Source organism: Bacillus sp. S71 (assembly GCF_016625265.1).
Lineage (GTDB): Bacteria > Bacillota > Bacilli > Bacillales > Bacillaceae_G > Bacillus_A > Bacillus_A cereus.
The window spans coordinates 1-57,671 of the sequence record NZ_JACVUW010000016.1 but is presented as its reverse complement, the minus strand read 5'-3'; the positions used below and the strand labels follow the sequence as shown (position 1 = coordinate 57,671).

Genomic DNA, 57,671 nt, shown 5'->3' with positions numbered 1-57,671 from the left:
CTTTTTTCTCTTTTACTGGAACCATTTCAACACTCTTTCTCCCTTGGCGTTTTTGCTTTATTACTTGCTTCTCAAGCTTTTCTTCCCATTTTTGACGAGCCCATGCATAGTTTCCTGCAAACTCAAATAATTTACATTCATCAATCCAGTACGTCTTTTCAAATAATTTATTTAAAAAATAACGATCATGTGAAACAGCTAGGATTGTTCCATTATATTGCTCAAGGGCTTCCTCTAAAACTTCCCTTGATTCAATATCAAGATGGTTTGTCGGCTCATCTAGAATTAGAAAATTGATGTCTTGATACATAAGTTGCGCAAGTCTTAACCTCATTTTTTCTCCACCGCTCAGTTGCGTTACTTTCTTAAATACTGCTGGACCATAAAATAAAAACTTAGCCAATATATGTCTTGCTTCTCCTTCTGTTACAGCTACATACTCTCTAAACGCTTCCAATACATTACTCTTCACATTTCCATACGTATGCTGTGATAAATAACCAATTTTGACACTACTACCAATTCGAATTTCACCAACGTCTGGATTTATTTCTTTTAATAGTAGTTTTAATAATGTAGTCTTTCCTGTACCATTACGACCAACGATAGCCGCACGCTCTTGAAAACGAACATGTAAATTCGCTTGTTCAAATAAAGGTCGGCCAGCAAAACCTTTACTCACTTCTTTCATTACAACAACATCTTTCCCGCTTCTCTCTTGCCCTTCAAACTGAAGACCCATCTGTTTTCGTTCTAAAATTGGCCTCTTTAATTTCTCTATACGTTCTAACGCACGTTCCATATTTCTCGCTCTTTTATGCAATCCTTCATTCGGAGGGTTCGCTTGATTTGCCCATTCACGTAGACGCTTAATTGCTTCTTTCATTTTCTTTATTTTCTTTTGTTGCTCCTGATAAGCTTGAAACTCTTGAAGTAATCTTTCTTCCTTCTCCTCAACGAACTGAGAATAATTCGTATGGTACACGTGAATCTCTCCATCTTCCAAATCAAAAATTTTCGTTACAACTTCATCAAGGAAATAACGATCATGTGAAATAACCATAACTGTTCCAGTGTATTCTTTTAAAAATTGCTCTAACCATTCAACTGCAAATAAGTCTAAATGATTTGTTGGTTCATCTAATAGAAGTAAATCTGGTTTCTGCAATAGCATATATGCAAGGCTTACTTTCGTCTGTTCTCCTCCACTTAATTCCGTAAATACTCTTGAAAATAAGTCTGTCACTTGTAAGCCATTTGCTACCTTCATTATATTTGCCTCGATTTCATAACCACCGAGAAACGCAAATTTTTCTTGAATGACTCCGTACCTCTCCATTAGCTTTTCCAAAGCAGATTGTTCCTGTTCTACCGCCATATTTTTTTCTAAAGCATGCATTTCTTTTTCTAATTCCTTTTCTACTTTAAAAGCAGAACTCAATACATCATATACAGTCATAGCCTCATCAAACTTCGGAATTTGTGCGACATGACCAATACGTGTACCTTTCTTCATATGAATGGCTCCTGCATCCAAACTCTCCATTCCCGTTAGAAGCCCAAAGATTGTTGTCTTCCCACTACCGTTACGACCAACTAATCCAACACGTTCACCATTCTTTATTTCAAGCGATATATTTTCAAATATAGTGTTTCCACCAAAAGATTTCGTTACATTATTTACACTACAAATAGTCATTTTCCGTACTCCTTTCAATATAAAAAACCATGAGAAAGAAACATTCCCCATGGTTTTCGGCATAGAAAAAGGAAGCCAAATAGCTCCCTTTTCACACGTTTATTAAAAATGGGTGAAGAGATTTCTATCGTTCAATAGTCACTATGCAATTGTTAAAAAAGGGCATACGTATCCCGTTAACAACTACATCATGAAAAATCGCACGACAAAAATAGATAAAATCTAAAAATTTGGCACGTGCAGCTAAAGAACGTTTCATCTCATTCACCCCTTTCGTACGGAATTTAATACTTACTTCTTTATTATACTTTCCAATTTCATGTTTGAATAGTCATTTTTCTGAAAATAATGAAGATAGACTAAACATTTCAATAAGTGACATCAAATCTTACAAAACTGTTATGTTCACGTAATGGAAAGCGATAGTACGAAAAGATGCCTCCCTATACAATAAAGATGTAAACAAGAGAGACAAACAAAAGGAGGAAACAAACATGATGAAAGAAATCGTAAAAGCAATCTTTGAGGTATTAGTGAACGGACAAGCAGTTGTAAAAGAACTAAATGAACTATAAAAAGGAGTGAAGAAATATGATGAACATGGTGAAAATGATTTTACACGCTTTAGTCGATGCAAAAGCAGTTAGCCAAGAATTAAACCAACAATAAAAAGGGGTATATGAATATGAAGAAAGCCATTATTATCATTGCAAGCACAGCAATTACTTTATACACAATAAAAAATAGAAAAAAGAGAAATAATGAAAATGTTCTATATTATCCATACACACTATTAGAGAAAAAATAAAAGACAAGGTACCCTATCGTAATGAGGATATCTTGTCTTTTATTTTTTCTATATTGCCTTTAGAGGATTTCCTTCTCCTTTTCCCGAATGTATTAAGCGGGATTTTTACACATATTTTAAAGGGGCATATATATAAATGGATACACAACAACTATATTTTTTAAACGATATCGGTAAACAAAAACCAGAAAGTATTCGGAATAGAAGCGCTGCATGTCCATTTTGCGATAAAGAACATTTAACGGATATTTTAGCAACTGATGGTTCTATTATTTGGTTAAAAAATAAATTTCCTACATTACAAGATACATTTCAAACAGTGTTAATTGAAACCGATAATTGCGAAGATCATATCGCAACATATACAGAAGAACATATGCGGAAATTAATGCAATTTTCTATTCAACATTGGTTACACTTACAGAAGAAAGAAGAGTTCGCGTCTGTGATTTTATACAAAAATCACGGTCCATTTTCAGGTGGAAGTTTGCATCATGCACACATGCAAATTATCGGAATGAAACATGTAGATTATCTTGAAAATATTGAAGAAGAAAATTTCCAAGGGGTAATTGTTCAAAAAAACGAACGCATTGAGCTTAACATTTCAGAGCGTCCCATTATTGGCTTCACTGAATTCAATATAATCATTGATAATATTTCATATATAGATGATATGGCAAATTACATTCAGCAAACTGTACGTTACATACTGACAGATTTCCATAAAGGATGCAGTAGTTATAACTTATTCTTCTATTACTTAAATGGAAAAATTATTTGTAAAGTTGTTCCTAGGTTTGTCGTTTCACCGCTGTATGTAGGATATAAAATACCTCAAGTTTCTACAAAACTAGAAGACGTAAAAATACAACTAGCGGAGTATTTCACAAAATGACACGATTATCAAAAAAAATAGAGTAGGTTAAAACCTACTCTTTTATTACACCTTTATTTCGATAGTACACATCTTCTAATCCGATGTTATACTTCATGTTATTATCCGTCCACTCTGGCCCTAAATTCCCTGGCCATCCAGATGTATTCGCTATATATTTCAGTAATGCAAAATCAGTCAAACCTTTTTGCACCCCGCGCTTATATCCTTTCAGTAAATGCGGCATTGCAATTTGTGCATTTGTACGTGGATCTTTTAGCTCATCATCAGTTAAATGTTCTGGTGCAAGCCCGCCGCCGCGGTGCAGTTGAAACAATCCGAATGAAGTTCCATTATCTCCAACACTCCTTGGATTTAATCGACTTTCATGCTCAGCAATTGCAAGAGGTATCCATTCCGGAAGATTTACTTTCTTCGCTTCCTCTATAATGATTTGTTTCACCTGTTTTGCTTCTTCTGAATCAACATAGCTTGTTCCATTCACTAGCTTATCCATTCCTTCAGACTTTCCTTGGAAATATAAATATACTCCAAGAACAACTAAAAATCCTACAAAGAATTTCTTCACTACCTCTACCTCTTTCTCCGCTGAAATTTTTCCCCTTTCAGCCTTCCCTTTACAATTACCTACATTCTATTACTCTTTTATCATAGCAAATAACTATACATATTATCATCATGCTTTAGACCGATTTTGTGAAAAAACAGCTGGTAAATACGTGCAAAAATGTAACTTTCATAGACTATAACGCATTTATTGTATATAATTGTAAATTGAATTCTAAATATAAACTAGGAGAATAATAATATGAAAAAATGGCTGTTACTCTTATTTAGTTTACTACTATTAATTCCTGTCCCTATTTCCGCACAAAAAACTGAACAACCAAAAACCCTTATTTTATATAGTTCAAACGATGATCAAATTACAAGCGATATCCAAATACTTAATACACAAGTAGGGCATTTCACTAATAATATAACAATTAAAAACATAAAACAGTTAGCTGAAATAACTGATAAATCTTCGTATACACATGTTATTTACATGGGTGAAAAACAAGAAGAACTTTCTACTGAAGCAAAGGAATTTCTAGAAGGCTTCCCAGGACCATTACTAGTTTTAGGTCAAAATATAGAACAGTTATCTACTCGTTTTTCATTTATCACACTTAAAAATGAAGATATAAACTCTGATACAATTGAATATCCAACACGTAAACTAAAGAATATATTAGAAGAAGAAAGATCAATTAAACAACTTGATACAAACGGAACAATTCTCGCACATGCTTTAAGAGGAAATAATACTTATCCATTAATTGTACAGCAAAATAATTCTTATTATGTAGCTACTTCTAACCTCTTTGATTGGATATCTTATTATATTGGCGAAAGCCTATTTTCTTATTTTCAGCAAAAACCCGAAACCAATAAAAAATTAGCTTATTTACGTCTTGAGGATGTTCACCCAGCAGCAGATATAAATCAATTGAAAGAAATTGCTGAATTACTAAAAGAGAAGAAGATCCCTTACATGATCACTGTTATTCCTGTATATACAGATCCAGATACAGGTAAAACACTACATTTAAAAGATAAACCCGAACTAGTCGATCTTTTACGCTCTATGCAAGATGATGGCGCAGCGATTATTATGCATGGTTACACTCACCAATTTTATGATAGTGAAACTGGGGAAGGTTTTGAATTTTGGGACGTAAAGACGGATCAACCAATTCGCCAATCGAAACATGAAAAACCGAAGAGAAAAGATGAATTTCCAAATATAGAGTCATATAACCAATATGTAAAAAAAGGGGAAGAGTTTGAGGAAAAATATACGACAGATCATATCGAAAAGGGGATTCAAGAACTTGTAGATGCTAAACTATATCCTGTCGCCTTTGAAGCACCTCATTACACAATGTCTCAAAAAGGGTATGAAATATTATCAAGATACTTTTCAACTTATGTAGGACAACTACAGTTAAGTGATACAACTTGGAAATCCATGCACTCTCCAGCATATAGAAGTACACCATCATTTCTACATGGAATGAAATTAATGCCTGAAACAGTCGGTTTTATTGAAGAAGATAAGCCACAAGCTATTGCTAAAATGAAAGCAAATGCTTTATCTGTTGCTAAATTATCCGATGGGATTATTGGAGCATTCTATCATCCTTACTTAGGTGTGAAACCATTAAAAGAAGTGTTAAAGGATCTAGAGAGTATTCCAAATATAGAATGGATTGATTTACAAAAGGAAAAGAATGAAGTAAAAATGAAAGATATTCATATTACTACGAATAAAGACGGCATTCACGTTAAAAAACCAACAAGTGCAAATGACATAATTGATTATATAAAGCAATATGGCTTCTTCCTTATACTAGGATTCGTTATCATTGTCTTTCTTTTATTATTAAAACGTGCGAAAAAATTAGAATCCTAATACAAAACCACCGAGCGGAACGCTTGGTGGTTTTTTGTCATATATCAAACCGTGGCATTTTACTAAATAAATTCAACTTTTACTTTTTCCGTTACATGATTAAAACTATAATTCCCCTATCCTTTCAAATAAAATTGACTTGTATTTTCATATATTGTTTTTGCGACCTTATCAATGGATATGTTTTTTATAGAACTAATTTCCTTTAATACCTCTCGAATCATTCTTGGGTGCGTTATAACATCCTCTTGAAATTCCCACGGACCATCTGTTTCTACCATCATATATTCAAGCGGATAATACGAAACGATTTTTCTAATCTTCTCCTTATGTAAAACATCCGGTGTAATCGAAATATAATAACCATTTCTCATCATCCGTTTCATTGTTTCATCGCTTCCTTTAAACCAATGGAAGTGTGCACGTGAAACTTTATATTTCTCTAGCAAATCACATACAATGTCAGCATCTTCATAAACTGCGTGTAATACAATCGGCAAATTATACTTACTAGCTAGTTCTATAAATTTTTTCAATACAGCTATGTATGGATCTGCAGCAATTCTTTCATCTTCTTTTCTCAAATAATAGGGCAAACCTACTTCACCAATCGCAACAATTTCCTCTGCGTTCTGTTCAATAAGTTGATAAATCTGTTCACACTCTTCTTTATGAATCTGTTGCTCTGGATGAAACCCTATCGCTGGATATATAAAGGGATACTTCTTCGCTAAAGATAACGTTTCCTTACAAGATTGATAATTCATAGATACCGCAATAAGCCCCTTTATTTCTTTACTATTTTCCACCTCTTTTAGTAATCTGCTCTTCTCTTCATCCTTATATTGATCAACATGTATATGACTATCAATCCATTTCATCTTTATGCCCCCATAAAAAAAACAAGAAAGGACTTCCTTTCTTGTTTTAGCATCTATATTATTTAACAATTAAGTTTGTTATGATATCAAATAATCCAATACACACTACGGCAACAGTAAAGTAGCTACAGAAATCTTTAATTGGTAACTTCACTACTTCTTCTTTACGCATCCCATTTTTCTCCCTTCTTACTAGATCCCTAATTATTTTTCTATCTGTATCTATTATGCAAAAAATATGACAAATTTACTATCGAATTAACTTACGTAAACCTTACAATGTTGTAAGGTTTAAAAAAGATCCCCATCTTTATTCAGATGAGGATTATTAAAAATTAGTTGGTTTTTCATTCTTCATTACAAACAGAAAGTAATACATTGATACTTTCTAGTTACACTATATGAAAATTACTATCTTTTAACTATCGAATTACATTACAGAAGGCTTACATGTTTGTAAGTTATGTGTAATGTAATTCGATAGTTCTCCTTACTTATATTTCGTACAATAAAGTTAGAAAGTAAGCCAAATAAGAAGAACAATCACATAACCAAATTACATTGCTAGTAGCTACTCTTCTTATGCCTTTCACCCATGCTACTACAATGTACCCCCTTCCCCTTTATATAACAAAAAAGCCTTAGTCTATATGGACTAAGGCTTTTTTGTTAACCTTAAAAATACCCTTACCCAGTATTTTTATTTTCGACAAAAAATAGCTGGGGGTATATTTCGCTATCTCCCCGTTAAAAGTTTACTCTTCGCATTTATAGGAATATTTGCAACCTCAATCTCTTCAATGGACTCACCGTAACGCCCTTTTGCAAAAACCTTTAATGCTTCATCTCTCTTTAACATATGCTTAACCGTTTTCTTTATTTTCTGCTCTCTACCACGTTCATCGAATGCAATAAATTCATATTCATACCACTCATCACCGATATGCTGACCAATTGTATTCACAACCGTATAGTATTCTTTCGTCTTATAAAATGGATTATATTTATCGATAACCGGTCCAAGTTTCGTAGGCAGTAACATTACTACTATCACTATCATCGCTATTATAGTAGTGATCATTTTTTTCTTCATAATAAACATTCCTCCTCTGCAGGATATATATACATCCATTTTAAAAAGGGGGAATAAAATCTACTATTGAATCTCATTACATTACACTTACATTTTTGTAAGAATTAAAAAAGGTGAACGAATTTACTCGTTCACCTTTTAGCTTGCTTTAAAGCCACCGCCAAGTACATCACGTACATCATGTATAACAACGAAAGCATCTTCATCTACCCGGCTAATAACTTGTTTTAACTTAACAAGCTCTTGTTTATTAATAACAACATATAAAACTTCTTTATTTTTACCAGTATATCCGCCGCGCCCTTCTAATACAGTAACACCGCGTGTCATATTTTTCGTAATAGCTTCACGAATTAAATCTGGTTGATTCGAAATAATCGTAACAGCCGTTTTTGTGTCCATTCCTTCTACAATGAAATCAATCACCTTCGCTCCAATGAACACAGCCACAAGTGTATACATCGCCTTTTCTTGCCCTATTATAAATACAGAACCAGCAATTACAACAATATCAATAATTAGTACGCCTTTACCTACACTCCAACCTAAATATTGATTTGCTAACTGAGCTAAGATTGCTGATCCTCCCGATGTACCTCCGGCTTTGAACATACAGCCTAATCCAATGCCCACAAATAAACCAGCAAATAAAGCTGCTAATAATGTATCACTATTTACATGATACTCAATATGTTCTGTAACGTATAAAAACAAAGATGTTTCTACAATCCCTAAAATTGTATAAATCATTGTTTTCTTATCAAAAAATTTATAACCAACAGCTAGTAAAATTGCATTTATAGCAAAGTTCACAATTCCTGGTGACCAATCAAATAAGTAGTACGTAACAACCGTTAAACCAATAATTCCACCTTCCGATAAACGGTTTGGAATTGCAAAGTAATTAATACCAATTGCGAATAATAATGAACCAATTGTAATTAGTGTTATTTCCTTTATACGTTGATTAACCATAGTTCATACCCTCCCCCCATTTGACATTGTATCACTATCTCCTAGAGGTTTAGAAGTGGTTTTTATTCCGCATTTTCCCTCTTAAAAATTGAAATATTATGTTTAAACAGAGGGTTGATTAATTATTCATATTTGCTCTAACTGCACGGACAAATCGCTCCACATTCCCTTTCTGAATATACTTAGCGCGAATGGTTTCATGACTACAAGTAAATTCAAAATACGGATGAAAATCTATGCTATCTATATGCAAATATGAATACTCTTTAAATGTTGAAGAATAGTACGGAAATTTCCCGTAAAAAAGGAGACGTCTAGTAGTGGCAACAAAAACCCCATGTTGATACGATAATATAAAATTATCCTTCTCAAATATCCCTACCACAAAAGCCAGAATCTTTTCATCATCATCTACATACTTTTTCATACTCGATAAAAGTTCATTCATGCATATTCCTCCAAATTCTATTCACTGCATTAACACTTGAAAAGAATCCATGGATTATTACAGACCGGTTTAACTCCTTTATAAAGTATGAAACGCGTTTCCTGTCAAAGATATTTCAAAAAAATAATCCGTTATGCGATTATACACATAACGGATTACGATTAAACTGTAGAGCGTTCCACAAGTTCGTATGGAATTTCCAGCTTTTCTTGTTCAGAACTCTCGTCATTCACTTTTCTATGCAACATTTCAAAAGCAGTTTTCCCTATCTCCTTTAAATTTTGATCAATAGTTGTCAATTGTAACACTTGCGAGATAGGTTGATTATCAAAGCCAATAATCGCTAAATCCTCAGGAACTTGAATCCCTAATTTTTCAACCTCTGTCATAACCCCAATCGCAACTTCATCACCTGCTACTATTAATGCTTCAGGAAGATTCTGCATCTCTTTTAACTTATGAGCCACTTTTACACCATCTTCTAGTGTAAAACATTCTGTAAAAATCCATTCTTCATTAACCTCTTCGTCTATAGATTGCAATTGCTGTTTATAAACATCAAAACGTTTTTGGCTACTTGGCCCTAATTTCCTTCCCGTGCAATAACCAATTTTTTTATAACCTTTCTCAATCAAATAATCCATTCCTAATTGAAAGGCCGCTGAATGATTCGTATATACACTTGAGATGTTTGAAATATCATTGTCTTCACAAGCAATTATTGCGCCGTAAGAAGCATACGGTTCTATCGTTTCCCAATCATTTGCACGTGAACAAATAATAAGACCATCCAATTGTTTTGTTTTTAACATATGTAAACTTTTCATTTCTTCTTTTTTATTATAATTCGTTTGGCAAAGTAGCACCCTGTAATTATGCGCTAACGCAGTCTCCATCATTCCGCTCACCATCGCATCAAAACACGGATGATTAATATACGGTAAAATCACACCAACAATATTCGTTTTTCCTTTTGATAAATGAACAGCATTTGCGTTTTGCGAGTAATTCAATTTCTCAACTATCTCTATAACCGCTTTCCTTTTTTCTTCACTTACATATGGGTGATCATTCAACACTCTCGAAACAGTCGTAACTGAAACTCCCGCCATCTTTGCAATATCTTTAATATTAGCCATACACTCACCTCTACCTTTAACTTAATGAATCTCATGAACATATGTCAAATCTTCTTATCATTACACCTTCATTCGTTTCTCTTACAAAAGTGTAATTTTTCTGTAAGCTAATTCGATAGTTACTTTCCGCAACATTTCATACAATGGAGTCAGAAACAGGGTAACAACTATTCGAAAAGGAGCGGATTAATATGCTGAACAAAATGAAAACGAACAATTTCTTAAATACAATGGGCATGGTATTTTCCGCTCTTATCGACGCAAAAGCTGTTGCTTCTACATTAAACAAGTAAGGAGAATATATTATGAATAACATCACTTTTAACAAATTAGATTTTTTAGGACTAGCTAGTGGCTCGCTTCTTCTTACTGCTTTTATTTACGCCGCTACGCTTGTATAACTTTGTGTCCCCTTTCCCCTTTATTATAAATAGTAATAGAAAAGACGACCGTCTATGCCCGGTCGTCTTTTCTTATTTTTGATTTGATTGCAAAGCTTCCTTTAACTCCTCAAACTTCTCATTTAATTGATCTGTCATCATTTTCATAGCGGTTTTTCGATCTATTTGTTCTCCAGCCTCAATTTGAATTGGATCTCCAAAAATCAATTGTGCCTTTTTCCCCTTTATTAATTCTTTTACACTTGATGGACCAACATAAGCTGCTGGTACTAACGGAACATTAGAACGCATCGCAATTGTCACAGCACCCGCTTTTAATGAAACATCTTCCGCTGATCTTGTTCCACTCGGAAAAATCCCTACTACCTTTCCTTCTTTTAATAAACGTGATGGAATTTTAAGTGTACTTGGTCCTGGATTCGCACGATCTACAGGGAATGCATTTACATTTTTAAAGAACCAATTTTTGAATTTCCCTTCAAATAATTCTTTTTTGGCCATGTAATGAATTTGAGTTGGATACATCCCTGTAGCTAACATTAATACATCCATAAAACTTGTATGTGTACATGCAACAACATACGGTCCACCTTCTGGTAGCTTTTCTCTTCCTTGTACTTCTACTTTCCCAGCTGTTTTAAATATATATTTCAACAAAAATGTAATTGGTTTATACATTTATTTCGTTCCTTTCTAAACATCCGAAGTATAATCATATTCTTACAATAATTATAACACTAAGTTTTAGGAGTTGGTAATAAAATTAAGGATGAATTGTTAAATTTCAATTCTTACAAAAGTGTAATTTTCTTGTAAGCTAATTCGATAGTTACTTCTTACTATATTTCATACAATTAAGTCAGAAACAGGGCAACAATTATTCGAAAAGGAGTGGATCAATATGATGAACAAAATGAAAACGAACAATTTCTTAAATACAATGGGCATGGTATTATCGGCTCTTCTCGATGCAAAAGCTGTTGCTTCTGCATTAAACAAGTAAGGAGAATGTATTATGAATAACATTACTTTTAACAAATTAGATTTTTTAGGATTAGCTAGCGGCTCTCTTCTTCTTACTGCTTTCATTTACGCTGCTACGCTTGTATAACTTTGTGTCCCCTTTCCCCTTTATATAGAAAAAGACGACCGTCTATGCCCGGTCGTCTTTTTAATTTTTTCTTTCTTTCAATTCTTTTAAAAGCTGTATCAGCTCAGCTTGTTGTTTTATCTTTTTACGACCATTTCGATTAATTGCTGCAAGCTCACAGGCAACTCCGACGGCGAAGAAAAACAATAAACTTTCTAACATGTGAAATCCTCCATTTGCCTATTAAACAGCTTGACGTAATTGCTCTTCTTGTAAAACTCTCTTATTTATATTTTCTTCTTTTCTCTGACAAACGTTATTGCGAATAAGCGCTGCAATAACAAGTACAGTCCCTATAATATCAAACATTGTGATCTGATACCCTTGCATCATCATAATAACTAAAGTCGTAATTGGTACAAAATTAATAAATAAAATCCCATTAATGGATGATAAAATTTTCACACCATAGTTCCAAGCAAGTAGCGCTACAATACCTGGCAATGTCATCATAAATAACAAATCGTACTTCACAATAGAAATCGTTCCCATACTAGGAACTGAAACATATCCAAGCGACGTAATAATTACCGTTATAATTCCTGTAACAGTCGTACCGAATACACACGTCAACGTAGAATAACGTAATGTTGACCAATCACTACACGTTTGACCACCCATCGTATAAATAACCCAGCCTACAACACCAATAAATATAAATGCTAATGAGAACATATTATCTTTCAATGTTACAAAGAAACTCATGTCACCTTTTGTAATAACAAACACAGCTCCTACAAAAGCAATAACCATACTCGTTATCATATACTTCTTCGGTTTTATATGCTTATATCCCCATAAAATACAAATAGAAATCATCGGCATAAGTGATTCCATAATGGAAGCTACCATTACACCCGACTTACCCATTAACATTTGCCCTAAAAATATGAGGACATTATATACTGTAAATGCCATCGTTCCAAAAAAGACGAGTAACTTTCCTCTTCCCTCTAAACGAAATGCCTGTTTTCCTTCTTTCATTAACAACAATACAATCAGCATTATCGCCACTGCTCCATAACGAATAAGCGAAAAATAAAATGGATCTATGTATTCTAGCGCATGATCAGCAACTGGAAACATCGCTCCCCATGACATACTCGCAATTAAACACGCTAAAGCCCCTATTATCATTTGACCTCTTCTCACCGCAATCCCCCGTTTCTTTCTATTTGCACAAAGAGAATTGTAAAAGAAAAAATATATCACGTAAAATGATTCAAAATGATGTTAACTATCATTTATAATGATAGTTAACATCAAGGGGGATTACAAAATGGAATTAAGAGACTTACAAATCTTTAAAAGCGTTGCCGACCAGGGTAGTGTAAGTAACGCAGCAAAGGAATTAAATTATGTACAATCAAATGTAACTGCACGTATTAAACAACTAGAAAACGAATTAAAAACCCCACTCTTTTACCGCCATAAACGAGGAATGACTTTAACAGCTGAAGGAAGAAAAATGCTCGTTTATGTTAATAAAATTTTGCAAGATGTCGACGAACTAAAACAAGTATTTTTAGATAGTAAAACACCCTCCGGTATATTAAAAATCGGTACAGTAGAAACAGTAAGTACATTACCTACCATTTTATCTTCTTACTATAAAAGCTATCCGAATGTCGATTTATCATTACAAGCGGGTCTAACAGAAGAATTAATTAGAGAAGTACTTGATCATCAATTAGATGGTGCCTTTATATCAGGTCCTATTAAACATCCACTAATCGAACAATACGATGTTAGTACAGAAAAATTAGTGCTTGTAACACAAAATAAAGCTTTTCATATAGAAGAATTTACAACAACGCCTCTACTCGTTTTTAACCAAGGATGCGGATACCGTTCCAAACTAGAACGATGGCTGAAAGACGAAGGTTTGCTACCAAAAAGAATTATGGAATTCAATATATTAGAGACAATATTAAACAGCGTTGCACTCGGCCTCGGAATTACACTCGTACCACAGTCTGCTGTCCATCATCTTTCTAAAGCAGGTAAGGTACATTGTCATGCAATCCCTCAAAAATACGGCAGTATTTCAACGGTTTTCATACGCCGTAAAGATAGCTATATGACGAATTCAATGCGTAGTTTTTTAAAAACAATTGAAGAACATCATCATATCAATATGCTGTGAAAGACATTCTTACATGAATGTCTTTTTTTCTTACAAAAGTGTAAGTCTTTCGTAAGCTAATTCGATAGTTGCAAGTGGACATATTTCCTATAATTAAGACATAAGCAGGGCAACAACAATTCGAAAAGGAGCGGATACGCATGATGAACAATATGAAATCAAATAAATTTTTAAATACAATGGGCATGGTGCTATCCGCACTTGTCGATGCAAAAGCTGTTGCAACTACATTAAACAAATAAGGAGAGATTATAATGAACAACATTACTTTCAACAAATCAGACTTTATCGGACTTGCAAGTGGAGCTACTCTTCTTACGGCTTTCATTTATACACTTGCTCAAGGTCTTGTTTAACACTTTGTTTCCCCAAACCCCTTTATATATAGAAAAAGCTGCTCGTCTTATAGACAAGCAGCTTTTTAGTTTGTTTCATATATAATTTGACCTGTTTTCGTAATATCATATCCGCCAATCGCATTTAATTCATTATGAAATTCTTCCGATTGCAGAATGTCTTTCACGACTTCAATCAGCTCTTCATTTTCTTTATTCTTCAAAATTACTAAATCATACTGTTCTTTCATGATTGGAATAAAGTCCACATTTACAATTTGCGAAAACTTTTCTGAACCTACTCCTACATCAGCTTTTCCATTTGCAACTCGCGTGGCAACACCAAGATGATTCGATTCTTCCCATTCATATCCACTAATATCAGCTTTATTTAATTTTTGGATTCGTAATTGTTCATCCACTAACACTCTAATACCAGAACCCTTTTCTCGATTCACAAACTTTATAGTGGACCCGGATATGTCAGCCCATGTCTTTATTTTCTTCGGATTTCCTTTTTGAACATAAAACCCTACATTTCTGGACAATAAATTAATCATAATACATGGCTGTCCTACTAAAATACGTTTTACGTAAGGAATATTATATGTACCCGTTTCACCATCAAACAAATGCAAACTAACGATACTTCCTTCTCCTTGATACATTTTCACTAAACTTGTTAAGCTACCTTGATACGCTCTTAAAACATTAGAACTTGGCAAACGATTTTCTATACGTTTAGCTAACATATCTAACGTTAGTTCTTGACCACTAATAATACACGTGTTCAAGATACTACTACCATCGTTTTTTACAGGATTAACTTGTACTTTTCCTGTTTTCATTTGCTTTATATATTGATCTAAATCTGCTGCATCAATGCGCATCTGTCTACCAACTCTATAAGAAGGAAGTTCTCCTTTTTTAATTAAGTCGTATACAGTTAATTTTGATACTTTTAATCGCTTTGCTACTTCTTCCGTTGTGTAGGAATGATGATCCATAGACGATTCCTCACTTTCTCCTTTCATTGTAACAAAGAAAAGAATATTTCTCCTATTTTTTAAAAATAGATATATGTTCAAATTATATTCAATTATAACTAGTTATATTTAGTTATATTTAGTTATAATTAGATGTGTCAAAACGAAAGGGGATTTTTTTATGAATAAATTTACATTACGTTCGATTGGGGCACTTATACTTTCTTTTCTTCTTATATTTAGTGTTGCATGTACAAACGGAGATAAGAAAGAGAAATCAACTGCTAAAGAAGGAAAAGCAGTTGAACTTACTATCTCAGCTGCTGCAAGCTTACAAGATGCATTAAAAGAAATTGAAAAACAATATAAAGAAAAAGAACCAAATATTAAACTTTCTTTTAACTTCGGTGCTTCTGGAGCACTTCAACAACAAATTAAACAAGGTGCACCTGCTGATTTATTCTTCTCTGCTGCAGAAGATAAATTCCAAATCCTTGTAAAAAAAGGATTCATTAATGAAAAAGAAGGGAAAAATCTTCTTGGAAATGAACTAGTTCTAGTCATCCCTAAAGATAGTTCTCTTACAAAATTTCAAGATTTAAAAGATGAGAAAATCAAAAAAATCGCACTTGGTACACCTGAATCTGTACCTGCTGGCAAATATGCAAAGGCCTCTCTAACACACGAAAACCTTTGGAATGATGTTCAAAATAAAGTCGTATTTACAAAAGATGTTCGCCAAGTGTTAACATATGTAGAAACAGGGAATGTCGATGCTGGTATCGTATACAAAACAGACGCTCTCATTTCAGATAAAGTAAAGATTGGTGAGACAGCAGCAGCTACTTCTCATGAGCCAATCCACTATCCTTTAGGTGTTATAAAAGAATCTAAACATAAGAAAGAGGCGAATTCATTTTATGAGTATTTGCAGTCAAAAGATGCACAATCTACCTTTAAGAAATATGGATTTACAGTCCTGTCGTAATTACTATGAGCATTGATGCTATTATATCGCCTGTCTTTCTATCTTTAAGAGTAGCTGCGTGTGCCACTATTCTCGTTACAATTTTAGGGACGATTGTCGGACGAGCACTAGCTCGCTCCTCATGGCGATATAAAGTACTATTAGAAACCATATTTTTATTACCAATGGTACTTCCACCAACTGTTATCGGCTTCTTTCTCATTATCATCTTTGGAAACAACAGCCCGATCGGAAGGTGGGTTGAATCATTATTTCAGCAGTCTATTATGTTCACATCTACCGCTGCGATCATCGCTTCTACAGTTGTTGCATTTCCGCTTATGTACCAATCAGCGAAAACGGGATTTTCTATCGCAAATGTACAAATTGAAGAAAGTGCTCGTGACCTTGGCGCAAGTGAATATCAAGTTTTTCTGCACGTTACACTTCCGCTCGCATTTCCTGCATTACTAAGCGGGATGATTTTGAGCTTTGTCCGCGCGCTCGGTGAGTTTGGTGCTACACTCATGTTTGCCGGGAATATCCCTGGTAAAACACAGACAATCCCGACTGCAATTTACATGGCCATTGACGCAAGTAATATGCAACTCGCCTGGACACTTGTGGTTATCACTATTAGTATGTCACTCCTATTTCTGCTATGTATTCAGCTTATTAACAAAAGAATTACTAACCCTTAAAGCAGCTTTTTTGGAAGCTGCTTCTTTATTTCTTAGGAAATAAAATATACCACCGGGAAATAACTGAATTTTACCTCTTATTTAAATATACATTTTATTTGAATTCACTTTCTAAAATAGGCAATTTCCTGTTATTATATGGAGGTGTTTCAAAAAATGAAGAAATGAAAACGCATTTATATCGTGAATTCTTCATCCTGTTTTAGCGATCGGTAATCTTCTACTCTATTAGTGGGGCATTACCGATCGTTAGAACGATATGTAACTATATTGGTATAGCAAACCGAAGGGAGTCTTGTAATGGACATTTTATTAGCGCTTCTTCCTGCAATTGCATGGGGAAACATCTTATTAGTAAGCGTAAAAATGGGCGGTGGTGCATATAGCCAAACGGTAGGTATGACAATCGGTGCTCTATTCTTCGCAACAATTATGTATGTATTTACTCAACCAGCTTTAACAATGACAGTCTTAATTGTTGGGTTTATTTCAGGTTTATTCTGGGCTTTAGGACAAGTAAACCAATTAAAAACAGTTGAAAAACTAGGTGTTTCAACTACCGTAACAATTTCTACTGGTATGCAACTTGTTGCAACTTCTATCTTTGGGGTTATCGCTTTCCGTGAGTGGACTACTACTACAACGATTATTCTGGGAACGATTGCAATCCTATTAATCGTAGTTGGTGTTGTATTCACATCACTAGATGATAAAGAAAATGCTCAGCCACCAGGACAATTGAAAAAAGGACTTCTTACTTTAATTGTTTCTACTTTCGGCTATCTTGTATATGTAATTATTATTCGTTGGTATAATATCGATGGTTGGTCTGCTATTTTACCACAAGCAGTTGGTATGTTTGTTGGTGCGGTTGTACTGACATCTAAACATAAACCATTTAACAAATATGCAATCCGTAATGCTTTATCTGGTTTACTATGGGGAACTGGAAACTTATTCTTACTTCTTTCATTACCACGTGTTGGAGTAGCAACAAGCTTCCCATTATCTCAAACTGGAATCGTTATCTCAACATTCGGTGCGATTGTATTCTTAGGTGAAAAGAAAACAAAACGTCAATTGATCTTTATTGCACTAGGTAGTGTTTTAATTATCGGCGGCGCTGTATTACTTGGTATGACAAAAGCATAATCTTATATTCTATTAGTAAACCCCTGAAGCATATGTACTTCAGGGGTTTTTTAATTCTAATTATTTTCTAGATATAATTATTTGTATGTTCTTGCCCCTTATAATTGCTCTTCCACTCTAGCAAACCAGCTACACATATAAAGAGATTAATAATAGCTAATATTAGCATGACGTATAAACCAGTAGAAATATAAATTACAATGCTAACTACGTTATATAAAATCCATAAATGCCAGTTTTCTAATATTTTTCGACTTAACATAAATTGAGCCACTAGTCCCAATACGGCATTTAAAGCGTCTAAATATGGACTTGTTGAATCTAAATAACGGACTTGATAATAACCCCAACCAATCCAAGCAACTAAAATAAAACTTATATAAAAAGTCCACCCTTTCAAATCTAAACGAACTGTTGCTTTTACTTCTCCCTCCCCACTTTGTGCAATCCAATAATACCAACCATATACATTAAATATAAATTGAAAAGCGGCTAATACTGCCATTGCATATAAACCTTGTGTAATAAAAATGTATAGAAATACCGCAACAGTAATCATGCCAAATAAAAAGTTGGATACTTTTTCTCTCGCTAATAACCAAACATTAATGATTCCCATAATTGATGCGAAAATTTCAATATAACTCGATTGAATATACAATCCAACTAATACACAAATAATACTAGAAACAAGTAAAAAAAGTGGACTTCTAACCATATTTATCTCTCCCCAGATGTGTAATAAATTCCCTATCACCAGTATAAGGAATAGCCCTTTCCTTTACCATGAATTTCCTCCTTCTCATTATCCATTCCATCTACGGTAAGTCTTTTCTTTTTACAAAATTCTCTTAAAGATGATATCGTTTTTATAACATATCTCTACTAGAAAGGAATAAAGGATATGCCTAACAAACATCGAATTTTATTTATTGGTGCTGGTCGTATGGCAGAAGCTATATTTTCCGGATTACTTAAAACAAGCAAAGAATACATCGAAGAAATTATCATCTCTAACCGAAGCAACGTAGAAAAGTTAGAACAATTACAAAGGCGATATAATGTGTCTATTACAACGGATTGGAAGCAGCATATTACATCTGTCGATACGGTTGTTTTAGCAATGCCACCTTCTGCTCATGAAGAATTATTAGCTGAGCTATCTCCGTTAATATCAAATCAACTTGTCGTAACAGTAGCAGCTGGCATTGGACCATCTTATTTAGAAGCTAGACTCCCAAAAGGCACACCTGTTGCTTGGATTATGCCTAATACAGCTGCTGAAATTGGAAAGTCTATCTCCTTATATACAATAGGACAATCAGTAGCCGAGATGCATCAAGAAACCCTGCAACTGCTTTTAAGAGGTATTGGTACTTCGCAACTTTGTACTGAGGAAGAAGTTCATCAGCTTACTGCAGTTACTGGAAGTGCACCAGCCTTCCTTTATTACTTTGCTGAAAGCTTAATTGAAGCAACAAAAAGTTATGGAGTCGATGAAGAAACCGCAAAACATCTTGTCATTCAAATGATTTCTGGCTCTGCTTCTATGCTTGAACAAACGCAAAATCCAGCTAACCTTCGCGAACAAGTAACAACGCCAGGTGGTTCCACAGCTGAGGGTCTCAAAACTTTATACGAATATAATTTTTCAGAGGCAATTCAAAAAGCAGTAGAAGCAACAAACAAAAAAGCTAGGGGGAAATAATATGATTTTAACAAGTTTAAAAGATTATACAACATTACATAACGGTGTAAAAATGCCTTGGTTTGGTTTAGGTGTTTTTAAAGTAGAAGATGGTTCAGAAGTAATTGATTCTGTAAAAGCAGCAATTAAAAATGGCTACCGCAGCATCGATACTGCAGCAATCTATCAAAATGAAGAAGGCGTTGGACAAGCGATTCGTGAATCCGGTGTTTCACGTGAAGAATTATTTATTACCTCAAAAGTATGGAATAGCGATCAAGGATATGAAACAACACTTCAAGCATTTGAAACTACATTAGAGAAATTAGGTCTAGAATATTTAGATTTATATTTAGTACATTGGCCTGTAAAAGGGAAATATACTGAATCATGGAAAGCATTAGAAAAACTTTATAAAGATGGCCGTGTTCGCGCTATCGGTGTGAGTAATTTCCACATTCACCACTTACAAGACGTATTTGAAATTGCTGAAATTAAGCCAATGGTCAACCAAGTGGAATATCACCCACGTTTAGCACAAGAAGAGCTACATGCATTCTGTAAAGAACATAATATCCAGCTTGAAGCTTGGTCACCATTAATGCAAGGACAACTACTAGATAATCCAACGTTACAAGAAATTGCGACAAAATATAATAAATCAACTGCGCAAATTATTTTACGCTGGGATTTACAAAACGAAGTTGTAACAATCCCTAAATCAATTAAAGAACATCGCATTATTGAAAATGCAAACATCTTCGACTTTGAATTAAGTGCTGATGATATGAAAGCAATTCAAGCTTTAAATGAAGATCGTCGCGTTGGTCCAGATCCAGATAACTTTAACTTCTAGTAGAAAAACCACTGCCATATGCAGTGGTTTTTCTATTTAAGAAAACTGAAAATTTAAACTATATTTCATTTGGTTGACACTTCATTATTCAAGGTGTAAGATTTTGAATTATCAAAGAAACACAAAAATTAATAAAATTTATTCGTTTACTCATTGTATCAAGAGAGGTGGAGGGACTGGCCCTTTGAAACCTCGGCAGCAGGTTCATTTTGAATACTGTGCCACTTCCTGCAAGCTTTATGCTTGAAAGATAGAATGAGGGACTTCGTTTATATACGGGTGCATAACTTGTACGTAAAAATCCCTCTTTCTCAATATGAAAAGAGGGATTTTTTATTTTTCATTTCCCTCATCATCATCCAAACTTAATTATTTAGGAGGAAAATCAAATGAAAAAGAAGTTTGTACCCGGTATTGCATCAGTTGTAGGAGTAAGTATTTTATTAACTGGTTGCGGTAGTTATAAAAACGAAGCAAGCGGAGCAAATGCAAAAGACGAGGCACCTAGTAAACAGGTTTTAAACTTATCTTCACCTACTGAAATACGAACAATGGATACGGCTCGTGCTACAGATACTGATTCTGGTCAAGTAATGAGAAACGTATTTGAAGGTTTGTATAATCTTGGTGAAGGTAACAAACCTGTTCCTGGTGTTGCAAAATCTCATGAAGTAAGTGGCGATAAAACGAAATACACATTCCATTTGCGAGATTCAAAATGGTCAAACGGCACTCCTGTTACAGCGAAAGATTTTGTGTTCGCTTGGCAACGTGCCGTAGATCCAGCAACAGCCTCTGAATATGCATTTCTATTCTTTGATATTAAAAATGCAACAAAAATTAACAACAAAGAACTTCCAGCCGACCAACTTGGTGTAAAAGCAGTTGATGACCATACGTTTGAGGTAGAATTGGAGCGTCCTGTTCCGTATTTTATTAGCTTAACAGCGTTCCCAACATTTCTACCAATTAACGAGGAATTCTTTAAAGCACAAGGTGATAAGTACGCTTTAGAAGATAATACAATCTTGTACAATGGAGCTTTTACACTAAGCGATTGGAAGCACGAACAAAGCTTTAAATTTAAGAAGAACCCTACCTATTGGGATAAAGATACTGTCAAACTAGAAGAAATCAATTTTAACGTCGTAAAAGAAAAATCAACAGAAGTAAATTTATTCGAGTCAAAACAATTAGATCGTATAAAACTAACATCTGACTTCGTTGATAAATATAAAAAAGATGCTAACTTTAAAGAACGTCCAAATGTAGGCGTACAATTTTTACGCATGAATCAACAAAACAAAGTACTTCAAAACGTTTCTGCACGCCAAGCAATCGATCAAACAATTGATAGAAAATCCTTTGTAAATACGTTATTAAATGATGGCTCTACACCAACATTTGGTCTCGTTCCAAAAAACTTTGCAAAAGGACCTGAAGGAAAAGACTTCCGTACTGCAAACGGCGATTTAACAAAAGTTGATACAAAATCTGCACAAGAATTATGGAAAAAAGCTAAACAAGAGCTTGGTTCTGAAAAGATAACATTAGAATTATTAACGAGTGATACTGACCTTGATAAGAAAACTGGTGAATTCTTAAAAGGGCAACTAGAAAAGAATCTAGATGGATTAACAGTAAATATAAAACCGCAACCGCGTAAGCAACAAGTTTCGCTTTTATTAAAAGGTGACTACGAAATCGGAATTGACGGCTGGAGCCCTGACTTTGCGGATCCAATTACATTCCTTGAGCTATTTACAACGAATAACCCTTATAACTTAGATCATTACTCTAATAAGGAATTCGATGAAACAATAGCAAAAGTGAAAACAACTTTAGCTGGTGATGAAAAAGCTCGCTGGGAAGCATTACTAGAATCCGAGAAAATATTATTTAAAGACTCTGTTATCGCTCCTCTTTACCAAAAAGGCGAATCTTATTTAGAACGTTCTTATGTGAAAGGAATTGTGCAAGTAGACTTTGCGGGTCAATTAAACTTCAAGTGGGCAAAAATTGAAAAATAAAGTAAAACCGTAATAAGTGGGGGTTCTTCATCCCCACTTATTATTAGCCCACACCAATTGTTTTTTTAGCAAAATATATTAAAAGTAGGTTCTCTCACACAAAAGAATCTACTTTTTTAATATATTATTCTAAGAAATTAACATTCTATTTTTATTATTGACATATAGTTCTTTCCAGTGTTAATATTCTAAATAATCAAAGAAACAAAATATTTCACCATCAAAATATAATGTCTACTAAGTTGAAACATATAACGATAGATTATAGCTCAACATGTATATACATATAGAACACCTGATTACCTATAAACAAATATTTATAATAGGTTCTATCTCCTTCTATAGCTACTTCAAGACATGGACATTATGACGTTACGAACAACACATTTAGGGAGGAACGAACAATGAAGAAAAAAGTTGTACCTGTTGTTGCATCTGTTTTAGGGGCAAGTCTATTACTAACTGCTTGCGGGGGAAATAAAGATAATGCAGGCGGAGCGAAAGCAAACGATAAAGTACCTGATAAACAAGCAATTAACTTATCATTCGCTTCAGAAATTCCAACAATGGATGTTGCAAAAGCAACGGATGGGGAATCCATGAATGTAATGCGCAATGTTTTTGAAGGTTTATATGCAATGGGAGAAGATAATAAACCGATTCCTGGTGTTGCTGAGTCGGTTGACATTAGTCCCGATAAAACAAAATATACATTCCATCTGCGTGATTCAAAATGGTCAAACGGTACTCCTGTTACAGCAAAGGACTTCGTCTTTGCTTGGCAACGTGCCGTAAATCCTGATACAGCAGCTGAATACGCATTCTTATTCTTCGATGTACAGAATGCGAAACAAATAAACCAAAAACAATTACCAATTGATCAACTAGGGGTCAAAGCTGTTGATGACAAAACGTTAGAAGTACAACTAGACCGTCCTGTTCCTTACTTCTTAAGCTTAACGACATTCTCAACATTCTTGCCAATTAATGAAGAGTACTTAAAGTCTCAGGGCGATAAATACGGTTTAGAAACAAATCATTTAATTTATAACGGTGCTTTCACATTAGATAACTGGAAACACGAACAAAGTTTCCAATTGAAGAAAAACCCTAACTATTGGGATGCTACAACGGTAAAATTAGAAGAAATCAACTTCAATGTCGTTAAAGATAAGTCTACAGAAGTGAACTTATATGATTCAGGACAAATTGATCGCGTTGCTTTAACTGCAGAGTTTGTTGATAAATATAAGAGCGATCCAAACTTCAAGGAACGCGCTGAAGTCGGCATTCAATTCTTACGACTAAATCAGAAAAATGAAACATTAAAAAATCAACATGCACGCCTTGCTATTAACGGCGCAATGAATAAAAAGGCTTACGTAGAAACAATTTTAAATAACGGTGCTATTCCAGCTGAAGGAATGGTTCCTGCGAAATTTGCAAAGAGTCCAGAAGGCAATGACTTCCGTAAAGAAAATGGAAATCTAGTCAAGGATGATGTGAAAACAGCGAAAGAAAACTGGAAAAAAGCAAAACAAGAACTTGGTACTGACAAAGTAACAATCGAACTATTAACAAGTGACAATGCTTTAGCTAAAAAGACTGGTGAATATTTAAAAGGTGAATTAGAAAAAAACCTAGATGGATTAACAGTGAATTTAAAACCACAACCACGTAAACAACAGTTGAAACTACTATTAAGTGGTGACTATGAAATTGGTATTGACGGCTGGGGCCCTGACTTCGCTGATCCAATTACATTCTTAGATTTATTTACAACAGATAGTGCTTATAACTTCGATAAATACTCTAACAAAGAGTACGATGAGCTAATTCATAAAGTGAAAACAGATTTAGCTGGCGATGAAAAAGCACGCTTTGAAGCAATGAAGCAAGCTGAAAAAATTCTATTACAAGACGGCGCTGTCGCTCCTTTATACCAACAAGGTCGTTCTTACTTACAACGCTCTTTCATTAAAGGACTTGTAACGACTGACTTCGGCGGTGAATTTAACTACAAGTGGACAGAAGTTGCAAAATAACAAAAGTAAAAAGGTATCCTACGAAGGATACCTTTTTACTTTTATACAACTTTAACTACAAAGCTTCTTCTTCCCTTTACCATTCCTTTTATAGCTAAAGTCTTCACTGCTACTAATTGTGTAACCAATACAATAACTAATAATGAAATAATATTTCTCTCTAAACTAACTCCTCCGAATATTATTGTATAATAGCCATTTGCTGCATATGTTACTTGAAATGGTTTGATACGTTTTAGAAAGCATTTCAGTACCTCCCTCACAACTTCAATTTACCATATACATACAAATCATTTTTGATTTAAATTGCGGATGAGCCCTTGTGACTGCAGGATAATAATTTATTTTCAACACATACATAATTACATGTTTTTGGGAAAAACTTGTATAGAACGAATTTACATAAGGAGGAATTTATAATGAGAATTCTACTATCAGTTTTATTAGCTCTTATGCTAGTACCTGCATTAACAGGATGTAAAGCGCCTGCAAAAGAAGACACAACTTCTAATAAAAAGACGACTGAAGAAGCAAAAAATGAGGCTCCTGCAGATTTAAAACTAAACTTTAATGAATTTAGTTTAGATGCAGACTATCAAGATACGAAGAAAGACTACGAAGCTGATTATAAAAATGTAGCCGCTGATAAGAAAATGGAAGCAAAGCTTGAAGACCATAAAACAAATGCAAAGTTTACAGGTGACGAGGCTATTACAAAATTAAGCCCACTTCTACAAGAATTAAAATTTGATAAAGATACTCCTGAACAAGAAGTAATCGATCAAGTAGTGAACGTGTTCAAACTTGATAAAGACTACCAAAAATTCGATTTAGAAGTTGTCTTCTCTGATGGAACGAAAAAAGAATATAAAAGAGAAATAAAATAAAGAAGTAGGCAATTGCCTACTTCTTTATTTTTTAATTTTTGCGTATCTTAGTTCTGGACTAGAACCGATAATGAACTGAACACCAGATACTGATGGTTTTTGTAAATATGAAGCACTTGGGAAAATAATTGGGATTAATGGTGAATCTGTAAACATAATATCTTCCGCTTTATGCAATAAGTCAAAACGCTTATCTTCATTTTGTTCAACTTCTGCTTCCTTCACTAAAGCATCAAATTCTTTATTATGCCATTTTGCATAATTGTTTGGACCATCACCTGCATATAAATCTAATTTAGTAATTGGGTCTAATAGAGAACCGCCCCATCCCATATATGCTAATTGGAAATCACTTTGCTTATATGTGTCGATGTAACTCTTCCACTCTTTATTTTCTAATTTAATATCTACGCCCAGATTTTTCTTAAACATTTCTTGCATTGCTTCTGCTACTTTTTTATGTTGTGTATCTGTAGTGAATTTTAATGTTACTTCAGGTAATGTAGACCAGCCTTGTTCTTTCATGCCTTCTTCTAATAATTTTTTCGCTTCTGCTGGATCAAATTTAACGTAACCACCTTTTTCTTTACGGAAATCACGCCCACTTTGTGTTTTTGCTCCTTCTGGAACGAATGCATTTGCTTCTTGTGCATTGTTTTTATACAGTTTTTCAACAATAAACTTACGATCAACTGCTAAAGAGAATGCTTTACGTACTTTCGCATTTGTGAAAGGCTCTTTTTCTACGTTAAACGAATAAATATAAGATGAAAATCCTGCAACACGTTTATATTCTTTATTTCCTTTTTCTTTTTCAATCATCTCTTGTGGTAAACCACTTAGTAAATCTAATTCTTTTGATTTAAATAATTGATACGCTGTTTTAGAGTCTGGAATAATACGAAACTCAATTTCTTTTAATGTTACCTTTTTATCGTAGTATTCTTTATTTTTTTGTACTGTAATAGCCTGGTTATGCTTCCACTCTTTTAACTTGAATGGTCCATTCGTAATTAACTCTTTTGGATCTGTTTTTAATTTATTATTATCATCAATTGATTTTTTAGATAATGGAATAAATAATGAACTTGCTAATTTCTGTTTAATAGAAGCAACTGGATGTTCAAGAGTTACCTTTAATGTTTGAGGATCAACGACTTGAATACCAACTTGTCCCTCTTCACCTTTTCCAGTATTATATGCCTCTGCCCCTTTAATGAAATACATTTCTGTCGCATTCATAGAACCCGTTTTCGGATTTAATAATCGCTTCCATGCAAATTCAAAATCATTTGCCGTAATAGGAGAACCATCTGACCATTTAATATCTTTCTTCAAATGGATTGTATATTCAGTTCCATCAGCATTTACTTCTTCTTTCTCTGCTAATTCATTTTGATATTTCCCATCACTATCTTGCGTATATAAACTTGAAAACAACTGCCCAATGATATAACCTGACGTGCTATCTGTTGCAATAGCAGAATCAAGTGTGTATGGATCACTACTAATATTCGTTACTAATCGATCGCCTTCTCCCTTACCAGCACTCGCCTTTTGCGTCTCTTTCTTACCGCAAGCGACCGAAGTAATCGCTAAAACAGTCATAATGATAAACAGTAAAAACTTCTTCATCCTACATTCTCCTTTAACCCGAAATTTTTGGTGTTGATGCTAACAATGTTTTTGTATAAGAATGTTGTGGATTACGGAACACTTCGTCCGTATTTCCAAATTCAACAAGTTCTCCTTTATATAAGACAGCCACTTTTTCACATAAATAGTGAACTATCGGCAAATCATGTGCGATAAATAAATATGTATAGCCTTGTTCCTTTTGAATTTTTTGCAGCAGATGTACAATTTGAATTTGCAATGAAACATCTAATGCTGAAATTGGTTCATCAAGAATCAATACTTCTGGCTCACACAATAACGCTCTTGCAATAGCAATTCGTTGACGTTGTCCTCCGCTAAATTCGTGCGGATAGCGATCGATATATCGTCTATCTAATCCCACACGTTCTAGCGCATCACCTGCTACTTTATCCTTTAATCCTTTATCACCTAAACCGAATGAAATATAACCTTCCGTTACGCTATCGCGTACTTTCCAGCGCGGATTTAATGCTGCTGTGGAATCTTGAAAAATAAACTGTACTTTCTGTAAGAAATCACGTTTATGAACTGCCTTCAACTTGTGAACGACTTGACCGTTATAATCAATTTCACCAGACGTTGGGCTCTCAATCCCAGCTATGAGCTTACCAAGTGTTGTTTTTCCTGAACCACTTTCACCAATAATGCCAAGTGTTGTTCCTTTCGGAATAGAAAGTGATATGTCTTTTAACGCTGTGATTTCTTTACTTTTACTTCCATACGTTTTCGTTACTTGCTTTATAGTAATTAAATCTGTCGTCATGAGGCATTCACCTTCTCTTTTGATTTCGCTTTATTATGCTCTAGAACATGTTGCCAACAATGTGAACTATGCTCCTTAGAATATGTGGTTCTCTCTGGAAAACGATGAATACATTCTTTTATCGCTACTGGACAACGATTTACAAAAGGACAACCAAAGCTATTTAATGTTTCAATGGAAGGTGTCGTTCCTTCTATAGCACGTAATACCTTTTCAGAATCATCCATATTCGGAATTGCTTGTAGTAAGCTTTTTGTGTATGGATGTTTAGGGGAACCTATCACTTCCTCTATCGTTCCTTTTTCAACGACACGTCCCCCATACATAACAACTACTCGATCAGCTACTTCACGTACAAGTGCCAAATCATGTGTAATTAATAAAATACTCGTATTTTGTTTTTCTTTTCTTTCTTTTAATAGCCCCATAATTTGTTTCTGAATCGTTACATCTAACGCTGTTGTCGGCTCGTCTGCAATTACAAGCTTTGGGTGACAAGCAAACGCAATTGCTAAACAAATACGCTGCCTCATACCTCCGCTTAATTGATGTGGGTACTGTTCAAAGCGTTTCTCTGCTTCATGTATCCCTAAACCTGTTAACAAGTTAATCGCAATTTCCTTCGCTTCTCTTTTCGATTTTTTCCCATGTTGCAAAACTACTTCTGTAATTTGTTTGCCTACCTTCATCGTTGGGTTTAAAGATGAAAGCGGATCTTGAAATATAAAGGAAATATCTTTTCCGCGAATTTGATTCCATTCTGACTCTTGTAAATTCGTTAATTCCTTTGCTTGGAAAGCTATATTCCCATCATCGATATGAATTGATTCTTGATTCAAGCCGATAATGGATTGTGCTGTGACACTTTTTCCCGAACCACTTTCTCCTACAAGTGCAACTATTTCACCTTCGTTAATAGAAAAGGAAACATGTTTCACAATCGCTTGCTTACTATTCTCTTTTTCAACGGCTAACGTTACGTTTTCTAAAGATAAGATTTGTGCCATGTTTTTTCTCCTTTCGATTTCGTTTGACGATTTTTGGATCAATCGCATCTTGCAAACCATCACCAATTGCATTAAATGCGAACATAATGAGAGCAATCATGATTGCTGGGAAGAATAGCTGCCACCATTCCCCACTCAATAATGTCCCAAGTGCATCATTCGTCATCGTCCCCCAGCTTGCTGCCGGTGATTGCACTCCTAGTCCGATAAAGCTTAAAAATGATTCTGAAAAAATAGCTGCTGGAATTGTAAATGATAAATTCACGATAATAATCCCTGTTAAATTCGGAATTAAATGCCCATATATAATTTTCATATGTGATGTACCTAATCGCTCTGCTGCAATAACAAACTCTCGTTGTTTTAAAGACAATACTTGTGCTCGAATGAGACGAGCCATTCCAATCCATCCCGTTAATGCAAGAGCGATAATAATGGTGAAAAGACCTGGTTTCATAACAATTAATAGTAAAATAACAATTAATAAATATGGGATGCCGTATAATACTTCAATTCCTCTTATAATCCACTCATCAATTAACGTTCCAAGGCGATTACGTCCTCTCACATATCCACTAAATCCACCAATCAGTACACCAAGACCTATATCGAGGGCAGCTGCTACTAATCCAACTGTTAGTGAAATTTTCCCACCAGCCCAAGTACGTGCCCAAATATCTCTCCCTAGATCATCTGTTCCAAACCAATGTTCACTACTCGGCGGTAAATTTGTTGCCTCTTTTACTTGTTCACTCGCAGTAAATGAAGTTAAACTTTCGCCAATAAGCGAGAAAACAATAATTAGCAATAACGTCACTGTTCCTAAAACTGCGATTGGATTCGATATAAACTTACGAAACACTTCTTTCTTTCTGCTAATTGTTTGCTGATTTTTATTTATCGTTAATTCTTTTTTCTCTTCTTTCGTTAATAACTGTTCATTAATCTCATAAGCCCCCATTTAAATATCCCCCCTCCTTATGTAATAGAACGAATACGCGGATCAACAATGCGATGAATAATATCTGTAATGAAAATACAAGCAATTAATAATGCACTATAGAAAATCGTTGTTCCCATAATCACCGGATAGTCTCGGTTAAAAATACTATCTACAAAATATTTTCCTAGGCCAGGAATTGAAAAGATTTTTTCAATAACGAAAGTCCCTGTTAAGAGTCCAGCCATTAACGGTCCAACAAATGTAAGTACTGGAACAATCGCATTTCGAAGAGCGTGCCTTATAATAATCTTCTTAATTGGTATACCTTTTGCTTTTGCTAGCTTAATATAATCACTCTGCAGTACTTCGATCATATTAGAACGAACAAACCTTGTAATAACTGCGATTGGCCCTAACGCTAATGCAAAAGATGGCAATACCGTATGTTCGAATGTTCCCCAAGAGGCTACTGGTAAAAACTCAAATTGGATAGCGAATACTTGTATAAATAGTGGCGCTAAAATAAAACTTGGAATAGAAATACCTAAAATTGCGAGCAAACTCACACTATAGTCAATTACTCTCCCATGATAGAGAGCAGCAAATGTCCCTGCCGCAATTCCTACTAACAATGAAATAACAAGTGCTTGTAGACCAATAATTGCTGATGGACCAAAGCCAGTTGTTATAATTTCTGATACACCTTGCCCGGTTGATTGAACAGATTCACCAAAATCAAAATGAACTACACCGTCTAAATAAGCAACATATTGATTCCATAACGGTTCATCAAGGTGATACTTCGCTCTCATGTTTTGGATCACTTCTTCAGGAAAGATTTTTGCATCTGATGAAAATGGATCTCCCGGAATAATATGCATAATTAGAAATGTCACTGTCGTAATAACCCATAGTGTAAACACCATAACCGATAATTTTTTAATTACATACACTTCAATAACCCCCTAAACACATGAATTTACTTTGTTTTATGGATGTACTTTTTCCATTACTTCCTTTTCTCTTTTTAGAATACAAAAAGCCTTGATCTTAAAAAATAAGATCAAGGCTTAACAAACAAAGGCCCATCACTTATCTTTCAAGACTTGCTTGCTGGAATTAGCACGGTGTTCCTATTACAGAACCCGCTGCTGAGGTGTCATAGGGCCAGTCCCTCTACCTCTCTGGATAAGTAAATTGCTATATTATTATTTGGTTCAAATTGTATATTTCGAATTATAATTCTGAAAAATTGAAAAGTCAATCAGATTGGATAAATTTAGAAAAATCAGTTTTTAATTCATTTATCGAAATTACAGGCTTATAATAAAAAGAAATAATGTTAAAGGAGTTATAAGATGGATCCCTTACTTCTTGCTACTATAGGATTATCCTTAACTATCGTTATACTTGTCATCATCGGCTCCTATAAACTCTTTATTAAAAAGAAACGTATTACTTCTTTTTATACTCCTTTCGATAATATTACCGGGCAAACTATTTCCGAATTTCACGAAGAACAGAAAATATTAGTATCTGAGGATGAAGACGGAGATGGCAAGAAGAAAAAATAACCCTGCACAGGCAAGGTTATTTTTTCGTTTCTGCTTGAAAACGTTTATAGTATGTCGATGCTGTTGCAAAATTAATTTCTATATCACGAATCAACGATGAATCTTCTTCTTTAGCTAACTTCTGTAATTTTTTCATCGCTTGTTCTGATTCATTCAAGAAACCAATATATACCTCATGTTCTTGCTCTTTCGACTTCGGAACACGAATTTCTTTACGTATATGATCAATATCTTCTAACATGCTCGTTGTTACCTTTTGCACGTCTTCTTTATATGTAGCATTCGTTATTTCCTTACCGCCCTTTTCTTTTGCCACTTCAAATAACTGCAGTGCTTTATTAATTTCTTTATTCATTTTTATATCGTATTTTTCATGTACTGCAAGGTATTCTTTCATCTCTTCTGTTTGTTCAGTAGATTGCTCTACCTTTTCTTTCGGTTCTTTCGTATCTTTATTTCCATTACATCCTGCTAGAAGGATCATACTTCCCATTACAGCAATACCCAAAACCTTCTTCATCTCTTCTTCTCCTTTTATCTACAGCTATTACTCATTATAGTTTCTTTTATCTCCACTTGTTATTATACCGAGAACGCCCTACTTTTTACACTTAAGACGACATCGTAATATATATACCAACATGTTTGTCACAGTATCGTCACTTTATACAAATAACTTTTGCAATGCTTTACTACATCACCTTACAAAACTGTAAGCACACATAAAGAACAAACCATGCTAGACTTACATATGCATAACGCAAACATATGTAAGGTTTTAAGGAGAATCATCTATGTACAACACAATGCCTTTTATGGGAGAAGATATTCGTGTCCTTATTCGCGAAAAATCACTTCATATCGAAAATACAGAGAGCCTTCGCCGCGTATTAAAGAAGAAGCATGCTCCATTTAAGTTAGCTCAATATTTAAAACAACAACATACAAATCAATTTCATACCGTGCTAAATATATCGGATAAATCATTAACAATCGAAATCATCGGTCATGTCTACATTGGAAACTTTGCAGATACCTTAAAGGAAATCCCACGTATACCGAAGATTGCTCCTATTATCGTTAAAAAAGCGTATAAAATTACTGACCATACCGATATTATCGACTGCGGGGAAAAAGAAGTCGATAGTAATCGCTGGGTGTGGGATAAACTTGCTGTTTTATATGATACGATTATGAATAATATGTATGAGGTATTTCAAAGAAATGAAAAAAAGAACTGATTCAAACATTCCCTTTGAATCAGTTCTTTTTTGTTAAGCCTCTAAATTTTGTCTTTGTTGCAGTTCAAACTGCTTCTCACTTCTTCTGGCCATAAATAGATAACATAATACTGCTCCTACTTCACAAAGCGCAATAACAACACCCATCGGTAACGCTGTATTACTCCCACCAATACCTACTAGCGGAGCGACAAGCGCTCCTGAAATGAACTGTAATAAGCCTAATAAAGCTGACGCTGTTCCTGCAGCTTGCTTCTGATTTCTCATCGCTAATGAGAACCCAGTTGTTGATACAACCCCGACACTTGATACAACAAGGAATAACGAACATAAAACACCGATTAAACCTATTCCTAGTACGATTGTCAGTAGTAAAGATAGGCCACCAACAGCTGCGATAATAATACCAGCAACAAATAATGTCTTCTCATTCACTTTCCCCGCTAAACGACCCGTTACCTGACTAGCAATAATAATACCGATGCCGTTAATCGCAAAGAATAAACTAAATTGCTGCGGTGATGCTCCGTATATGTTCTGCAACACAAATGGTGAGCCCGAAATGTATGCAAACATTGCCGCTGTTACTAATCCTTGTGACAATGCATATCCCATAAACAGACGGTCCTTTAACAATTTTCCGTACGTCGCCAAAGTCCCTGACAAACCACCCGTTTCTCTTTCTTCAGGAGGTAATGTTTCACGCAATACAAAAGTAGCTGAGATTAACATGAATACGCTAATTGCTCCAAGAACGATGAAAACACCGCGCCACGTTGTAAACTGTAATAATTGCCCCCCAATAATCGGTGCCAAAATAGGTGCTGCTCCGTTTACTAACATAAGCAGTGAGAAAAACTTCGTCATTTCAGAACCTGAGTACATATCACGTACCATTGCACGTGATATAACAATCCCGGCTGATCCTGAAGCTCCTTGTAGGAAGCGCAATAATACTAATGTCCAAATAGATGGCGCAACAGCACAAAGTAAAGAAGAAGCAACATAAATAATAAGAGCAATAATAAGTGGTTTGCGTCTTCCGTAAATATCGCTAATTGAGCCAACAAATAATTGTCCTACTGACAGCCCAAGCAAACAAGCTGTTAATGTAAGCTGCGCTAGGGATGCACCTGTTTGCAAGTCATCCGTTAACTTCGGTAATGAAGGCAAATACATATCAATAGATAATGGCCCAATCGCCGTAAGTGTTCCTAATACAAGAATCATCCATAACCTGTTTGCCTTTACAGGTTTATATATTTCGTGATTAACTTCATTCACTTTTTCAATTCACCCTTTCCTATACATACTGAATCGTAACAATTATAGTTACATCATAAACATACGTCAAGTACAGCGCATTTTCCTCTTTCATAATGTAAAAAAAAGCGATAGAAATTCTATCGCTTTACTTTTTCACATTGCTATTCGTAAATTTAGATACCGAGGCCATCGTCTCTCCTGTATCTAAATATGTAATTTGAATTGGGTCTCCTACTTCTGTAAACATAGCATACGGGAATTTCTTCACCGGTATCATAAATACCTTTTGTTCATTCTCTAAAAGTACGTACACGATTGTATTTTCACCTGATTTCTCTTTATATACACGTTGTACAATACCTTCTTTTTGCGCTTCTTTTCCTGTTGAGGTTGGTCTAAAGGTATCACCATTACCACTCATTACGTTTTTATAATTCTCAAGCGCTTCTTTCTGCGAAGAACCTGTCGCAAATATTTTTGCATTAGCAGCATATACAACTGTATGTGCACGTACTAGGCCTCCGTCATCAACAACCGGAATAATCCAAGCTGGTTTTCCGTATACGTTATAAATGACAGGCATTGTCCCATGCCATTTCTCTCTCTTAAAGGAATTATCCACTACTTCTGTAGCTGCTGAACCATCCATAATCCCCTTTACTTCTTTTCCATTATAGTAATATAGCTTGCCTGTGCGTGCATCTACTAATGAATAGCCTAGGGCTGAATCTACTCCTTCTTTTGGAGAAGTAAAGTCTGTAAAATAATACAGTGTTCCATCTTTACCAAAGATCGGGGTCACGCCTTCTTTCGTTCCCCACTCAGTCGGAATTTTCATATCTGTTTGTGAGAATTTCGTATTCCAAAATCCGTGAATATATTTACCAAAGTACGTATTTAACGTAGATGCAGTCTCATGATTTAATACACCATCAACAAATTTAGGTGCCTTTCCTTTATCATATCTTTTCACTTCACCTGTTTGTGCATCTACTACGACAACACCTTCTACCTCAAATCCAGATCTTCCTGAAATAAATTCACCATACGTCATTGTATAATATGGTTTTCCTTTATCATCAACCTCAAATTTAGGTTTTCCTTTAAAGATTAAATTTGGTTCTGCTTGCCTTACCACACGCTCTAAATTATTACCAAAAAACATGCTTGGCACATATTTCATTTTATAACCGAGGTGCAGTTTCGCTTCCGCATCAGGATTCGTACCTGACATCGTTACATACCCTGGAATTGTCTCAGCTTTACGCGCTTTAAAAAATCCTGAAACTTCAATCGGCGCTACATATAAAGCTTCGCCGTTTACCATTTGTGGCGTTAATTCTCCTAGCTCAAAATAAGCTACTTTCGGAATATCACCAAATACTTTTTTCATCTTATTCTCCGCTGTCTTTGGCGGCACTGTAAACGGCTGATCATTTTCAGTAAATGGCTCTGAAATATCTTTCTCTATCTTAACAACAGAATCATATTTCTTTTGCGAGATTACTATATCGTGCAAATAACCAAAGTAGCCGTAACTTGCGAGTAAAATAAACATTAGAAGTCCTTTTAATGTACCTTCTAATTTCCCTATTTGATCTTGTGAAAATAAAACAAGCCCAATTAAAATTGCTACTGCAACAGAATAATGAGTAAGAATCGAATCTACTCGATCATCAATTAGCCAAAAGTATTCATAGATTGCAATACCTATCCAAAATAAAACAGGAATAACTAAAATAGATGATTTCTTACCCTTTACAACCTTCTTATCTCCCTTCTTATCCACTGCTCGAAGCTTACTACTACTTCTTGTCCATGGAATCAAAAACAAAGTAAGAATAGCTAAAACTACAAATTTCATCAAAGGCACTGTCCCCTTTTCTTTTGTATTCCCTTTTAGTATAACAAATAAAGGGTATTAAGGTGAAAATAGGAATAGTTATATTTTTTTACTACTTAATACAATCCCGCTCACTACATATAGAATAGATGCAATATAAAAAATTGTACCGATCGTAAAGAAATCTACTAAATATCCCGTGGCAATAACCGCTACTGCTCCGCCAATGGATGTCCACACATGGTATTTTCCAATCTCATAACCAGCCTTTTCCTGCGCAACCTTTCGTGCTAATGAAGTCTTCTCAGTATTACGCTGCACAGCACCTAAAACTCCCATTACAATTTGAAGAATATACACATGCCATACTTCCGTGGCAATCGGAAAGCAAAGCATTAAGATTGCCATGGACCAAGCGTATATGATTAATAATTTTTTATCACCTACTTGATCAGATACCTTTCCTACTAGTGGATATACAAGTGCTGATGTTAAAGCAAATAAGCCATACGCCCAGCCAAATTGCGAGAAGCTATTTCCAACGTTTCGAAGTAATAATATATAAAAAGGAAATACCATACTTCCTGCCATCATGATAATACTTTGCGAAGCCACAAATCTTCTATATGTCATTTCGTATACTCCCTATAAAATAAATTAACAAATCTCTCTTCTGAATCTACTTCCTTCTTTTTCTTGAGAAATTCTTCAATACGAGGATATGCCCTTTTTAACTGCTCTTTCGTTGGATAAGAATAGTACGGCAAATAGTAACTACCGTTATGCTTTAAAGTAACATCAATCATCTTCCGAATGACATCCTCTGTTTTCTTTATCTCACTCTCTGAGCGTCCCTGGTTAATCAAAAGAACCAGCGCAAACATATCATCTTTCGCATAGGACAAAACTGCATTTTCATTCTTTTCCACGTAACGAATCGTAATGTTGAGTAAATTAAACTCTTCTTCATTTAATGCGTTACGTAAATCATCTATATACTCCGTGAAAGCATCTATAGGCACAAAGTATTCTTGTAACACTTCGGTCCTATTTGGATTTTCATATTCCATAAAAGCACTATCTGATCTCATAACATTATTACGCGTCTCATACTTTCCATCTGTACGTTCAAAATAACCTCTTTGTATATCCCAAAATGTATTCTTTCCCCAATCACTATAACGTGATAACCCAAGTAAAAATTTAGGTGCAGCTATAATATTTTCTTCCTTTAATTCACTGTACTCTTCTCTCATATTTTGATTTTGTGCCAAAGTATAATCCGTCACATACATCTCTTTTAAAAATGAATTTGGAGCAACAGAAATACGCGCTAAGTGCATACGAACATTCTCATCTCTTTTCACTTTCTCTTTGAAATAAGATGCGTATTCTTTATAATCTATCATTCTCGTGTGCATTTCATATAATTCATCATCTGTTAACTTCAGCGTCACATCTAAAATAACTCCAAATAAACCGTAACCCCCAATGACATATGGAAATAACTCTGCATTTTCTTCTCTACTTACATTACGTACCGTGCCATCTGCCATTAACAATCTAAATGAATCTACTGTATCAATTAGTGCCTCATGACGAATATCACGCCCATGTACATTTACACTTAATGAACCACCAACAGTAAAAATATTTTGAGACTGCATGACCTGTACCGCAAGGCCATATGGATTTATTTTCTTCTGAATATCATTCCACGTGACACCACTTTGAACTGTAATACGCTTCTTCTCTGGATCGAATTCTAATATTTTATTATATCCTTTCATATCGAGCATCGTGCCATTCGGATAATATGTCTGTCCTCCTTGGCTATGTTGCATGCCTGCAATGGAAATTTTCTCTCCTGAAACTTTTGCATCTCGCACTAATTTTATTAACGAGTGCTCTTCCGTAGCACTTTCAACACGTTTTATTTTTGTCGGAAGCAATTTACCTACATCACTCATAATAGGATGATCAATTTGTTTTTTATACGTATGTACAGACGTTGCAAGCAAAACCGTATATGCGACAATGACCACTACTATCTTTCTTTTTTTCAAAGGACACTCTCCTTATTATCAACAAAAAGAGATACCCGTTCTTTCAGGTACCTCTCTTGACAGTGATTACTTTGCTGCTGGCAATTGTATTGGATCAAATTTATCATACGATGTAAACTTCGCATCCGTAATAATGTGCGCTTTATCCTCACCATTGCTACTCATAACCATATCTATCTTTGCTGATTCATATTTAAAATCTTTTGTAATAATATATTCTCCATCTATTTCTTCTATCTTTGCATTTTGGCCTTGTAGCATTTGTTTCTGCTTTTCATCCATACTAGCTAACATACTATCTGTCTCTTGCCCTTTTAATACAAACTTCAGCTTATAATTATCTCCACTTTTCTCCATCTTCACTTTATTTAAAATTTCCGATGGAATCTCTAAATTATCTACCATTCCTTGAGTTGCATTCATTCCGTTAGCATTTAATTGTTCCTCTGGTACAGACATCACTTCACCCGTATTAGGATTTTTCAACTGACCAGCAATTTTGCCACCCACATCATAAACAACAACCTCTGTACCAGAAACATTCATTTCAGAACGAGAATTTTTTTGCTTCGGCTCTAATTGCATTTTGGCCTTTATTACATTCATCTCTGTTCCTTCAGCCTTTATTCCCACATCATATGTCATCGTTACATTTTCTTCGTTTTTAAAAGCTTCATTCGCTTTATTGAAAACATCCTTCGCTGTTAATTCCTTTTCTTTCTGCACAGCTTCTTTTTTCGGCTCATCAGTCTTTTTTGTTTTCTCATTACTACACCCTACTCCTAGACCGACTGCAAGTACTAAACTTGAAATTAAAATAAATTTTTTCATAACGTCCCCTCCTTCCCAAAAATAATATCATCTCTTTTCCTATGAAATCTATATAATTCGTAATATTCTTCTTTAAATTTATTTCCTATATAGCAACATGTTTGAGAAAAAGTTTAAATATGATGTAAATAATAACAACTCATTTCAGGAGGTCATTATGAAAGCTATTATTTGCACAAAGTATGGACCACCTAATGTTCTCCAGCTTCAAAATATAGAAAAGCCTAAACCTAAGAAAAATGAAGTATTAGTTAAAATTCACGCAACAAGTGTATCGACTGGAGATTGTAGAATACGTGGCTTTAATAGCCCCCTCTTATTTTGGATTCCTATGCGGATCATATTAGGTTTCAGAAAACCGAGAAAACCTATACTTGGCGTAGAGTTATCCGGTGAAATCGAAGACATTGGATCAGATGTAACACAATTTAAAAAAGGAGATCCAGTTTTTGCATTAACAGAACTAAACCTTGGTGGTTATGCGGAATACACATGCGTGCATGAAAGTGGATTAATAGCATTAAAACCTACCAATGTGACATATGAAGAAGCTGCCGTTATTCCTTTTGGCGGAACTTCAGCATTGCACTTCCTTAGAAAAGGACAGATAAAAAAAGGGCAACGAGTACTTATATACGGCGCCTCTGGGTCAGTAGGGACAGCTGCCGTACAACTTGCGAAATACTTCGGGGCGACTGTCACAGCCATTTGTAGTAGTTCGAATTTCGATTTAGTAACAGCTTTAGGGGCAGACAACGTAATTGATTATATGAAAGAAGATTTTACTAAGCGGGGCGATCACTACGATATTATATTTGACGCAGTTGGAAAATATAAAAAGTCTCTTTGTACAGATGCATTAATGTCTAATGGAAAATATGTATCTGTGAACGGAATGATGGCAAAAGTCAGTAAAGAAGATATGAACCTACTAAAACAACTAGCTGAAACAGAAAAGCTAAAACCTGTTATTGATAGAACTTACCGATTAGAAGAAGTTGTAGAAGCCCATACGTATGTAGAAATGGGCCATAAGAAAGGAAATGTTTCGATTACCTTAAAATAAAATATATTCTGAAAATATCATTGACAATTCTTTTTGTAAGATTTACTATTAGTACCATATTCAAAACTACATACACATACTCTTATCAAGAGTGGCGGAGGGACTGGCCCGATGATGCCCGGCAACCGAGCTTATGACGTATAAGCTAAGGTGCTAATTCCTGCAAAACGAGTTTTCGTTTTGGAAGATAAGAGAGGAATCTATTTCGTCTATTCGGCACCTCTCTTATTTTTTGGGAGGTGCTTTTTATTTTGGAACGTATATGAAGGGGGATTTATAGATGAAAAAGGTATTATTAAGCATTGTAAGCGGAGCAGTATTATTATTAGGCGCATGTAGCGCGAGTTCAGATAAAGAGGTAAAAGCATTAGACGAGAAAAAGATTACTGTCGGTGTAACAGGTGGACCACATGAACAAATTTTTGAAAAGGTAAAAGAAGTTGCAGCAAAAGATGGTCTGGAAATTGACATAAAAGTATTTAATGATTATGTAGCGCCAAACGTATCTTTAGATGAAAAAAGCCTTGATGTAAATAGCTACCAAACGAAATCGTATTTAGATGTATTTAAAGCTGAACGCAATATGAAATTAGCTGAAGTATTTTCAACAGTAACATTCCCTATGGGCGTATATTCTAAAGATATAAAAGATGTAAAAGACTTAAAAGAGGGCGATGCAATTGCTGTACCAAATGACCCAACGAATGAACTGCGAGCTTTAAAATTATTTGAAAAAGCAGGGGTTTTAAAAGTTGATCCAAAGGCTACAGAAAAAGCGACTGCAAAAGATGTAATTGAAAATCCAAAAAAATTAAAGATTGTCGAATTAGAGGCATCTCAATTACCAACGCAACTAAGTGAAGTGAACGCAGCTGCAATTAACACAAACTTTGCATTAGGTGCAAAATTAAGTCCGGCGAAAGATTCTATTTTCCGCGAAGGAAAAGATTCACCATATGTGAACTGGGTCGTTGTTCGTACTGAAAATAAAGATGATGCCGTTGTAAATAAATTAAAGAAAGCTTATCAATCTAAAGAAGTAAAAGAGTTTATCGAGAAAAAATTTGATGGTTCAGTTTTACCATCTTGGTAGGAGCTGACGATAATGATTGAATTAAAAAACATATCCAAAGTATTTTCAACAAAAAAAGGGACTGTTGAGGCTCTTAAGTCTACTTCCCTTAAAGTAGAAAAAGGCGAGGTATTTGGAATCATTGGGTATAGCGGCGCTGGTAAAAGCACATTGATTCGATGTGTAAATTTATTAGAAAAACCAACGACAGGAAATATCATTGTAAACGAACAAGACTTAACAACGTTATCGACAAAAGAACTAGCAAAAGCGAGACAAAAAATCGGAATGATCTTTCAAGGATTCAATTTACTTAAAACTGTTAGCATCTATGAAAACATTGCATTACCTTTACGCCTTGCTGGTATTCCAAAAGTGGAAATTAAAAAAAGGGTAGAAAAATATTTACGCATTGTCGATCTTTTCAATCGAAAAGATGCTTATCCAAGTGAACTTTCTGGCGGTCAAAAACAGCGCGTTGCAATTGCACGTGCACTATCACATGAGCCTGAAGTGTTATTAAGTGACGAAGCAACGAGTGCTTTAGATCCAGAAACAACTGATTCTATTCTTGATTTGTTATTAAAGATTAACGAAGAAATTGGAATTACGATTTTACTCATTACACACGAAATGAACGTTATCCAACGTATATGCGACCGCGTTGCCGTTATGGAACATGGATCTGTAGTCGAAAGCGGGACTGTGAAAGATATTTTCACAAACCCACAACATGTAACAACGAAGAAATTTGTAAATAGCGCCTTTGCAGCTAAAATTCCAGAAGAGGTACAGAAAGAACTACAGAATACTGGAGAAATTGTAACACTTTCATTTATTGGCACTACTTCAGGTGAACCTGCCTTAGCTGTTGCCACAAAACGTTTCCAAGTGTATCCGAATATTTTATCCGGTAATATTACGCAGTTAAAACATGAAGCATATGGGAAACTAGTCGTTCATATGCAAGGAGAACAAAATGAAATCCACCGTGCTTTATCATTTTTACAAGAGCAAGGAATCATTGTAGAAGGAGGTAGAACAGATTATGGGAAACAAGTCCTTTTTGGATGAATGGGGTAAAGTCATATGGGAAGCCACAATTCAAACCTTTCAAATGACATCTATTTCATTACTCATCTCAATCCTTATTGCACTGCCACTTGGCGTCACACTTGTTTTAACGAGACCTGGTGGGCAGCGTGAAAATAAAATCATCTATCCTATTCTTAATACAATTATTAATATCATTCGCTCTCTTCCATTTATCATTCTATTATTCTTCATCTTACCTTTTACAAAGTTTCTAATGGGAACATCCATTGGCGTACAAGGTGTTATCGTACCTCTTGTCGTCTTCACAGCTCCTTATATCGCACGTTTAATGGAGACAGCTTTACTAGAAGTAGATCGCGGTGTCATTGAAGCCTACCAAGCGATGGGCATTTCTACTATAAAAATCATTTGGCACGTTATGGTGAAAGAAGCTCGTCCCTCCCTTGTACTGGGATTAACAATTGCAACAATTGGCTTAATTGGCGCAACAGCAATGGCTGGCCTTGTAGGTGCTGGCGGGCTAGGGGATTTAGCATACCGCTTCGGACATTTACGCTACGAACCTGAAGTAATGTATGCAACCGTCTTTATTCTAATTATCCTCGTTCAAGGATTACAGTCTTTAGGTAATGGTGTTGCACGAAGACTGAAGAAAGATTAAAAAAGAAGGTATCTCCCCAGGGGGAGATACCTTCTTTTTATCCCGCATTAACGGACAGTAAAATCCCGATTGGTTCAACTAATAATCAGTGGGTGATGAACCCCCCACTGATTAAAGTTTCACTTTACCTTTTAAATCCACCTTCTGAATGAATAACTTGCCCCGTAATCCACTCAGCTTCTTCACTTACTAAAAATTTAATGAGTCTAGCTGCATCCTTTGGCTCACCAATTCTGCCAAAAGGAAACATCGGCTTTAACCCTTGTTTTATCTCTTCAGTCATCCATCCTGTATCGGTTGGTCCTGGATTAATTGCATTCACTGTTATTCCTAAATGAGCTACCTCTACTGACAACGTACTAGTAAGAGCATCAATAGCTCCCTTCGTTGTCGCATAAGCTAGTTCTCCTGCCATAGGACCTTGAAATTGCCCCGAAGTAATATTAACAATTCTACCACCAGATTTCTTATCAAATCCTCGGGCAAATTGACTACTGAGCAATGTAGTCGCACGAATATTAACCATATAATGCTTATCTAATTCTTCAGCAGTCAACGTAGAGAAATCATTATTCGTAGAATATGCTGCATTATTAATTAATATATGAGGGTACCCTAATTGTTCAGTAACTTTATTTAAAAGCTCTTTCGGTGCATCATTCCGAGTTAAATCTAACTCCATGCTCAATACTCTAACACCTTTTTGTAATAGCTCTTCTTTTAATTGTATTTGTTCATTTTTATCAACGCCCCAAGGCATCTCTTTATCATAATCCGTCCAATACGTAAAAAATATATCGTATCCTGCTTCAGCTAATTCTTTACAAATCGCTGCTCCTATACCGTCTAGACGACTTACGCCTGTAACAACTGCTACTTTATTTTTTAATTGTTTCATCATATACTCCTCCAAGTTTAAAGGACGCATATTTTATATAAGAGATATAAATTTCCCCACCTAGACCTCTGTCCTTACAAAAGGGATGTACAAGCCAACTATGCAGTCCTTGCATGATTTACAAATAGCTAAATAAACCCTCACTTATGAGAGAAAAATTCATCTATCCAATTTCTAATCATTACAAGTTCATCCACATATCGAGTCCTTGTCTCCTTTCCATATATCTCTGTTTCTATCATACCAATATGATGTACTATTTCAAATGATAAAAAAATAAAAACCAATATTCCATTCCAAACTTCTATCGAATTTATTATATTATAATATAATAAATAATGGAAATAATCAGAAAAATACTGGTAAATATTGACTAACCTTCTTATAATAAAACGTGGGGCTAATGTGAGAATTTAGTTTTAAACAAATAGGGGGAAGAAATATGTCAAAAAAATTACTTTCTTTATTTTCTGCAGTAATCGTAGCAGCTTTTGTAATAACCGGCTGTGGTCAAAGCGATACGACAAATAAAGAACAAAAAGAGAATGCAACAAAAGAAAGCAAAACGGAAAAAACAGATACAACGAAAGAAAGTAAACCTACTGAAAAAAAATCCGAAGATAAAAAAACTGAAGATAAAAAGCCTGAAAATACAGCTACTGGATCAAGCGACTACTCTAAGCTGATTTCCTATATGGAAAAAGAAACAGGTGGTAAAACAAAAGTTCTTTTTGAAAATAAAGAACCACAAGTCTATAAAGCTGAAGATGTTTCAGTATCAATGAATAGTTACACATTAGTTGAATTAAATGGATTCCATACAAACTTCGATATTCCGTTTAATCGTCAAACAGAAGGCGGAGTTATTCTTGTGAACTACAGCGTAAAAAATAGTTCAGCTAAAGATATTTATTATATGCCAGCATTGGACATGTCATTTACTGGCGCGCAGAAAGCATATAGTAACTATAAAGATTTAATTCCAAAAGAAGATCAGCTCCCAACTAAACTTGCTCCAACGAATGATTACTTAGTAAAAGCAGGAGAAACTATTTCTGGTTATATCGCTTATCCATTCGGAAAAGATGATCTAGCGAAAATTTCAAGTCTCTCAACAGTCTCAGTCACAGTCCCAACTGCACAAGCTAATAAAGGAAAATTTGATGCTCCAATCGGAAATCCTGGAAGCTTTTCATTAAGTTTAAACAAACAGGGTGCTGAAAAAGTTGCAACAGATAATACTTTCTACCAAGATAAAGCTACAGCTAATAACATGGGCGATAAAAAAATGTTAAAAGAGAAATCAAGTATTAATAACAACCAAGAATTAGGCGCTGTTAATGTTACATTAGACGGATACCAATTCACTCAATTCACACCAAATTCCGTCGAAGCTCCACGCTTTGCAAATTTTAAAAACGGTCTTGTTCTGTTAACAGTAAAATTCAAGCTTGATAACAAAGATGTTCAAGACGTTTCACTATCTCCTATAAGCTCTACATTAAGAGTGAATGATGGTACACAATATACGATTAATGAAGGTATGCTATTAAATTATGACTATAATGCTGCAGTTAAAACTGGAACATCTGGAGAGTTACTACAAGTATATATTTTAGATCAAGAGCAGTATGAAAAGATTTGGAAAGACAAAAGCTTTGAGATTGAGTTAGGACCTATGAGAAATAAAGAAGCTAAAGATATTTCACAAGGTAAAAAAGCTAAATTTACATTACCTAAATAAGTTACTAAGTATATATTAGAAAAGGCATATAACATATGATTGTTATATGCCTTTTTCATTTTATAAAAACACCATTTTTGTTCACACTTTATCCATTGTGAATCTTTTCACAATGGATATATAATAAACTTGTAAATACAATATTGGAGGGATTTCAATGATTATCAATTTTTTAAGAACTGATAAACGTGCTGCTTTCATATTATTACTTTTACGGCTTTACATAGGGTATAAATGGCTCGCTGCTGGGATAGGTAAAGTTTTCGGACAATCTTTTGATGCAAGTGGTTTTCTAAAGGGCGCTATCGCTCAAGCATCAGGTGACCATCCTGCAGTACAAAGTTGGTGGGCAGATTTTCTTCAACATTTTGTTCTTCCAAACGCAGACCTATTTAGCTTTTTAGTTCAATGGGGAGAAATTTTAGTAGGTCTAGGTTTAATTTTAGGCGGATTAACAAAAACAGCTGCATTTTTCGGAATCATAATGAATCTTTCATTTTTATTAAGCGGAACTGTTAGTGTAAACCCAAATCTGCTTATTTTAACTATGTTCATTTTAGTTGCAGGGCAAAACGCTGGACGTATTGGATTAGATGGCTATGTTTTCCCTAAACTTTTCCGTAAAAATAACCACGGAACATATAAATTAAGTAAAACTGCGTAGTAACAGTTTACTTTTAAAATATAAATAAGAAAAAGAGCCTGAGTATAGGCTCTTTTTCTTATTTATCCTAATTTAAACTTTTAACGAGCCACGAAAACCTCTGGCAGCATAGTAAGAGTCTGCTCCATTGTGGTACACGAAAACATGTCCGAAGCGATAATCGCAAAATAGAGCACCACCGAGTTCTCGAATATCTGAAGGTGTTTGTACCCAACTTGATGATTTCATGTCAAAATCCCCAAGTTGTTGCAATTCCCGATATTGTTCTTCCGTTAATAGTTCAATGCCCATAGCATTTGCAACATCAATAACATTATTTTCTGGTTTATGTTTTTTTCTTGATTCTAACGCTTCAAGATCATAACAAAGACTTCTGCGGCCTTTAGGACTCTCCTTTGAACAATCATAGAAAGTATATTCGTCCTTTTCTTCATCATAACCGACAACATCCGGCTCACCGCCAGTTACTTCCATTTCGTTAAGTGACCATAATTTTTCAGCATTAGCTTCTATCTTAGCTTCAACCTTAGCCCATTCAAGACCTTCATGGCGGTTCATATTTTTCTCAAAACGAGCTTGCAATACTTTCAATAACTCTTGACGTTTTTCTACTAGTAAGTCATTTTTATTTCCTGTCATATTAGTCCTCCCTGATGTGTGTACAGATATTAGTTTAAGTATATATTTTATAATAAATCATCTCAAGATGAAGACCGTTTCAGCCTTATGTCTTGTACAAACATCCATTATAAAGTTCTAAAACCCTCCATACTTTCTCCAAGAATATAGTGTGAAAACCACATCAAATTCTGCTTCATAATAGCTACATTCATTCCCGGCTGATTAGGACTATATGCCATTCCTTTAAATATAATTAATTCTGTATCCACTTCCATATCCATTAATCCTTGATATAGATCATATGCATTTGTAATTGGAATTCTTGCATCCTTTTCTCCATGCTGAATTAAGGTAGGCGTACAAGCTGATTCAATATACGTCATAGGTGATGTCTTCGTATATATCTCTGGATCATTCCATGGAGTATTTCCTAAATACATTCTAATAAAGTAAGGTATATCTGTATTTACATAATGGGTACTCCAGTTAGTGATTCCACCGCCAACTGAAATAGCTTTAAATCGACTACTAAATGTAGAACAGAAAGCTGATACATATCCACCGTTGCTCCATCCCATAACTCCTACTCTATCCTTGTCTACCATCCCTTTTTCTACTAGTTCATCCACTCCAGATATAACATCATCGTAGTCAGCAATCCCCTGTTTTCTATAGTTAGCTTTTAAAAATTCATTACCATAACCTGAACTTCCTCTGTAATTTGGTTCTAAAACGATAAAGCCTTTTTCAATAAACTGTTCAATCGGATATTTCTCATTGAAGCAGTCTGAAAATATCGGAAAAGACGCCCAAGCCGGACCGCCGTGAATTACTACTAATAAAGGATATTTTTTATTAGTATCAAACTCTACCGGCGTTGATAAAACACCTTCTATTTCAAGACCATCGCTACTTTTCCATGAGATGATTTCCCTGTTACTTCTAAGTTTCCCTTTGAAAAAGCTATTCTCATCCGTTATTTTTTTATCGTCTAAATAGATTTCAAAGGTTTCATTTGTTATTGCCTTATTGTAGGATATATATTTGCCATCCTTTGTTATAGAAGCATCCATTATAAAGCCATCTACTTTTTCGCTTAGTATTTCCACAGTTCCATCTTCAGCTAGCAACCCAATAAGATAATTCGTTTTATTCTGCCATCTAATTAAAATCCCTTTAGCTGTCCACTGTAATGGCATAACCGTACTATCAAAATCTGTTAAAGGTTGAATTAGCTCTCCATTATGAATATCATATATCTCTAACGTACTATCTTGTATATAGTTTCTATAGTAATCCCTCTCTCTTATGCTTGCTGAGTAACAAATTTTGCTGCCCTCTGGAGAAAAGCAAACACTCCCTCCCAACAATTTATCCACATTCAGCTTTTGTAGCTCTCCAGCTTTAATATGGAGTATGTATAGATCTCCATTTATATAATCTGCCATATTTGAGCTTGGTGTCGCCATAAATACAACCTTTTTACCATCATTTGAAATATCAAATTCATGGATATGAAAATCCTTACCATCAGTTAATCGATAAACAACTCTGTTCTCATGTTCATCTGTATCACTTTGTATCACCTTTTCTATTTCAATGTAATATAAACAATTATTCTGGTGTTCCTTACTTACATGATGGAAATCTCCATATAATTCCTTACGTTTCTTTATTTCCTCACATTCTTTTGACTGTGCAACATAATAAAAACCTTTGCCAGCAGGATCCCATTTGAATGTACTAATTCCTTCCTTCTCATCAGTAATTTGAACCTCGCTATAACTATCTAGCGACTTAACAAATATCTGATTTTTCCCATCACCAACTGGACTAAGATATGCGATACACTTAGCATCTGGAGACCATAATGGGTGTGTACTATCTATATCCCCATTTGATAATGGGTAACTCTGCTTCTTATCTTTTTCATATATCCATACATGATTCCTATATGTATTGTCTTTCCAATCAGCCGTCTTCTTTACAAATGCTACGTTTTTACCATCATCACTTATGTTTGTACTTGATAAGGTTGGTAATGAAATAATCTCTTCTATACTTAGATATGTTTTTTTAATCGTTTTCATCAATATCCCCCCCTGAAATGTCCATAAATCTCTCGTCTCTTTTTGTCGTAATCAAAGAAATTGTTCATGAATACTTAAAATAATAATGGAAAATTCAGATAAATAAAAGTGAATTTGATAAAGTAAAACTTTAATCTATAGGGTTCTATCCACTTACCAATTCTAGATGTTATTTTCCGACACAAAAATACCCCTTTAGATAAAATATCTAAAGGGGTACAAATTTGTAAATTTATTTTAAAGCTACAACTATATTTATTAACCTACCAATCTCCTACTCAACAGTAACAGACTTAGCTAAGTTACGTGGCTTATCAACGTCACACTCGCGGTGAAGTGCTGCGTAGTATGAGATAAGTTGTAATGGAATAACTGCTACTAGCGGTGCTAGTGCTTCGTGTACAGCTGGTAATACGAAGCTGTCACCTTCCATTTCTAAGCCTTTCATTGAGATGATACATGGGTTAGCACCGCGTGCTACTACTTCTTTCACGTTGCCGCGAATTCCAAGGTTTACGTGCTCTTGTGTAGCAAGTGCGATAACTGGTGTACCATTTTCGATTAAAGCGATTGTACCGTGTTTTAACTCTCCTCCAGCAAATCCTTCTGCTTGGATGTAAGAGATTTCTTTTAGTTTTAACGCACCTTCTAATCCTACGTAGAAGTCTACGCTACGTCCGATGAAGAAACAGTTACGCGTTGTCGCTAAAAATTGTTTTGCTAATGCGTCCATTTCTTCTTTTTGATCACAAAGTTCTATCATTGCATTTGCTACAAGTCCTAGTTCGTGTGTTAAATCGAAATCAAGAACTTCACCTTTTGCTTTAGCAATATCAGCTGCTAAAATTGAAAGTACTGCAAGCTGTGCTGTGTAAGCTTTCGTTGATGCAACTGCAATTTCTGGTCCAGCATATAACGGAAGTGTATAATCAGCTTCACGAGAAAGAGTAGAACCAGGCACGTTTGTAATTGTTAATGCTTTATGACCCATTTCATTTGTTTGTACAAGTACTGCACGGCTATCAGCAGTTTCACCACTTTGTGAAATGTAAATGAAGAATGGTCTTTCTGTTAATAATGGCATGTTGTAAGAGAATTCACTTGCTACATGCACTTCAACTGGCATTTTTGCAAACTTCTCGATAAATTGTTTTCCAACAAGACCTGCATGATAGCTCGTTCCACATGCAATGATGTAAATACGATCGCTATCTAAAATCGCATTGCGAATGTCTTGATTTAATTCAATCTCGCCATTTTCATCTTGATACTTTTGAATTATATTACGGATTACAAGTGGTTGCTCATCGATTTCTTTAAGCATGAAGTGAGGATATGTTCCCTTTTCAATATCACTTGCGTCTAATTCCGCTGTAAACGGTGCACGTTCAATCGTTTCACCTTGTAAGTTTTTAATTGTAATACTTTCTTTCGTTACGATTACGATTTCTTTATCCATTAACTCAATAAATTGATCTGTAACTTGTAACATCGCCATAGCGTCGCTTGCCACAACATTAAAGTTGTCACCAACACCTACTAATAGCGGGCTTTTGTTTTTAGCAACATAAATCATGTTTGGATTTTCAGCATCAAGTAATCCGATTGCATAAGAGCCATGTAAAAGAGATAGCGTATTACGGAACGCTTCTTCTACACTTAATCCTGTGCTCACTTGTTGTTCCATAAGCTGTACGATAATCTCTGTATCTGTTTCACTTACGAACGTTACATCTTGTAAATATTCCTTTTTCACTAATTCATAGTTTTCAATTACACCGTTATGAACTAGTGTAAAGCGTTTTGATGTACTTTGATGCGGATGCGCGTTTACTTTACTTGGAACACCGTGTGTAGCCCAGCGTGTGTGTCCGATACCTACGCTTGCTGCTACGTTCTCATCTACGATTTCACGAAGTTTTGCGATACGGCCTTTTTCTTTGTATACAACAACACCGTTCTCTGCTTGTACTGCAATACCTGCTGAATCATATCCACGATATTCTAGCTTTTCTAAACCTTTTAATAAAATTTCCTTTGCATCTTGCTCTCCAATAAATCCTACGATTCCACACATGTTTAGTCGCCGTTACAAATGCTTACACTGCTCTGCGAACATGTAACGACATAGTCCGATACCATTTTTATTTATACTAAAAAAACGGATTACATATTGCTAGCCCTGTAAGCTTGTAACGGCTTTCACCTTCCTCTCGATTGGGTTTAAGTCCGTATATACTTATACAGCTAGTTTTCATCCGTTCCTCTTCTCTCATCACACTTTCACCTTTGTCCACTAAGTCACCTTAATGATTTAAGTAAAAGTTTGCGGTTGTGATGAACAACCGGGAGTCATCCGCCGAAATCTCGATAAACCCCACCTCGTCAACTACACTATTTGTAGTTCTGGCGCTTTTATAATTTACAATATTTCCTTTGAGAAAAAGAACAAGACCATCTTATAACAAACATGGATAAACCGTCAATGAAATTTTTTTCATCGTCTATAAAACATATGAAAAAGGAGCACTTTTTGTGCTCCTTTTTCATATAAATTCAGCTAATTACTCAGCGCCAACTTCGGCTTTCACAACTTCTACAATGCGATGTACATATGCATCACAAACTTCTTGTGTTGGTGCTTCTGCCATTACACGAATAAGTGGCTCTGTTCCAGATGGACGAACAAGAATACGGCCATCACCGTTCATTTCTTCCTCTACAACACGAATAATTTCTTTAATTTTTTCATTTTCTAATGCTAATTTTTTATCTGTTACACGAACGTTTACTAGCAATTGTGGGAATTTCGTCATTTCTCCTGCAAGCTCAGATAATGGTTTTTTCGTCATTTTCATGATGTTTACAAGTTGAAGTGCACTTAACATTCCGTCACCAGTTGTAATGTAATCAAGTAAGATAATATGGCCTGATTGTTCTCCACCTAAGTTGTAACCACCGCGTTTCATCTCTTCCATTACATAGCGGTCACCAACTGCTGTTTTATCACTTGTAATATTGTTTGCTTCAAGTGCTTTGTAGAAACCTAAGTTACTCATAACAGTTGAAACAACTGTATTATGTTTTAATTGACCAGTTTCTTTCATGTACTTCGCACAAATAAACATAATTTGATCACCGTCAACGATGTTTCCTTTTTCGTCTACAGCAATTAAACGGTCGCCATCGCCATCAAAAGCAAGTCCGATATCCGCTCCTTTTTCTTTTACCAATTCAGCTAAGCCTTCTGGATGTGTAGATCCTACACCCTCGTTAATATTCATACCGTTTGGAGAAGTTCCCATTGTTGAAATATCAGCTTCTAGGTCTGCAAATAAGTATGGAGCTAGAGAAGAAGTTGCACCATGTGCACAATCTAAAGCGATATGTAGGCCAGAGAAATCTTCTTCAACAGTTTGTTTAATGTACTGTAAATATTTTTGTCCACCTTCAAAGTAATCGCTCACTTGTCCAAGATTAGTACCTGTCGGACGTGGTAGTTCATCAACTTCTTTGTCTAATAAAGCTTCAATCTCAGCTTCTTGCTCATCTGTTAATTTAAAGCCGTCTGAACCAAAGAATTTAATACCGTTATCTTGTACTGGATTATGAGATGCAGAAATCATAACACCTGCTTGTGCATCTAGTGCTTTTGTTAAATAAGCAACACCCGGTGTAGAAATAACGCCAAGGCGCATTACTTCTGCTCCAGTTGATAATAGACCTGCTACTAAAGCTCCTTCTAACATATGGCCAGATACACGTGTATCACGACCGATAATTACTTTTGGACGATCTGTATCTTTTGTTAATACATAACCACCAAAACGCCCAATTTTGAAAGCTAATTCAGGTGTTAACTCCTTATTTGCAACTCCACGTACTCCATCTGTACCAAAATATTTACCCATTATGATTCGCTCCTTTTTCTTGCTCTTTTTGATTATGGTTATCTACCGTTGGTTCTTGACTATTTTCTTTATCTTTATCTTGATTTTGATTATTTTCCTGTTCCGTTTCTTTTTCTTGATTGGATTCAGGATTTTTTGGCTTCTCATTTTGATTTTCTTGATTGGTGTTTGAATCCGGTTGTTGACCGTTACCCTGTACTTCTTTATCTGGTTTTTCTTTCTTTACAATAGTAACTTTAGCACTTTTTTGTTTTGGCTCTATTGAAATATTACCAGGACCACTCACTTGAATAGAAATATCTTTCGTCCCTGAAGATACATTTTGCAAATTAATTACCGCTGTTATTTGGGCAGCTGTTATTTTATCTACTATACTTGCTTCTCCTGAAATATCAACACTTATCTTTCCATCTTGCGGCGAAATTAGCTGAGCCGTAACATCTTTAGAAAGTCCATTTTTTTGGATTGGGATGCCATCAATCGTTTTTGTTTTCGTTTGTTTTGTTTTTTGCACTCCCACTGAAACCTTCACTTGATTCGGTTTTGCACTGGTTACACCCTTGGGTAATAAAACAGAGGCATCGAATGTTGTAGACTCTGTCAATTGACTAAGATCTACTTCGACCCCCTCTAGCGATTGTATATTATCCAAAATATCTTTTGGACCAGCTATCGTTACCTCTCTCGGCTCGACACTGATATTTGTAACTGCCAATCCTTCTGCTAAACTCCCCTTCTTCGTATACGTTACAGGAACAGTTTTTTCAGTATTATTGGCTGTAGTTTGCGTTGCCACATTCAACGTTACACTAATTTTAGATGGACTTGTTCTTACATTTAAACGTTTTCCTTCTTTATTGTATAATGTAACTTCGGGCGTTTTTGTAACAGTTTTATTAACACCTTTTAAATCAACATACGCTTTGGCAGATGAAATGCTTTCAATTTCTTCTTTCGTCCCAACTACCTCAACAGTATCCGGTTTAATGCTTGATTTTTCGAGAGTAGCCCCCGCTGGCATTTGATCCTCATTTGATAATTTCAAATCTACATGAACATATTTTCTCGCCTTTTCATGAAGAGTAACTTTAATTGTTGATGGCTGAACTGTTCCTTTCACATCGTCTGGAAGCCCGTTCGTTTTTAAAGAAATCTCATAAGTTCCTTTTGGACTATCTCGCAAATCAATTGGTATGTCAAATTGTTTTTTTGCTTTTGCTGTAGCAACTGATGCTTTTGGGCCTTCTAACTTCACCTTAACGCCCTCTGCTGGAATACCACTTACAATATATTTCTCCTCATCATACTTAAGATTAATCTCATAATTAGTTAATGTTTCTTTCGTATCATTTGCAAAAGGTAATATACCTGATGTCGTATTTTTCTCAGTTAACGTCGCTGACATAAAAAGCATACACGCCAATAGTAATGAGATCCCTTTTAAAAACCAATGATTCTCCATTAACTTATCCATGACGCTTTCTCCTCCAATTCCATAAAGACGAAGAAGTCGTTTTTTCGTTCCCACTAAATTCAGCTAATAACATATCCTTCAGCTGTTCTGTCTTCAAATCACGATGCAACTTACCATTTTTCGTTAAAGAAATTTGACCAGTTTCTTCAGACACAACTACTGTAATACTATCAGTAACTTCACTAACTCCCATTGCAGCACGATGTCTAGTTCCTAATTCTTTAGAAATAAACGGACTTTCTGATAATGGAAGATAGCATGCTGCTGCTTTAATTGTACTTCCTTGCATAATTACCGCTCCGTCATGAAGAGGTGTATTTGGAATAAAAATATTAATAAGTAATTCCGATGATACGTTTGCATTCAGCGGAATACCCGTTTCCACATAATCACCCATACCGGTCTCTTTTGACAAAGTAATTAATGCACCTATTCTACGTTTCCCCATATATTCGGTTGCTTTTGCTATCGCTGTTGCAACCATTTCAGGTTCATCATCCTCATGCGGTCCAACACGCGAAAATAAACTCCCGCGCCCTAGCTGCTCAAGTGCTCTTCGCAATTCTGGCTGAAAGATAATAATAACGGCTAAAAATCCCCATGTTAATACTTGTTCAGTTAGCCAAGATAACGTATGCAATTCAAGGAAAATACTAATCATCTTAACGACAATGATAACTGTAATCCCTTTTAAAAGTTGAACAGCTTTCGTCCCTCGGATTATGAGAATCAGCTTATATATAATAAACCATACAATGGCAATATCTAATGCCGTACTAAGATATTTCAAAATGGTCGTATCTTCAAAAGGCATGCTATCCCTTCCTCCTACTTACGAGCAATTCTATCCATATATTGAAATATTGTTTTATGCTCTATCTGTATGTATTTCCAACAACTAGTTAATTATACCATACATGAAACAAACGACAATTACAAACAACCCCCTTTAGCTCAAATTGGTAAGATGTCAAACATTTTTATCTTACAGTATAATATAAATCATTATTATACGCCTATTTTCAAATAAAAAAAGCAACTTCTCAGTTGCTTTTCTTACATTTATTTTAGTTTTTCACCGAATAAAGAACCCATTAAAGCAACTGCTGTTGTTGCCGTTCTATTTCTCTCATCTAAAATCGTATTTACCTCAACAAATTCAGCAGATGTGATAATATCCGCTTCTGCTAACATTTCCATCGCCAAGTGACTTTCACGATAAGATAGACCACCAATTACAGGCGTCCCAACACCTGGTGCATCATGAGGATCAAGACCATCTAAATCTAATGATAAGTGTACACCATCAGTATGAGATAAATATGCGATTGTTTCTTCCATAACAGCCGTCATCCCCATACGATCAATTTCATGCATTGAGAACACTTTAATACCTTCATTGCGAATGAAATCTTTTTCTCCTTCATCCAATGCACGCGCACCGATAATTACGACATTCTCTTTTTTCACCTTTGGATATGCTCCATATAAATCTACAAGTGAAGAATGTCCATAACCTAAACTTGCTGCAAGTGACATACCGTGAATATTTCCAGATGGTGAAGTTTCCTCTGTATTTAAATCACCGTGTGCATCATACCAAATAACACCTAAGTTTTTATAATGTTTTGCTACACCAGCTAATGTACCGATAGCAATACTATGGTCACCACCTAATACAAGTGGAAAACGACCTTCTTCTATAATATGATCCACCTTACTTGCTAATTCATTACATACAGTTGCAACTTGTGTAAGGTTTCTTAATTTTGTATTTTCATCTATCTCTTTTTCTCTCTCTATACGTATATCTCCCATATCTTTAACGTCATATCCAATTTCTTCAATTCTTTCAATTACCCCTGCATAACGGATTGCGCTCGGTCCCATATCAACGCCACGACGCATCTGCCCTAAATCCATTGGAACTCCAATAACTGAGATTTCTTTTTTCATAGATAGTATCCCCCTTCTGTGCCTTCACTAAATATTTTAAATCTTTTATATAGTCTGACTCAACTCGACATTTTTCTGTATGGATATACAAATTATTCACTTATATTCACGTTCAAAATCAAATTTCAAGACTATTCTATGTATAAAGTTAACTTAATGAAACAATCACAATCACTATTATTAAATAATAATAAAAAAACACCCCTACATTTAGAAGTGTTTTTCTGACGCTATTTTCCATACTGTTGCAATATTCTTCGTTGTCATTTCAATATTTTCTTCTGCTACTCTATATGCTTCTTCTAGTGTCATCGGTCTCGTTGTAATACTAAATACCGCATCTATTCCTTTTTCGTACACGGCTGAATAATCGGATGATACAGACCCTCCAATGGCAATTACAGGCACAGAAAAACGTTTCGCACGCCCCGCAACACCAACAGGAGCCTTCCCATATGCAGTTTGTTCATCTATTCTACCTTCACCAGTTATAATGAGATCTGCATCTTCTATATGTTTATCGAAATTTGTATAATCCAATACAATTTCAATGCCCCTTCGCAAGTCTCCCTTTAGCACTGAAATAACAGCCGCCCCCATTCCTCCTGCTGCCCCTGCACCAGGTATTTCAGATACATCAGAAGATACATATCTTTTAAGGATATTCGCATAATGTTTTAAATTCTCATCTAGCTCTTTCATCATCTCTATATTCGCACCCTTTTGTCTCCCAAATACGAAAGATGCTCCCTGCATTCCGACTAATGGATTATCCACATCACATGCCGCTTCTATCTTTACCCCCTTTAAGCGTGGGTCCATTTGTGAAAAATCAATAGCAACAATCGAATGTAACGTACCTCCAGATGGATCTATTACTTCACCCTTATCATTTATAAATCTTACTCCTAAAGCTGCTAACATGCCTGCCCCACCATCATTTGTAGCACTTCCTCCAAGTCCTAAAATTATGTACTCCGCCCCTTGATTTAGCGCATGTAATATAAGTTCTCCTGTTCCTTTTGTCGTTGTAATAAGTGGGTTTCGCTTTTCAACTGGAACGTGCTGTAATCCTGATGCTGCTGCCATTTCAATAAACGCTGTCTTTTTATCTTTAGACACGCCATAAAAAGCTTGCACACTTTCTCTAAGCGGTCCTGTCACACTAATTGATATAATTCTCCCCCCTGTAGCATCAACAAGCGATTCAACCGTCCCTTCTCCTCCATCTCCAATTGGTATTTTCACATACTTTGCATTAGGAAAAATTGCTCTAAAACCTCTTTCAATAGCTTCACATACTTCTATAGCTTTTAGGCTTTCTTTATATGAATCAGATGCAATAACAACTTTCACAATTATCCCCCATCCCTTATTTTTACGTTTTCTTCATTTTAAACGATAAATATAAAAGTTGTCTTTTTAAACACAAAAAAGCTTACATCATATGATGTAAGCTTTTTCTATTTAGATGGAGCCTAGCGGGATCGAACCGCTGACCTCCTGCGTGCAAGGCAGGCGCT

The 57,671-nt window shown here is 35.1% G+C and carries 56 protein-coding genes, 2 pseudogenes and 3 riboswitches (1 of these 61 running past the window's edge); of the genes and pseudogenes, 23 read left to right on the top strand and 35 right to left on the bottom strand.

Annotation, left to right across the window (positions count from 1 at the left end):
- Together abc-f and IBT51_RS27350 are read right to left on the bottom strand one after the other, a co-directional pair.
- Positions 1 to 1,750, bottom strand: the 5' portion of a protein-coding gene (gene abc-f / locus IBT51_RS24035) for a ribosomal protection-like ABC-F family protein (RefSeq protein WP_200458798.1). 182 nt of this gene lie to the left of the window's left edge; only the first 1,750 of its 1,932 coding nucleotides appear in the window; its start codon is at positions 1,748 to 1,750; its stop codon lies off the left edge, out of view.
- Between the two features lie 73 nt (positions 1,751 to 1,823).
- Positions 1,824 to 1,958: an RAxF-45 family protein gene (locus tag IBT51_RS27350; RefSeq protein WP_000830643.1), complete on the bottom strand. Its 135-nt coding sequence runs from the start codon at positions 1,956 to 1,958 to the stop codon at positions 1,824 to 1,826.
- 420 nt (positions 1,959 to 2,378) lie between these two features.
- Between IBT51_RS27350 and IBT51_RS24030 the strand changes: the two genes are divergently transcribed.
- Positions 2,379 to 2,507, top strand: a complete 129-nt coding sequence (locus IBT51_RS24030) for a hypothetical protein (protein ID WP_053565418.1) — start codon at positions 2,379 to 2,381, stop codon at positions 2,505 to 2,507.
- A gap of 136 nt (positions 2,508 to 2,643) precedes the next feature.
- Positions 2,644 to 3,405, top strand: coding sequence for a DUF4931 domain-containing protein (locus IBT51_RS24025; RefSeq protein WP_053565419.1), 762 nt, complete (start codon positions 2,644 to 2,646; stop codon positions 3,403 to 3,405).
- A gap of 34 nt (positions 3,406 to 3,439) precedes the next feature.
- On the opposite strand, the gene IBT51_RS24020 is transcribed toward IBT51_RS24025, so the two are convergent.
- Positions 3,440 to 3,973, bottom strand: coding sequence for a transglycosylase SLT domain-containing protein (locus IBT51_RS24020; RefSeq protein ID WP_000713252.1), 534 nt, complete (start codon positions 3,971 to 3,973; stop codon positions 3,440 to 3,442).
- A 240-nt stretch (positions 3,974 to 4,213) separates the two neighbouring features.
- Between IBT51_RS24020 and IBT51_RS24015 the strand changes: the two genes are divergently transcribed.
- Positions 4,214 to 5,863, top strand: a complete 1,650-nt coding sequence (locus tag IBT51_RS24015) for a DUF2334 domain-containing protein (protein WP_053565420.1) — start codon at positions 4,214 to 4,216, stop codon at positions 5,861 to 5,863.
- A gap of 116 nt (positions 5,864 to 5,979) precedes the next feature.
- Here IBT51_RS24015 and IBT51_RS24010 read toward each other — a convergent pair whose 3' ends face one another.
- The 5 genes from IBT51_RS24010 to IBT51_RS23990 all read right to left on the bottom strand — a co-directional run bounded on the left by IBT51_RS24010 (position 5,980) and on the right by IBT51_RS23990 (position 10,399).
- A complete protein-coding gene (locus IBT51_RS24010) occupies positions 5,980 to 6,744 on the bottom strand; it encodes a TatD family hydrolase (protein ID WP_053565421.1) in 765 nt (254 codons plus the stop codon).
- Between the two features lie 736 nt (positions 6,745 to 7,480).
- Positions 7,481 to 7,837 carry a YxeA family protein gene (locus tag IBT51_RS24005; protein ID WP_200458797.1) on the bottom strand — a complete coding sequence of 119 codons (357 nt, stop codon included), beginning with the start codon at positions 7,835 to 7,837 and terminating at the stop codon, positions 7,481 to 7,483.
- A gap of 138 nt (positions 7,838 to 7,975) precedes the next feature.
- Positions 7,976 to 8,812 carry a YitT family protein gene (locus tag IBT51_RS24000; RefSeq protein WP_000248045.1) on the bottom strand — a complete coding sequence of 279 codons (837 nt, stop codon included), beginning with the start codon at positions 8,810 to 8,812 and terminating at the stop codon, positions 7,976 to 7,978.
- A 118-nt stretch (positions 8,813 to 8,930) separates the two neighbouring features.
- On the bottom strand, positions 8,931 to 9,260 hold the full coding sequence (locus IBT51_RS23995) for a PH domain-containing protein (protein ID WP_001004245.1): 330 nt from the start codon (positions 9,258 to 9,260) through the stop codon (positions 8,931 to 8,933).
- Between the two features lie 161 nt (positions 9,261 to 9,421).
- Positions 9,422 to 10,399 (bottom strand): LacI family DNA-binding transcriptional regulator, encoded by a 978-nt coding sequence (locus IBT51_RS23990; RefSeq protein WP_200458796.1) that lies wholly within the window; start codon positions 10,397 to 10,399, stop codon positions 9,422 to 9,424.
- 305 nt (positions 10,400 to 10,704) lie between these two features.
- On the opposite strand from IBT51_RS23990, the gene IBT51_RS23985 reads away from it, so the two are divergent.
- A complete protein-coding gene (locus IBT51_RS23985; RefSeq protein ID WP_001060007.1) occupies positions 10,705 to 10,800 on the top strand; it encodes a DUF3948 family protein in 96 nt (31 codons plus the stop codon).
- A 72-nt stretch (positions 10,801 to 10,872) separates the two neighbouring features.
- On the opposite strand, the gene IBT51_RS23980 is transcribed toward IBT51_RS23985, so the two are convergent.
- On the bottom strand, positions 10,873 to 11,478 hold the full coding sequence (locus IBT51_RS23980) for a lysophospholipid acyltransferase family protein (protein WP_000277778.1): 606 nt from the start codon (positions 11,476 to 11,478) through the stop codon (positions 10,873 to 10,875).
- 337 nt (positions 11,479 to 11,815) lie between these two features.
- Here IBT51_RS23980 and IBT51_RS23975 point away from each other — a divergent pair, with 337 nt between their 5' ends.
- A complete protein-coding gene (locus IBT51_RS23975; protein WP_001060007.1) occupies positions 11,816 to 11,911 on the top strand; it encodes a DUF3948 family protein in 96 nt (31 codons plus the stop codon).
- 60 nt (positions 11,912 to 11,971) lie between these two features.
- Here the strand turns inward: IBT51_RS23975 and IBT51_RS23970 are convergent, their stop codons facing one another.
- Both IBT51_RS23970 and IBT51_RS23965 read right to left on the bottom strand, forming a co-directional pair.
- Complete coding sequence (locus IBT51_RS23970; protein WP_000894065.1) at positions 11,972 to 12,112, bottom strand: YrzO family protein; 141 nt, start codon at positions 12,110 to 12,112, stop codon at positions 11,972 to 11,974.
- A gap of 21 nt (positions 12,113 to 12,133) precedes the next feature.
- Positions 12,134 to 13,102: a DMT family transporter gene (locus tag IBT51_RS23965; RefSeq protein ID WP_002004285.1), complete on the bottom strand. Its 969-nt coding sequence runs from the start codon at positions 13,100 to 13,102 to the stop codon at positions 12,134 to 12,136.
- Between the two features lie 127 nt (positions 13,103 to 13,229).
- Between IBT51_RS23965 and IBT51_RS23960 the strand changes: the two genes are divergently transcribed.
- Both IBT51_RS23960 and IBT51_RS23955 read left to right on the top strand, forming a co-directional pair.
- Complete coding sequence (locus IBT51_RS23960) at positions 13,230 to 14,096, top strand: LysR family transcriptional regulator (RefSeq protein WP_200458795.1); 867 nt, start codon at positions 13,230 to 13,232, stop codon at positions 14,094 to 14,096.
- A 254-nt stretch (positions 14,097 to 14,350) separates the two neighbouring features.
- Positions 14,351 to 14,452, top strand: a complete 102-nt coding sequence (locus IBT51_RS23955; protein WP_001060018.1) for a DUF3948 family protein — start codon at positions 14,351 to 14,353, stop codon at positions 14,450 to 14,452.
- A 65-nt stretch (positions 14,453 to 14,517) separates the two neighbouring features.
- On the opposite strand, the gene IBT51_RS23950 is transcribed toward IBT51_RS23955, so the two are convergent.
- Positions 14,518 to 15,438 carry a substrate-binding domain-containing protein gene (locus tag IBT51_RS23950; protein WP_071731307.1) on the bottom strand — a complete coding sequence of 307 codons (921 nt, stop codon included), beginning with the start codon at positions 15,436 to 15,438 and terminating at the stop codon, positions 14,518 to 14,520.
- Between the two features lie 160 nt (positions 15,439 to 15,598).
- On the opposite strand from IBT51_RS23950, the gene modA reads away from it, so the two are divergent.
- From modA to IBT51_RS23935, 3 genes are all read left to right on the top strand, one after another.
- Positions 15,599 to 16,405 carry a molybdate ABC transporter substrate-binding protein gene (modA, locus tag IBT51_RS23945; RefSeq protein ID WP_200458794.1) on the top strand — a complete coding sequence of 269 codons (807 nt, stop codon included), beginning with the start codon at positions 15,599 to 15,601 and terminating at the stop codon, positions 16,403 to 16,405.
- Between the two features lie 5 nt (positions 16,406 to 16,410).
- Positions 16,411 to 17,085 carry a molybdate ABC transporter permease subunit gene (gene modB, locus IBT51_RS23940; protein ID WP_002152004.1) on the top strand — a complete coding sequence of 225 codons (675 nt, stop codon included), beginning with the start codon at positions 16,411 to 16,413 and terminating at the stop codon, positions 17,083 to 17,085.
- 300 nt (positions 17,086 to 17,385) lie between these two features.
- Positions 17,386 to 18,237, top strand: coding sequence for a GRP family sugar transporter (locus IBT51_RS23935; RefSeq protein WP_000353546.1), 852 nt, complete (start codon positions 17,386 to 17,388; stop codon positions 18,235 to 18,237).
- 67 nt (positions 18,238 to 18,304) lie between these two features.
- Here IBT51_RS23935 and pnuC read toward each other — a convergent pair whose 3' ends face one another.
- Positions 18,305 to 18,955, bottom strand: a complete 651-nt coding sequence (gene pnuC, locus IBT51_RS23930) for a nicotinamide riboside transporter PnuC (protein ID WP_053565424.1) — start codon at positions 18,953 to 18,955, stop codon at positions 18,305 to 18,307.
- A 186-nt stretch (positions 18,956 to 19,141) separates the two neighbouring features.
- Here pnuC and proC point away from each other — a divergent pair, with 186 nt between their 5' ends.
- From proC to IBT51_RS23910, 4 genes are all read left to right on the top strand, one after another.
- Positions 19,142 to 19,945 (top strand): pyrroline-5-carboxylate reductase, encoded by an 804-nt coding sequence (gene proC, locus IBT51_RS23925; RefSeq protein ID WP_053565425.1) that lies wholly within the window; start codon positions 19,142 to 19,144, stop codon positions 19,943 to 19,945.
- Between the two features lies 1 nt (position 19,946).
- Complete coding sequence (locus tag IBT51_RS23920; RefSeq protein ID WP_000604196.1) at positions 19,947 to 20,780, top strand: aldo/keto reductase; 834 nt, start codon at positions 19,947 to 19,949, stop codon at positions 20,778 to 20,780.
- Positions 20,781 to 20,932: 152 nt separating this feature from the next.
- Positions 20,933 to 21,037, top strand: a riboswitch (SAM riboswitch).
- Between the two features lie 132 nt (positions 21,038 to 21,169).
- Positions 21,170 to 22,810 (top strand): peptide ABC transporter substrate-binding protein, encoded by a 1,641-nt coding sequence (locus IBT51_RS23915; RefSeq protein ID WP_200458793.1) that lies wholly within the window; start codon positions 21,170 to 21,172, stop codon positions 22,808 to 22,810.
- 404 nt (positions 22,811 to 23,214) lie between these two features.
- Entirely contained in the window at positions 23,215 to 24,855 is a 1,641-nt protein-coding gene (locus IBT51_RS23910) for a peptide ABC transporter substrate-binding protein (RefSeq protein WP_200458792.1), read from the top strand.
- A gap of 41 nt (positions 24,856 to 24,896) precedes the next feature.
- Here IBT51_RS23910 and IBT51_RS23905 read toward each other — a convergent pair.
- Positions 24,897 to 25,101, bottom strand: a pseudogene (locus IBT51_RS23905) (hypothetical protein).
- A gap of 173 nt (positions 25,102 to 25,274) precedes the next feature.
- On the opposite strand from IBT51_RS23905, the gene IBT51_RS23900 reads away from it, so the two are divergent.
- Positions 25,275 to 25,742 carry a YusW family protein gene (locus IBT51_RS23900; RefSeq protein ID WP_065212378.1) on the top strand — a complete coding sequence of 156 codons (468 nt, stop codon included), beginning with the start codon at positions 25,275 to 25,277 and terminating at the stop codon, positions 25,740 to 25,742.
- Positions 25,743 to 25,766: 24 nt separating this feature from the next.
- On the opposite strand, the gene IBT51_RS23895 is transcribed toward IBT51_RS23900, so the two are convergent.
- The 5 genes from IBT51_RS23895 to IBT51_RS23875 are packed head-to-tail and all read right to left on the bottom strand — an operon-like array spanning position 25,767 to position 31,067.
- Positions 25,767 to 27,377, bottom strand: coding sequence for a peptide ABC transporter substrate-binding protein (locus tag IBT51_RS23895; protein ID WP_064531597.1), 1,611 nt, complete (start codon positions 27,375 to 27,377; stop codon positions 25,767 to 25,769).
- Between the two features lie 13 nt (positions 27,378 to 27,390).
- Positions 27,391 to 28,164: an ABC transporter ATP-binding protein gene (locus IBT51_RS23890; protein ID WP_200458791.1), complete on the bottom strand. Its 774-nt coding sequence runs from the start codon at positions 28,162 to 28,164 to the stop codon at positions 27,391 to 27,393.
- Complete coding sequence (locus IBT51_RS23885) at positions 28,161 to 29,171, bottom strand: ABC transporter ATP-binding protein (protein ID WP_053565432.1); 1,011 nt, start codon at positions 29,169 to 29,171, stop codon at positions 28,161 to 28,163. The genes IBT51_RS23890 and IBT51_RS23885 overlap by 4 nt, the downstream gene beginning before the upstream one ends.
- Positions 29,128 to 30,132 carry an ABC transporter permease gene (locus IBT51_RS23880; protein WP_016083992.1) on the bottom strand — a complete coding sequence of 335 codons (1,005 nt, stop codon included), beginning with the start codon at positions 30,130 to 30,132 and terminating at the stop codon, positions 29,128 to 29,130. Before IBT51_RS23880 ends, IBT51_RS23885 begins: the two co-directional genes overlap by 44 nt.
- Before the next feature lie 17 nt (positions 30,133 to 30,149).
- The gene (locus IBT51_RS23875; RefSeq protein ID WP_016083993.1) at positions 30,150 to 31,067 is read right to left on the bottom strand and encodes an ABC transporter permease; all 918 of its coding nucleotides are present in this window, start codon (positions 31,065 to 31,067) and stop codon (positions 30,150 to 30,152) included.
- A gap of 136 nt (positions 31,068 to 31,203) precedes the next feature.
- A riboswitch (SAM riboswitch) is annotated at positions 31,204 to 31,309 on the bottom strand.
- A gap of 163 nt (positions 31,310 to 31,472) precedes the next feature.
- On the opposite strand from IBT51_RS23875, the gene IBT51_RS23870 reads away from it, so the two are divergent.
- On the top strand, positions 31,473 to 31,688 hold the full coding sequence (locus IBT51_RS23870; protein ID WP_064531593.1) for a DUF3951 domain-containing protein: 216 nt from the start codon (positions 31,473 to 31,475) through the stop codon (positions 31,686 to 31,688).
- A 16-nt stretch (positions 31,689 to 31,704) separates the two neighbouring features.
- On the opposite strand, the gene IBT51_RS23865 is transcribed toward IBT51_RS23870, so the two are convergent.
- Positions 31,705 to 32,208: a hypothetical protein gene (locus IBT51_RS23865; RefSeq protein ID WP_000756522.1), complete on the bottom strand. Its 504-nt coding sequence runs from the start codon at positions 32,206 to 32,208 to the stop codon at positions 31,705 to 31,707.
- A gap of 274 nt (positions 32,209 to 32,482) precedes the next feature.
- On the opposite strand from IBT51_RS23865, the gene IBT51_RS23860 reads away from it, so the two are divergent.
- Positions 32,483 to 32,929 carry a hypothetical protein gene (locus tag IBT51_RS23860; RefSeq protein ID WP_000282869.1) on the top strand — a complete coding sequence of 149 codons (447 nt, stop codon included), beginning with the start codon at positions 32,483 to 32,485 and terminating at the stop codon, positions 32,927 to 32,929.
- Between the two features lie 33 nt (positions 32,930 to 32,962).
- Here the strand turns inward: IBT51_RS23860 and IBT51_RS23855 are convergent, their stop codons facing one another.
- From IBT51_RS23855 to IBT51_RS23835, 5 genes are all read right to left on the bottom strand, one after another.
- A complete protein-coding gene (locus IBT51_RS23855) occupies positions 32,963 to 34,222 on the bottom strand; it encodes a multidrug effflux MFS transporter (RefSeq protein ID WP_223266695.1) in 1,260 nt (419 codons plus the stop codon).
- Between the two features lie 118 nt (positions 34,223 to 34,340).
- A complete protein-coding gene (locus tag IBT51_RS23850) occupies positions 34,341 to 36,059 on the bottom strand; it encodes a DUF3981 domain-containing protein (RefSeq protein ID WP_025710366.1) in 1,719 nt (572 codons plus the stop codon).
- Between the two features lie 78 nt (positions 36,060 to 36,137).
- On the bottom strand, positions 36,138 to 36,671 hold the full coding sequence (locus tag IBT51_RS23845) for an MFS transporter (protein WP_000222367.1): 534 nt from the start codon (positions 36,669 to 36,671) through the stop codon (positions 36,138 to 36,140).
- The gene (locus IBT51_RS23840; RefSeq protein ID WP_000746313.1) at positions 36,668 to 38,104 is read right to left on the bottom strand and encodes an FAD-binding oxidoreductase; all 1,437 of its coding nucleotides are present in this window, start codon (positions 38,102 to 38,104) and stop codon (positions 36,668 to 36,670) included. The genes IBT51_RS23845 and IBT51_RS23840 overlap by 4 nt, the downstream gene beginning before the upstream one ends.
- Positions 38,105 to 38,170: 66 nt before the next feature.
- On the bottom strand, positions 38,171 to 38,935 hold the full coding sequence (locus tag IBT51_RS23835; protein WP_200458790.1) for a hypothetical protein: 765 nt from the start codon (positions 38,933 to 38,935) through the stop codon (positions 38,171 to 38,173).
- A gap of 157 nt (positions 38,936 to 39,092) precedes the next feature.
- On the opposite strand from IBT51_RS23835, the gene IBT51_RS23830 reads away from it, so the two are divergent.
- The 4 genes from IBT51_RS23830 (at position 39,093) to IBT51_RS23815 (ending at position 42,790) form a co-directional block, all read left to right on the top strand.
- Positions 39,093 to 40,001: an NAD(P)-dependent alcohol dehydrogenase gene (locus IBT51_RS23830; RefSeq protein WP_200458789.1), complete on the top strand. Its 909-nt coding sequence runs from the start codon at positions 39,093 to 39,095 to the stop codon at positions 39,999 to 40,001.
- 79 nt (positions 40,002 to 40,080) lie between these two features.
- Positions 40,081 to 40,195, top strand: a riboswitch (SAM riboswitch).
- 86 nt (positions 40,196 to 40,281) lie between these two features.
- On the top strand, positions 40,282 to 41,094 hold the full coding sequence (locus IBT51_RS23825) for a MetQ/NlpA family ABC transporter substrate-binding protein (RefSeq protein ID WP_088022858.1): 813 nt from the start codon (positions 40,282 to 40,284) through the stop codon (positions 41,092 to 41,094).
- 12 nt (positions 41,095 to 41,106) lie between these two features.
- On the top strand, positions 41,107 to 42,147 hold the full coding sequence (locus IBT51_RS23820; RefSeq protein ID WP_088022856.1) for a methionine ABC transporter ATP-binding protein: 1,041 nt from the start codon (positions 41,107 to 41,109) through the stop codon (positions 42,145 to 42,147).
- Entirely contained in the window at positions 42,122 to 42,790 is a 669-nt protein-coding gene (locus tag IBT51_RS23815; RefSeq protein WP_053565440.1) for a methionine ABC transporter permease, read from the top strand. Before IBT51_RS23820 ends, IBT51_RS23815 begins: the two co-directional genes overlap by 26 nt.
- A gap of 124 nt (positions 42,791 to 42,914) precedes the next feature.
- On the opposite strand, the gene IBT51_RS23810 is transcribed toward IBT51_RS23815, so the two are convergent.
- Positions 42,915 to 43,691, bottom strand: a complete 777-nt coding sequence (locus tag IBT51_RS23810) for an SDR family oxidoreductase (RefSeq protein ID WP_200458788.1) — start codon at positions 43,689 to 43,691, stop codon at positions 42,915 to 42,917.
- Positions 43,692 to 44,130: 439 nt separating this feature from the next.
- Here IBT51_RS23810 and IBT51_RS23805 point away from each other — a divergent pair, with 439 nt between their 5' ends.
- Both IBT51_RS23805 and IBT51_RS23800 read left to right on the top strand, forming a co-directional pair.
- Positions 44,131 to 45,432, top strand: a complete 1,302-nt coding sequence (locus IBT51_RS23805; protein ID WP_071731284.1) for a DUF5068 domain-containing protein — start codon at positions 44,131 to 44,133, stop codon at positions 45,430 to 45,432.
- A gap of 157 nt (positions 45,433 to 45,589) precedes the next feature.
- Complete coding sequence (locus IBT51_RS23800; RefSeq protein WP_064531583.1) at positions 45,590 to 46,096, top strand: DoxX family membrane protein; 507 nt, start codon at positions 45,590 to 45,592, stop codon at positions 46,094 to 46,096.
- A 72-nt stretch (positions 46,097 to 46,168) separates the two neighbouring features.
- On the opposite strand, the gene IBT51_RS23795 is transcribed toward IBT51_RS23800, so the two are convergent.
- The 9 genes and pseudogenes from IBT51_RS23795 to IBT51_RS23760 form a co-directional block, all read right to left on the bottom strand.
- On the bottom strand, positions 46,169 to 46,735 hold the full coding sequence (locus tag IBT51_RS23795; RefSeq protein WP_000147403.1) for a DUF4256 domain-containing protein: 567 nt from the start codon (positions 46,733 to 46,735) through the stop codon (positions 46,169 to 46,171).
- 107 nt (positions 46,736 to 46,842) lie between these two features.
- Positions 46,843 to 48,807: a S9 family peptidase gene (locus tag IBT51_RS23790; RefSeq protein WP_200458787.1), complete on the bottom strand. Its 1,965-nt coding sequence runs from the start codon at positions 48,805 to 48,807 to the stop codon at positions 46,843 to 46,845.
- A 274-nt stretch (positions 48,808 to 49,081) separates the two neighbouring features.
- Positions 49,082 to 50,884 (bottom strand): glutamine--fructose-6-phosphate transaminase (isomerizing), encoded by a 1,803-nt coding sequence (gene glmS / locus IBT51_RS23785; protein ID WP_000334155.1) that lies wholly within the window; start codon positions 50,882 to 50,884, stop codon positions 49,082 to 49,084.
- 12 nt (positions 50,885 to 50,896) lie between these two features.
- Positions 50,897 to 51,083 (bottom strand): annotated as a pseudogene (locus IBT51_RS27145) (hypothetical protein).
- A gap of 288 nt (positions 51,084 to 51,371) precedes the next feature.
- Entirely contained in the window at positions 51,372 to 52,718 is a 1,347-nt protein-coding gene (glmM, locus tag IBT51_RS23780; RefSeq protein WP_000521476.1) for a phosphoglucosamine mutase, read from the bottom strand.
- A complete protein-coding gene (locus tag IBT51_RS23775) occupies positions 52,711 to 54,192 on the bottom strand; it encodes a CdaR family protein (RefSeq protein ID WP_053565444.1) in 1,482 nt (493 codons plus the stop codon). Before IBT51_RS23775 ends, glmM begins: the two co-directional genes overlap by 8 nt.
- Positions 54,185 to 55,006 carry a diadenylate cyclase CdaA gene (gene cdaA, locus IBT51_RS23770; RefSeq protein ID WP_001115694.1) on the bottom strand — a complete coding sequence of 274 codons (822 nt, stop codon included), beginning with the start codon at positions 55,004 to 55,006 and terminating at the stop codon, positions 54,185 to 54,187. The genes IBT51_RS23775 and cdaA overlap by 8 nt, the downstream gene beginning before the upstream one ends.
- 248 nt (positions 55,007 to 55,254) lie before the next feature.
- Positions 55,255 to 56,148 (bottom strand): arginase, encoded by an 894-nt coding sequence (gene rocF / locus IBT51_RS23765; RefSeq protein ID WP_000711574.1) that lies wholly within the window; start codon positions 56,146 to 56,148, stop codon positions 55,255 to 55,257.
- A gap of 210 nt (positions 56,149 to 56,358) precedes the next feature.
- Positions 56,359 to 57,504 (bottom strand): glycerate kinase, encoded by a 1,146-nt coding sequence (locus tag IBT51_RS23760; protein WP_086422769.1) that lies wholly within the window; start codon positions 57,502 to 57,504, stop codon positions 56,359 to 56,361.
- Positions 57,505 to 57,671 lie beyond the last annotated feature (167 nt).

What these genes read in the sequence shown, in the direction of transcription:
- IBT51_RS27350 (WP_000830643.1), bottom strand. Translation starts at nt 1,958, where the DNA reads ATGAAACGTTCTTTAGCTGCACGTGCCAAATTTTTAGATTTTATCTAT.
- IBT51_RS24030 (WP_053565418.1), top strand. Translation starts at nt 2,379, where the DNA reads ATGAATATGAAGAAAGCCATTATTATCATTGCAAGCACAGCAATTACT.
- IBT51_RS24025 (WP_053565419.1), top strand. Translation starts at nt 2,644, where the DNA reads ATGGATACACAACAACTATATTTTTTAAACGATATCGGTAAACAAAAA.
- IBT51_RS24015 (WP_053565420.1), top strand. Translation starts at nt 4,214, where the DNA reads ATGAAAAAATGGCTGTTACTCTTATTTAGTTTACTACTATTAATTCCT.
- IBT51_RS24010 (WP_053565421.1), bottom strand. Translation starts at nt 6,744, where the DNA reads ATGAAATGGATTGATAGTCATATACATGTTGATCAATATAAGGATGAA.
- IBT51_RS24005 (WP_200458797.1), bottom strand. Translation starts at nt 7,837, where the DNA reads ATGAAGAAAAAAATGATCACTACTATAATAGCGATGATAGTGATAGTA.
- IBT51_RS24000 (WP_000248045.1), bottom strand. Translation starts at nt 8,812, where the DNA reads ATGGTTAATCAACGTATAAAGGAAATAACACTAATTACAATTGGTTCA.
- IBT51_RS23995 (WP_001004245.1), bottom strand. Translation starts at nt 9,260, where the DNA reads ATGAATGAACTTTTATCGAGTATGAAAAAGTATGTAGATGATGATGAA.
- IBT51_RS23990 (WP_200458796.1), bottom strand. Translation starts at nt 10,399, where the DNA reads ATGGCTAATATTAAAGATATTGCAAAGATGGCGGGAGTTTCAGTTACG.
- IBT51_RS23985 (WP_001060007.1), top strand. Translation starts at nt 10,705, where the DNA reads ATGAATAACATCACTTTTAACAAATTAGATTTTTTAGGACTAGCTAGT.
- IBT51_RS23980 (WP_000277778.1), bottom strand. Translation starts at nt 11,478, where the DNA reads ATGTATAAACCAATTACATTTTTGTTGAAATATATATTTAAAACAGCT.
- IBT51_RS23975 (WP_001060007.1), top strand. Translation starts at nt 11,816, where the DNA reads ATGAATAACATTACTTTTAACAAATTAGATTTTTTAGGATTAGCTAGC.
- IBT51_RS23970 (WP_000894065.1), bottom strand. Translation starts at nt 12,112, where the DNA reads ATGTTAGAAAGTTTATTGTTTTTCTTCGCCGTCGGAGTTGCCTGTGAG.
- IBT51_RS23960 (WP_200458795.1), top strand. Translation starts at nt 13,230, where the DNA reads ATGGAATTAAGAGACTTACAAATCTTTAAAAGCGTTGCCGACCAGGGT.
- IBT51_RS23955 (WP_001060018.1), top strand. Translation starts at nt 14,351, where the DNA reads ATGAACAACATTACTTTCAACAAATCAGACTTTATCGGACTTGCAAGT.
- IBT51_RS23950 (WP_071731307.1), bottom strand. Translation starts at nt 15,438, where the DNA reads ATGGATCATCATTCCTACACAACGGAAGAAGTAGCAAAGCGATTAAAA.
- modA (WP_200458794.1), top strand. Translation starts at nt 15,599, where the DNA reads ATGAATAAATTTACATTACGTTCGATTGGGGCACTTATACTTTCTTTT.
- modB (WP_002152004.1), top strand. Translation starts at nt 16,411, where the DNA reads ATGAGCATTGATGCTATTATATCGCCTGTCTTTCTATCTTTAAGAGTA.
- IBT51_RS23935 (WP_000353546.1), top strand. Translation starts at nt 17,386, where the DNA reads ATGGACATTTTATTAGCGCTTCTTCCTGCAATTGCATGGGGAAACATC.
- pnuC (WP_053565424.1), bottom strand. Translation starts at nt 18,955, where the DNA reads ATGGTTAGAAGTCCACTTTTTTTACTTGTTTCTAGTATTATTTGTGTA.
- proC (WP_053565425.1), top strand. Translation starts at nt 19,142, where the DNA reads ATGCCTAACAAACATCGAATTTTATTTATTGGTGCTGGTCGTATGGCA.
- IBT51_RS23920 (WP_000604196.1), top strand. Translation starts at nt 19,947, where the DNA reads ATGATTTTAACAAGTTTAAAAGATTATACAACATTACATAACGGTGTA.
- IBT51_RS23915 (WP_200458793.1), top strand. Translation starts at nt 21,170, where the DNA reads ATGAAAAAGAAGTTTGTACCCGGTATTGCATCAGTTGTAGGAGTAAGT.
- IBT51_RS23910 (WP_200458792.1), top strand. Translation starts at nt 23,215, where the DNA reads ATGAAGAAAAAAGTTGTACCTGTTGTTGCATCTGTTTTAGGGGCAAGT.
- IBT51_RS23900 (WP_065212378.1), top strand. Translation starts at nt 25,275, where the DNA reads ATGAGAATTCTACTATCAGTTTTATTAGCTCTTATGCTAGTACCTGCA.
- IBT51_RS23895 (WP_064531597.1), bottom strand. Translation starts at nt 27,377, where the DNA reads ATGAAGAAGTTTTTACTGTTTATCATTATGACTGTTTTAGCGATTACT.
- IBT51_RS23890 (WP_200458791.1), bottom strand. Translation starts at nt 28,164, where the DNA reads ATGACGACAGATTTAATTACTATAAAGCAAGTAACGAAAACGTATGGA.
- IBT51_RS23885 (WP_053565432.1), bottom strand. Translation starts at nt 29,171, where the DNA reads ATGGCACAAATCTTATCTTTAGAAAACGTAACGTTAGCCGTTGAAAAA.
- IBT51_RS23880 (WP_016083992.1), bottom strand. Translation starts at nt 30,132, where the DNA reads ATGGGGGCTTATGAGATTAATGAACAGTTATTAACGAAAGAAGAGAAA.
- IBT51_RS23870 (WP_064531593.1), top strand. Translation starts at nt 31,473, where the DNA reads ATGGATCCCTTACTTCTTGCTACTATAGGATTATCCTTAACTATCGTT.
- IBT51_RS23865 (WP_000756522.1), bottom strand. Translation starts at nt 32,208, where the DNA reads ATGAAGAAGGTTTTGGGTATTGCTGTAATGGGAAGTATGATCCTTCTA.
- IBT51_RS23860 (WP_000282869.1), top strand. Translation starts at nt 32,483, where the DNA reads ATGTACAACACAATGCCTTTTATGGGAGAAGATATTCGTGTCCTTATT.
- IBT51_RS23850 (WP_025710366.1), bottom strand. Translation starts at nt 36,059, where the DNA reads ATGAAATTTGTAGTTTTAGCTATTCTTACTTTGTTTTTGATTCCATGG.
- IBT51_RS23845 (WP_000222367.1), bottom strand. Translation starts at nt 36,671, where the DNA reads ATGACATATAGAAGATTTGTGGCTTCGCAAAGTATTATCATGATGGCA.
- IBT51_RS23835 (WP_200458790.1), bottom strand. Translation starts at nt 38,935, where the DNA reads ATGAAAAAATTTATTTTAATTTCAAGTTTAGTACTTGCAGTCGGTCTA.
- IBT51_RS23830 (WP_200458789.1), top strand. Translation starts at nt 39,093, where the DNA reads ATGAAAGCTATTATTTGCACAAAGTATGGACCACCTAATGTTCTCCAG.
- IBT51_RS23825 (WP_088022858.1), top strand. Translation starts at nt 40,282, where the DNA reads ATGAAAAAGGTATTATTAAGCATTGTAAGCGGAGCAGTATTATTATTA.
- IBT51_RS23820 (WP_088022856.1), top strand. Translation starts at nt 41,107, where the DNA reads ATGATTGAATTAAAAAACATATCCAAAGTATTTTCAACAAAAAAAGGG.
- IBT51_RS23815 (WP_053565440.1), top strand. Translation starts at nt 42,122, where the DNA reads ATGGGAAACAAGTCCTTTTTGGATGAATGGGGTAAAGTCATATGGGAA.
- IBT51_RS23810 (WP_200458788.1), bottom strand. Translation starts at nt 43,691, where the DNA reads ATGATGAAACAATTAAAAAATAAAGTAGCAGTTGTTACAGGCGTAAGT.
- IBT51_RS23805 (WP_071731284.1), top strand. Translation starts at nt 44,131, where the DNA reads ATGTCAAAAAAATTACTTTCTTTATTTTCTGCAGTAATCGTAGCAGCT.
- IBT51_RS23800 (WP_064531583.1), top strand. Translation starts at nt 45,590, where the DNA reads ATGATTATCAATTTTTTAAGAACTGATAAACGTGCTGCTTTCATATTA.
- IBT51_RS23795 (WP_000147403.1), bottom strand. Translation starts at nt 46,735, where the DNA reads ATGACAGGAAATAAAAATGACTTACTAGTAGAAAAACGTCAAGAGTTA.
- IBT51_RS23790 (WP_200458787.1), bottom strand. Translation starts at nt 48,807, where the DNA reads ATGAAAACGATTAAAAAAACATATCTAAGTATAGAAGAGATTATTTCA.
- glmS (WP_000334155.1), bottom strand. Translation starts at nt 50,884, where the DNA reads ATGTGTGGAATCGTAGGATTTATTGGAGAGCAAGATGCAAAGGAAATT.
- glmM (WP_000521476.1), bottom strand. Translation starts at nt 52,718, where the DNA reads ATGGGTAAATATTTTGGTACAGATGGAGTACGTGGAGTTGCAAATAAG.
- IBT51_RS23775 (WP_053565444.1), bottom strand. Translation starts at nt 54,192, where the DNA reads ATGGATAAGTTAATGGAGAATCATTGGTTTTTAAAAGGGATCTCATTA.
- cdaA (WP_001115694.1), bottom strand. Translation starts at nt 55,006, where the DNA reads ATGCCTTTTGAAGATACGACCATTTTGAAATATCTTAGTACGGCATTA.
- rocF (WP_000711574.1), bottom strand. Translation starts at nt 56,148, where the DNA reads ATGAAAAAAGAAATCTCAGTTATTGGAGTTCCAATGGATTTAGGGCAG.